This window comes from Streptomyces sp. NPDC039736, assembly GCF_055596485.1.
In genome coordinates this window covers 1-56,030 of record NZ_JBVIUQ010000003.1, presented here as the reverse complement: position 1 = coordinate 56,030, position 56,030 = coordinate 1, and the positions used below count along the sequence as shown (strand labels likewise).

52 protein-coding genes and 1 pseudogene (1 of these 53 running past the window's edge) are annotated in these 56,030 nt (G+C 73.3%); 29 read left to right on the top strand and 24 right to left on the bottom strand.

The window, feature by feature from the left end; translation table 11 throughout:
- The 4 genes from ACZ56L_RS09655 to ACZ56L_RS09640 form a co-directional block, all read left to right on the top strand.
- Positions 1-514 carry the final stretch of a beta-ketoacyl-[acyl-carrier-protein] synthase family protein gene (locus ACZ56L_RS09655; protein WP_471062908.1) on the top strand. Its footprint begins 692 nt before the window's first position, so the window shows 514 of its 1,206 coding nt (coding positions 693-1,206); its start codon lies off the left edge, out of view; it ends in the stop codon at positions 512-514.
- Positions 515-588: 74 nt separating this feature from the next.
- Positions 589-1,062 (top strand): NUDIX hydrolase, encoded by a 474-nt coding sequence (locus ACZ56L_RS09650; RefSeq protein WP_345219388.1) that lies wholly within the window; start codon positions 589-591, stop codon positions 1,060-1,062.
- Between the two features lie 155 nt (positions 1,063-1,217).
- Positions 1,218-2,048, top strand: coding sequence for an ammonia-dependent NAD(+) synthetase (gene nadE / locus ACZ56L_RS09645; protein WP_345219389.1), 831 nt, complete (start codon positions 1,218-1,220; stop codon positions 2,046-2,048).
- Positions 2,049-2,157: 109 nt separating this feature from the next.
- Complete coding sequence (locus ACZ56L_RS09640; RefSeq protein WP_345219390.1) at positions 2,158-2,364, top strand: cold shock domain-containing protein; 207 nt, start codon at positions 2,158-2,160, stop codon at positions 2,362-2,364.
- 48 nt (positions 2,365-2,412) lie between these two features.
- Here the strand turns inward: ACZ56L_RS09640 and ACZ56L_RS09635 are convergent, their stop codons facing one another.
- Entirely contained in the window at positions 2,413-2,679 is a 267-nt protein-coding gene (locus ACZ56L_RS09635; RefSeq protein ID WP_345219391.1) for a hypothetical protein, read from the bottom strand.
- A complete protein-coding gene (locus tag ACZ56L_RS09630) occupies positions 2,676-2,975 on the bottom strand; it encodes a hypothetical protein (protein WP_345219392.1) in 300 nt (99 codons plus the stop codon). The genes ACZ56L_RS09635 and ACZ56L_RS09630 overlap by 4 nt, the downstream gene beginning before the upstream one ends.
- A 95-nt stretch (positions 2,976-3,070) precedes the next feature.
- On the opposite strand from ACZ56L_RS09630, the gene ACZ56L_RS09625 reads away from it, so the two are divergent.
- Both ACZ56L_RS09625 and ACZ56L_RS09620 read left to right on the top strand, forming a co-directional pair.
- Positions 3,071-3,739, top strand: coding sequence for a class I SAM-dependent methyltransferase (locus ACZ56L_RS09625; protein ID WP_401762524.1), 669 nt, complete (start codon positions 3,071-3,073; stop codon positions 3,737-3,739).
- 148 nt (positions 3,740-3,887) lie between these two features.
- Positions 3,888-4,547 (top strand): maleylpyruvate isomerase N-terminal domain-containing protein, encoded by a 660-nt coding sequence (locus ACZ56L_RS09620; protein WP_471062906.1) that lies wholly within the window; start codon positions 3,888-3,890, stop codon positions 4,545-4,547.
- A gap of 87 nt (positions 4,548-4,634) precedes the next feature.
- On the opposite strand, the gene ACZ56L_RS09615 is transcribed toward ACZ56L_RS09620, so the two are convergent.
- From ACZ56L_RS09615 to ACZ56L_RS09600, 4 genes are all read right to left on the bottom strand, one after another.
- Complete coding sequence (locus ACZ56L_RS09615; protein ID WP_471062904.1) at positions 4,635-5,267, bottom strand: ATP-binding protein; 633 nt, start codon at positions 5,265-5,267, stop codon at positions 4,635-4,637.
- Positions 5,264-5,857 carry an alpha/beta hydrolase gene (locus ACZ56L_RS09610; protein ID WP_471062902.1) on the bottom strand — a complete coding sequence of 198 codons (594 nt, stop codon included), beginning with the start codon at positions 5,855-5,857 and terminating at the stop codon, positions 5,264-5,266. Before ACZ56L_RS09610 ends, ACZ56L_RS09615 begins: the two co-directional genes overlap by 4 nt.
- Before the next feature lie 117 nt (positions 5,858-5,974).
- Entirely contained in the window at positions 5,975-6,532 is a 558-nt protein-coding gene (locus ACZ56L_RS09605; protein ID WP_471062901.1) for a hypothetical protein, read from the bottom strand.
- 474 nt (positions 6,533-7,006) lie between these two features.
- Positions 7,007-7,402 carry a VOC family protein gene (locus ACZ56L_RS09600; RefSeq protein WP_345219398.1) on the bottom strand — a complete coding sequence of 132 codons (396 nt, stop codon included), beginning with the start codon at positions 7,400-7,402 and terminating at the stop codon, positions 7,007-7,009.
- Positions 7,403-7,615: 213 nt separating this feature from the next.
- Between ACZ56L_RS09600 and ACZ56L_RS09595 the strand changes: the two genes are divergently transcribed.
- The 7 genes from ACZ56L_RS09595 to ACZ56L_RS09565 all read left to right on the top strand — a co-directional run bounded on the left by ACZ56L_RS09595 (position 7,616) and on the right by ACZ56L_RS09565 (position 18,603).
- Complete coding sequence (locus ACZ56L_RS09595) at positions 7,616-9,163, top strand: AMP-binding protein (protein WP_471062898.1); 1,548 nt, start codon at positions 7,616-7,618, stop codon at positions 9,161-9,163.
- Between the two features lie 309 nt (positions 9,164-9,472).
- Positions 9,473-10,870 (top strand): NADP-specific glutamate dehydrogenase, encoded by a 1,398-nt coding sequence (gdhA, locus tag ACZ56L_RS09590; RefSeq protein ID WP_401762507.1) that lies wholly within the window; start codon positions 9,473-9,475, stop codon positions 10,868-10,870.
- A gap of 422 nt (positions 10,871-11,292) precedes the next feature.
- Positions 11,293-11,763 carry a hypothetical protein gene (locus ACZ56L_RS09585; protein ID WP_471063805.1) on the top strand — a complete coding sequence of 157 codons (471 nt, stop codon included), beginning with the start codon at positions 11,293-11,295 and terminating at the stop codon, positions 11,761-11,763.
- Entirely contained in the window at positions 11,733-13,151 is a 1,419-nt protein-coding gene (locus ACZ56L_RS09580) for a hypothetical protein (protein ID WP_471063803.1), read from the top strand. The genes ACZ56L_RS09585 and ACZ56L_RS09580 overlap by 31 nt, the downstream gene beginning before the upstream one ends.
- The gene (locus tag ACZ56L_RS09575; protein ID WP_471062896.1) at positions 13,148-14,581 is read left to right on the top strand and encodes a vWA domain-containing protein; all 1,434 of its coding nucleotides are present in this window, start codon (positions 13,148-13,150) and stop codon (positions 14,579-14,581) included. The genes ACZ56L_RS09580 and ACZ56L_RS09575 overlap by 4 nt, the downstream gene beginning before the upstream one ends.
- Positions 14,582-14,674: 93 nt before the next feature.
- Positions 14,675-15,796, top strand: coding sequence for an ATP-binding protein (locus ACZ56L_RS09570; RefSeq protein ID WP_345219403.1), 1,122 nt, complete (start codon positions 14,675-14,677; stop codon positions 15,794-15,796).
- Positions 15,793-18,603 (top strand): DUF5682 family protein, encoded by a 2,811-nt coding sequence (locus ACZ56L_RS09565; protein ID WP_471062894.1) that lies wholly within the window; start codon positions 15,793-15,795, stop codon positions 18,601-18,603. The genes ACZ56L_RS09570 and ACZ56L_RS09565 overlap by 4 nt, the downstream gene beginning before the upstream one ends.
- Positions 18,604-18,639: 36 nt before the next feature.
- Here the strand turns inward: ACZ56L_RS09565 and ACZ56L_RS09560 are convergent, their stop codons facing one another.
- From ACZ56L_RS09560 to rpmG, 5 genes are all read right to left on the bottom strand, one after another.
- A complete protein-coding gene (locus ACZ56L_RS09560; protein ID WP_471062892.1) occupies positions 18,640-19,845 on the bottom strand; it encodes a cytochrome P450 in 1,206 nt (401 codons plus the stop codon).
- 164 nt (positions 19,846-20,009) lie between these two features.
- On the bottom strand, positions 20,010-20,879 hold the full coding sequence (locus tag ACZ56L_RS09555) for an alpha/beta fold hydrolase (protein WP_471062890.1): 870 nt from the start codon (positions 20,877-20,879) through the stop codon (positions 20,010-20,012).
- Positions 20,880-21,012: 133 nt separating this feature from the next.
- Positions 21,013-22,197 carry a CobW family GTP-binding protein gene (locus ACZ56L_RS09550; RefSeq protein WP_471062888.1) on the bottom strand — a complete coding sequence of 395 codons (1,185 nt, stop codon included), beginning with the start codon at positions 22,195-22,197 and terminating at the stop codon, positions 21,013-21,015.
- Positions 22,197-22,451: a type B 50S ribosomal protein L31 gene (locus ACZ56L_RS09545; protein WP_345219408.1), complete on the bottom strand. Its 255-nt coding sequence runs from the start codon at positions 22,449-22,451 to the stop codon at positions 22,197-22,199. The genes ACZ56L_RS09550 and ACZ56L_RS09545 overlap by 1 nt, the downstream gene beginning before the upstream one ends.
- A gap of 46 nt (positions 22,452-22,497) precedes the next feature.
- Positions 22,498-22,662: a 50S ribosomal protein L33 gene (rpmG, locus tag ACZ56L_RS09540; RefSeq protein ID WP_345219409.1), complete on the bottom strand. Its 165-nt coding sequence runs from the start codon at positions 22,660-22,662 to the stop codon at positions 22,498-22,500.
- A 111-nt stretch (positions 22,663-22,773) separates the two neighbouring features.
- Between rpmG and rpmB the strand changes: the two genes are divergently transcribed.
- The 3 genes from rpmB (at position 22,774) to lpdA (ending at position 25,332) form a co-directional block, all read left to right on the top strand.
- A complete protein-coding gene (gene rpmB, locus ACZ56L_RS09535) occupies positions 22,774-23,010 on the top strand; it encodes a 50S ribosomal protein L28 (protein ID WP_345219410.1) in 237 nt (78 codons plus the stop codon).
- Positions 23,010-23,315, top strand: a complete 306-nt coding sequence (rpsN, locus tag ACZ56L_RS09530) for a 30S ribosomal protein S14 (protein WP_345219411.1) — start codon at positions 23,010-23,012, stop codon at positions 23,313-23,315. Before rpmB ends, rpsN begins: the two co-directional genes overlap by 1 nt.
- 613 nt (positions 23,316-23,928) lie before the next feature.
- On the top strand, positions 23,929-25,332 hold the full coding sequence (gene lpdA / locus ACZ56L_RS09525) for a dihydrolipoyl dehydrogenase (protein ID WP_471062884.1): 1,404 nt from the start codon (positions 23,929-23,931) through the stop codon (positions 25,330-25,332).
- Positions 25,333-25,403: 71 nt separating this feature from the next.
- Here lpdA and ACZ56L_RS09520 read toward each other — a convergent pair whose 3' ends face one another.
- Positions 25,404-26,564: a serine hydrolase domain-containing protein gene (locus ACZ56L_RS09520; RefSeq protein ID WP_471062882.1), complete on the bottom strand. Its 1,161-nt coding sequence runs from the start codon at positions 26,562-26,564 to the stop codon at positions 25,404-25,406.
- Positions 26,565-26,789: 225 nt separating this feature from the next.
- Between ACZ56L_RS09520 and ACZ56L_RS09515 the strand changes: the two genes are divergently transcribed.
- On the top strand, positions 26,790-27,422 hold the full coding sequence (locus tag ACZ56L_RS09515; RefSeq protein WP_471062880.1) for a class I SAM-dependent DNA methyltransferase: 633 nt from the start codon (positions 26,790-26,792) through the stop codon (positions 27,420-27,422).
- Between the two features lie 7 nt (positions 27,423-27,429).
- Here the strand turns inward: ACZ56L_RS09515 and ACZ56L_RS09510 are convergent, their stop codons facing one another.
- Complete coding sequence (locus ACZ56L_RS09510; RefSeq protein ID WP_471063801.1) at positions 27,430-28,362, bottom strand: LysR family transcriptional regulator; 933 nt, start codon at positions 28,360-28,362, stop codon at positions 27,430-27,432.
- Positions 28,363-28,560: 198 nt separating this feature from the next.
- On the opposite strand from ACZ56L_RS09510, the gene ACZ56L_RS09505 reads away from it, so the two are divergent.
- From ACZ56L_RS09505 to cydC, 4 genes are all read left to right on the top strand, one after another.
- On the top strand, positions 28,561-29,853 hold the full coding sequence (locus ACZ56L_RS09505) for a cytochrome ubiquinol oxidase subunit I (protein ID WP_471062878.1): 1,293 nt from the start codon (positions 28,561-28,563) through the stop codon (positions 29,851-29,853).
- A gap of 65 nt (positions 29,854-29,918) precedes the next feature.
- A complete protein-coding gene (cydB, locus tag ACZ56L_RS09500) occupies positions 29,919-30,935 on the top strand; it encodes a cytochrome d ubiquinol oxidase subunit II (RefSeq protein ID WP_471062876.1) in 1,017 nt (338 codons plus the stop codon).
- Between the two features lie 28 nt (positions 30,936-30,963).
- Positions 30,964-32,718 carry a thiol reductant ABC exporter subunit CydD gene (cydD, locus tag ACZ56L_RS09495; RefSeq protein ID WP_471062874.1) on the top strand — a complete coding sequence of 585 codons (1,755 nt, stop codon included), beginning with the start codon at positions 30,964-30,966 and terminating at the stop codon, positions 32,716-32,718.
- Positions 32,719-32,883: 165 nt separating this feature from the next.
- Positions 32,884-34,575, top strand: coding sequence for a thiol reductant ABC exporter subunit CydC (cydC, locus tag ACZ56L_RS09490; protein ID WP_471062872.1), 1,692 nt, complete (start codon positions 32,884-32,886; stop codon positions 34,573-34,575).
- A 223-nt stretch (positions 34,576-34,798) separates the two neighbouring features.
- On the opposite strand, the gene ACZ56L_RS09485 is transcribed toward cydC, so the two are convergent.
- The gene (locus tag ACZ56L_RS09485) at positions 34,799-35,365 is read right to left on the bottom strand and encodes a YceI family protein (RefSeq protein ID WP_401762463.1); all 567 of its coding nucleotides are present in this window, start codon (positions 35,363-35,365) and stop codon (positions 34,799-34,801) included.
- Between the two features lie 90 nt (positions 35,366-35,455).
- The gene (locus ACZ56L_RS09480) at positions 35,456-35,926 is read right to left on the bottom strand and encodes a carboxymuconolactone decarboxylase family protein (RefSeq protein WP_471062870.1); all 471 of its coding nucleotides are present in this window, start codon (positions 35,924-35,926) and stop codon (positions 35,456-35,458) included.
- A 326-nt stretch (positions 35,927-36,252) separates the two neighbouring features.
- Between ACZ56L_RS09480 and sigJ the strand changes: the two genes are divergently transcribed.
- Positions 36,253-37,173, top strand: coding sequence for an RNA polymerase sigma factor SigJ (gene sigJ / locus ACZ56L_RS09475; RefSeq protein WP_471062868.1), 921 nt, complete (start codon positions 36,253-36,255; stop codon positions 37,171-37,173).
- A 167-nt stretch (positions 37,174-37,340) separates the two neighbouring features.
- On the opposite strand, the gene ACZ56L_RS09470 is transcribed toward sigJ, so the two are convergent.
- Positions 37,341-38,639, bottom strand: a complete 1,299-nt coding sequence (locus tag ACZ56L_RS09470) for a DUF418 domain-containing protein (RefSeq protein WP_471062866.1) — start codon at positions 38,637-38,639, stop codon at positions 37,341-37,343.
- Positions 38,640-38,878: 239 nt separating this feature from the next.
- On the opposite strand from ACZ56L_RS09470, the gene ACZ56L_RS09465 reads away from it, so the two are divergent.
- A complete protein-coding gene (locus tag ACZ56L_RS09465) occupies positions 38,879-40,135 on the top strand; it encodes an MFS transporter (protein WP_471062864.1) in 1,257 nt (418 codons plus the stop codon).
- 275 nt (positions 40,136-40,410) lie between these two features.
- Positions 40,411-41,052 (top strand): TetR/AcrR family transcriptional regulator, encoded by a 642-nt coding sequence (locus ACZ56L_RS09460; protein ID WP_471062862.1) that lies wholly within the window; start codon positions 40,411-40,413, stop codon positions 41,050-41,052.
- Positions 41,053-41,098: 46 nt separating this feature from the next.
- Here ACZ56L_RS09460 and ACZ56L_RS09455 read toward each other — a convergent pair whose 3' ends face one another.
- On the bottom strand, positions 41,099-41,632 hold the full coding sequence (locus ACZ56L_RS09455) for a GNAT family N-acetyltransferase (protein WP_468685091.1): 534 nt from the start codon (positions 41,630-41,632) through the stop codon (positions 41,099-41,101).
- 423 nt (positions 41,633-42,055) lie between these two features.
- On the opposite strand from ACZ56L_RS09455, the gene ACZ56L_RS09450 reads away from it, so the two are divergent.
- Entirely contained in the window at positions 42,056-42,757 is a 702-nt protein-coding gene (locus ACZ56L_RS09450; protein WP_468685089.1) for a bleomycin resistance protein, read from the top strand.
- Between the two features lie 321 nt (positions 42,758-43,078).
- Here the strand turns inward: ACZ56L_RS09450 and ACZ56L_RS09445 are convergent, their stop codons facing one another.
- Genes ACZ56L_RS09445 through ACZ56L_RS09435 form a run of 3 tightly spaced genes read right to left on the bottom strand, consistent with a single transcriptional unit; the run spans position 43,079 to position 46,832 of the window.
- Entirely contained in the window at positions 43,079-44,230 is a 1,152-nt protein-coding gene (locus ACZ56L_RS09445) for a GNAT family N-acetyltransferase (RefSeq protein WP_471062860.1), read from the bottom strand.
- On the bottom strand, positions 44,227-45,522 hold the full coding sequence (locus tag ACZ56L_RS09440; RefSeq protein WP_471062858.1) for an ATP-grasp domain-containing protein: 1,296 nt from the start codon (positions 45,520-45,522) through the stop codon (positions 44,227-44,229). Before ACZ56L_RS09440 ends, ACZ56L_RS09445 begins: the two co-directional genes overlap by 4 nt.
- On the bottom strand, positions 45,519-46,832 hold the full coding sequence (locus tag ACZ56L_RS09435) for an MFS transporter (protein ID WP_471062857.1): 1,314 nt from the start codon (positions 46,830-46,832) through the stop codon (positions 45,519-45,521). The genes ACZ56L_RS09440 and ACZ56L_RS09435 overlap by 4 nt, the downstream gene beginning before the upstream one ends.
- A gap of 526 nt (positions 46,833-47,358) precedes the next feature.
- Here ACZ56L_RS09435 and galE point away from each other — a divergent pair.
- A complete protein-coding gene (galE, locus tag ACZ56L_RS09430; RefSeq protein WP_471062855.1) occupies positions 47,359-48,354 on the top strand; it encodes a UDP-glucose 4-epimerase GalE in 996 nt (331 codons plus the stop codon).
- A gap of 31 nt (positions 48,355-48,385) precedes the next feature.
- Here the strand turns inward: galE and ACZ56L_RS09425 are convergent, their stop codons facing one another.
- The 4 genes from ACZ56L_RS09425 to ACZ56L_RS09410 form a co-directional block, all read right to left on the bottom strand.
- Complete coding sequence (locus tag ACZ56L_RS09425) at positions 48,386-50,008, bottom strand: ABC transporter permease (protein ID WP_471062853.1); 1,623 nt, start codon at positions 50,006-50,008, stop codon at positions 48,386-48,388.
- Positions 50,005-50,904 (bottom strand): ABC transporter ATP-binding protein, encoded by a 900-nt coding sequence (locus ACZ56L_RS09420; protein ID WP_468685757.1) that lies wholly within the window; start codon positions 50,902-50,904, stop codon positions 50,005-50,007. The genes ACZ56L_RS09425 and ACZ56L_RS09420 overlap by 4 nt, the downstream gene beginning before the upstream one ends.
- 56 nt (positions 50,905-50,960) lie before the next feature.
- Entirely contained in the window at positions 50,961-51,407 is a 447-nt protein-coding gene (locus tag ACZ56L_RS09415; protein ID WP_468685073.1) for a hypothetical protein, read from the bottom strand.
- A gap of 331 nt (positions 51,408-51,738) precedes the next feature.
- Positions 51,739-52,956 (bottom strand): sensor histidine kinase, encoded by a 1,218-nt coding sequence (locus tag ACZ56L_RS09410; protein WP_468685071.1) that lies wholly within the window; start codon positions 52,954-52,956, stop codon positions 51,739-51,741.
- 144 nt (positions 52,957-53,100) lie between these two features.
- Here ACZ56L_RS09410 and ACZ56L_RS09405 point away from each other — a divergent pair.
- The 3 genes and pseudogenes from ACZ56L_RS09405 to ACZ56L_RS09395 form a co-directional block, all read left to right on the top strand.
- Positions 53,101-55,173: pseudogene (locus ACZ56L_RS09405) on the top strand (prolyl oligopeptidase family serine peptidase); the annotation flags it as partial.
- A 13-nt stretch (positions 55,174-55,186) separates the two neighbouring features.
- On the top strand, positions 55,187-55,339 hold the full coding sequence (locus ACZ56L_RS09400; protein WP_471062850.1) for a hypothetical protein: 153 nt from the start codon (positions 55,187-55,189) through the stop codon (positions 55,337-55,339).
- Positions 55,336-55,872 (top strand): GNAT family N-acetyltransferase, encoded by a 537-nt coding sequence (locus ACZ56L_RS09395; protein ID WP_471062848.1) that lies wholly within the window; start codon positions 55,336-55,338, stop codon positions 55,870-55,872. Before ACZ56L_RS09400 ends, ACZ56L_RS09395 begins: the two co-directional genes overlap by 4 nt.
- Positions 55,873-56,030 lie beyond the last annotated feature (158 nt).

The window sequence follows — 56,030 nt, the reverse complement described above, 5'->3', positions numbered from 1 at the left end:
GGTCCTGGAACGCGCCGAACACGCCCGGGCGCGGGGCGCGCGCTCGCTCGCGCGCCTCATCGGTTACGGAGCCTCCACCGACGCCCACCACCTGGTGGCCCCCGACCCCGGGGGCCGGGGCGCGGAACGCGCGGTGCGGGCCGCGCTGGCCGAGGCCTCCCTCCTTCCCGGGGACGTCGGCCACATCAACGCCCACGGCACGTCGACGCCGCGCAACGACGCCGTGGAAGGCGCCCTGCTGCGGCGCGTCTTCCCGCACCGCCCCCCGGTGACGTCCGCCAAGGGCGCCCTCGGTCACACGCTGGGCGCTGCGGGGGCGATCGAGGCGGCCCTGACGGTGCTCGCCCTGAACGAGGGCACGGTGCCGCCGACGGCGGGCCTGACGGAGCCGGACAAGTCCCTGGACATCGACGTCGTCCGGGGCGGGGCGCGCGCCCTGCGGGAGCCGATCGCCCTCAGCACGTCGTTCGGGTTCGGCGGACACAACGCGGCGGTGGTGCTGGCGAAGGGGTGAGGACGCCGTCCCGCCGGCGGGCGGCCCGCTCGAACCGGCCGAGTGAAATCGGGGCGTGGGGTTAGCCTCCCGGCATGGACTTGCGACTTGCGGCGTACGCCGTGTGCATCGAGGACGGCAGGGCCCTGCTCGCCCACGCCGTCAAGCCGGACGGCACCCAGGTCTGGACCCTCCCCGGCGGCCGGGTCGAGGGCGGCGAGGACCCGGTGGACGCCGTCGTACGGGAGGTCGCCGAGGAGACCGGGCTCACCGCCGAGGTGGTACGCCTCCTCGGGGTGGACTCCCGCACGGTCCCGGCGGCGGAACGCCGTGCGCCGGGCCTGCCCGCACTGCACAACGTCGGCGTCTTCTACCGGGTCCGCATCACCGGCGGCCGCCTCCGCCCCGAGCCCGACGGCGAGACCGCCGAGTCGGTGTGGATCCCCCTCGCGGGCGTGCCGGGCCTCGCCCGCTCCTCCCTCGTGGACACCGGCCTCGCCCTCGCACGAAACGCCCCGGCCTCCGGCCACGTCCCTCCGGTCCCGCTCGGCGGATTGATCGAGCACTGAGCGGGGCAGCCGGATACAGGGGCCGGCCGGACGACACGTCGCCCGGATGCCCTGGTCAGGGCACCGCCCCCGTCGCCTAGAGTGCGGAGTGTCCCCCGGGGACACCCCGGCGGCCCCCGACCTCAGACCCACACCGCAGACCGAGGAGAGCAACCGTGACCGACCAGGCGCCCACGTCCGAGCAGCAGGAGATCGCCCGGGATCTGCACGTCGGCGCGTCCTTCGACGCGCAGCAGGAGATCGAGAAGCGGGTTGCCTTCCTCGCCGGACAGCTCACCTCCACCGGCCTGCGCGCGCTGGTGCTGGGCATCAGCGGAGGCGTGGATTCCACGGTGGCCGGACGGCTCTGCCAGCTCGCCGTGGAGCGGGTGCGCGAGAACGGCGGCGACGCCACCTTCTACGCGATGCGCCTGCCGTACGGCGCCCAGGCCGACGAGCAGGACGCCCAGCGCGCCCTGAAGTTCATCCAGCCGGACGAGGTCCTCACCGCCGACGTGAAGGGCGCGAGCGACGCGTCGCTGGAGGCCCTGATCGCCGGTGGCACCGCCTTCCGCGACGCCCACCAGCAGGACTTCGTACACGGCAACATCAAGGCCAGGCAGCGCATGATCGCCCAGTTCGCGGTGGCGGGCGCCAAGAACGGCCTCGTCGTCGGCACCGACCACGCGGCCGAGGCGGTCTCCGGCTTCTTCACCAAGTTCGGCGACGGCGCGGCCGACGTCGTACCGCTGACCGGCCTGACCAAGCGGCGCGTGCGTGCCGTCGGCGCCGGCCTGGGCGCGCCCGCCGAGCTGGTCGGCAAGGTGCCGACGGCCGACCTGGAGACGCTGAGCCCCGGCAAGGCCGACGAGGACGCGCTCGGGGTCACGTACGACCAGATCGACGACTTCCTGGAGGGGAAGGCCATCGACCCGGCCGCGTACGACACCATCGTGCGCCGCTACCGGGCCACCGAGCACAAGCGCCGGCTGCCGATCGCGCCCTGACCGCCCGCCGTCGGACAGGAGCGGTCCCGGGGAAGAGGCGGAACGGGGCCGGCTGAGGCATGTTGGAAGGGCCGGGACCGTACGTTCGCCGTCCGGAGGGAGAACGGCCATGGACACCAGGTGCGAGGGGTACGTCGAGTACTTCAACCGCAGCGGGGGGTACGGCTTCGTCGTCCCCTTCGGGCAGCGGGACCAGGTCTTCGTCCGGAGCGAGGACGTCGAGGGGGACGTGCAGGTGCTCACCGAGGGACAGCACGTCTCCTTCACGCTGGAACTCGGCGCCGGACGCTGGGAGGCGCACCACGTCCGGGTGTGACCGCCCGCGGGCCCGGCCGCCACGGCGGGCGGGCGGCGCCCGCGGCGCTCAGGGCCCGGCCACCAGCCAGGTGATCAGGACCGCGTCGAGTTCGCCGCTGTAGCGGTGCACGACCGAGATGCCGCGCCCGCCGGTGGTCTCCGGGAGCAGTTCGACGACGTACGAGTCCGAGCCCTCGCCCGCGTCGGGCACCGGGCGGCCCCGCTGCGGGTCGGTCTCCAGGGAGGCCCGCACCGCCTCCACGGCGGCCCGTTCGCGCGGGGCGAGGTCGATCCTGGCCTTCTCCGCGCCGTCGCTGTAGAAGGCCAGGGTCACCGGCGGCCGGCCTCGCCCAGCTTGCGACGCAGCTCGGCGGCCACGTCGTCGTTGGGCCGGGCGAGCGCGGCCGCGCCGTCGGGGTCCAGACGCAGCAGGACCCGGTGCCGATAGGCCTGGATGAGCTCGCGGACCTGGGCGAGGTCGTCCAGGTCGGCGTCGTCGAGCTCCGCCTCGAACCGCTCCAGGTCGACCGTGCTGTGGGTCCGCAGGGCGGCGCGGAGTTCGTGCAGGGTGCCCATGGGGGGCCCGGCTGCGGGCAGCTCGACGCGCTGGTGGGCCGGTTGTGCGGTCACGGGCTTGCCTCCTCGTCACTGCCCAGAAGCTACCCGGGGGACGGGACGGTACGCACCCGCCCCCCCCGGGACCTGGCCTCGCCTGCAGTCGCCGGGTGACCGAACCCCCCCACCTCGCCGCCGTCCGCGAGTCCTACGACACCGTCGCCGAAGCCTACGCGGACCAGGTCCCGGCGCCCGCCCGACTCGACCCGCTCTCCCGGGCGTTGCTCGCCGCGTTCGCCGAGACGGTACGCACCGCCGCGCTCGGCCCGGTCGCCGACCTGGGCTGCGGCCCGGGCAAGGTGACCGCGCACCTGGCGGGCCTGGGCGTACCCGCCCTCGGCCTCGACCTGTCGCCGAGGATGATCGGACTGGCCCGGGCGGCCCACCCCCGTCTCCCCTTCGCGGTGGGCTCCATGACCGCGCTGCCCCTCGCCGACCGCTCGCTGGGCGGCATCCTCGCGTACTACTCCACCCACCACACCCCGCCGGACCACCTCCCCGGCGTCTTCGCGGAGTTCTGCCGCGTGCTGGCCCCCGGCGGCCACCTCATGCTGGCCGGTCACGTGGGTGAGGAAGGGATACGACGTCCCCGGCAGGCGTACGGCGGCCACCCCGTCTCGTACACGAGCCATCTCCTGCCGCCGCCCCGCGTCGCCGCGCTGCTGCGCGGGGCGGGACTCGCGCTGGACACGCACGTGGTGGACGAGCCGGCCGAGGGGGCGACCAGGTCCTTCGCCACCTTCCTGGCCCACCGGCCCGAGGCCGCGCCGACGGTCTGAGTTCCGGGGCGGGGGCGCAGACCCGCCGGTTCGAGCCGACGAGGCTCACGCGGTCCTGGCCGGAGGCGTCGCGGAGTTCGCCGGCCGCGTCCTGCGGGAGGGACGCGCGGGGTTGTCCGCCGCCTCGGCCTGCCACTAGCGTGCCCGCGTGGATCTCTTCTCGCACACATGGGCCGCCCTGCGCGCCGTGGTCGCCGGTCTCGCCGACGAGGACTTCGCCCGCCCCTCGGGCTGCGACGGCTGGCTCGTACAGGACCTGGTCTGCCATCTGATCATCGACGCCCAGGACGTACTGATCACCCTGGCCACCCCCGAGGACGGCGCGCCGACCCGCGACGAGCTGACCTACTGGGACGTCTCCGGCACCCCTCCGACCGGCGAGGACCCGCTGGACGCGCTGACGGTTCGGCTGGCCGCCGCCTACCGGGACCCCGGGCTCCTCAAGTTCCATCTGGACGACATCGGTTCGGCCGCGGGGCGGGCCGGGGCGCTGGCCGACCGGACCTCGCGGGTCGGCACGCGCGACGAGGTGCTGACCGCGGGGGCCTACCTCTCCACGTACATCATGGAGTGGACGCTCCACCACCTCGACCTCGTCGCGCACCTCCCGGCAGGCGTACCGGGCCCGCCCGCCGAGGGGCTCGCGGCGTCGCGGCAGATGCTGGAGCGGATCGCGGGGGCCTCCTTCCCGGCGTCGTTCTCCGACGAGGACGCGCTGCTGGTGGGCACGGGGCGGCGGGCCGCCACGGCGAAGGAGCGGGCGGAGCTGGGGGAGTTGGCGGAGCGGCTGCCGTTCGTGCTGAACTGACGGGCCCGCACGCGTCGTACCCCCTGAGCGACGGCGGCGACGACAGTGACGACGCCGAGCCGGCCCCCGCCGGGTGTGACGCGGCCGTCAGGCGGAGCGCCGGTCGTCGACCCGCACCTCCAACTGCGGCCAGGCCCCGGCCAGTCGGAGAAGGCCCCCGGGCGTCGGCGCGCCCAGCGCGCGTACGGCCCCGTCCGGCCTGAAGCGGACCAGCGTCCCGGTGGTGCCGTCGGGCTCGACGGGCTCAAGTCCGGTGACGGGGAAGCCGTGTTCGTAACGCTGGGTCCAGGCGCCGTTGCGGCGGCGATTGGTGTGGACGAGCCAGTCGCTGAGCGCGGCGACCACGGACATGCCGCGCCGGGGGCGGCCGTCGGGCAGCGTCCCGGCCTGCGGGAAGTCGAAGAACCGCAGGTCCTTCGTGGCCATGACCGGCTTCTTCACGGTCCGGCCGTGCTCGTCCACGCGCGTGTCCGTACCCCGCCCGAAGTCTCGGACGGACAGGGAACCGTCGGCGTGCAGTACGACGTCGCAGGAGCCCCCGCCCGCGCTGGAGCTGGACGCTTCGTCCGCGGCATGGGCGAGCACCTCCAGGAGGAGGTGCTGAGGGCCGCCCGGAGCGAATTCCTCGGGACTCCGCCGGATCCGCGCCAGATGACCGGCGTCGACGAGACCGGACCAGTCGTGCGTCGTATTGGCCCAGGAGGCCCGCGACGGGTTCACAGCTCGCCGACGAACCGGTCGAGCTCCGCGACGACCTCGCCGAGCAGTCCCACGGACGCGGCGGCGTCACCGGGAATCTCCAACCCGTGGTCCGCCGAGGGCAGTTCGAGGACCCGGTGCGGGAGGCCGCGGGCGGCCCCGGGCACCCACGACCTGTCGCCCGTGCCGCCGACCAGCAGGGCGGGAGCCGTCGCCCGCGCGAGGTTCCGGGCCACCAGGGGGAGGTGCAGCAGGGGTGTCAGCCAGACCGCCGGAATCCCGCGGTCGGCGACCAGCCCGCTCGTGAGCGAGGCCAGTGACTTGCCGATCACGGCATCGCACGCTCCGTTCTCGGCCTCGACGGCCTCCGCGACCCGCTCTTCGGCCCAGGCCGCCTGCTGCTCGGTGGACAGCTCCCGGAAACCGTCCGGCAACCGCCACCACACCTCCCGCACGGTCCAGCCGTGTTGTAGCAGCACGGAGCGGGCGAAGTGCAGCAGCGGCCGGGCGGGTGTGTATCCGGCTCCCGGTACGACGAGCGCGACCCGACCGGTGCCGGCGCCCGCACCGGTGACGGGTTCGAAGCGATGGGCGGGCACGGGGTGCGTCATGGGCACAGGCTAATCCGCGCCTTCGCAGGCGAGGACCCCGGGACCGGACGGAACCGCCCCCGCCCGCAGCCCACGGGAACGGCTCCCTTCCTCAGGGCCGCAAAGCCCCGTGCGCGCTCACCGGCCCCTGGAGAGGGCGTACAGCTCGCCCAGCGGGCTGCCCTCTCGCGCGACCGGTTCGTCGCACGTGCCCTCCTCGCGGATGCGGCCCCGGTCCAGGACGACCACCCGGTCCGCCCTCCGGACGTTGTCCAGCCGATGGCGGCCTCCAGGCGTGGCCGCCTCCAGCGCGGCCGCGGGGCTCGCCGCGCTGAAGAGGCGGGGGAGGGCCTGCGCGACGGCGGCCGGCACGACCGCCGTGCCGAGGCCCGGCAGGAGCTGGCAGGTCGGCACGGTGATCACCATGCGCCGGTCGACCGACCAGGACAGGCGGGCGGTCTGCGCCGACGCGGTCGGAATGCGCCGGGCCACGCCGAGGAGGGTGGGGCCCTCCATGGCCCGACGGTGCCGCCGCCCGGTGTGGTCCAGCTCGGGCGGCGGGCCGGGACGCGGCCGCGCGGGCCGGGGCGGCGGGACGGTGGGGGAGGGGGCGGGCCCGGTGGCCGGGCCGTGGTGGGGCCGGCCGTGCGGGGCCGGACCGGACGTACCGGGTCGGGCGTCCTCGGATTCGCTCATGCCGCCCACCTCGGTGAACGGCGTGAGGAGACGCCGGGCAGGGGCCTGACGGCGTCAACCCGGTGCCGGGAGCAGCCGAACGTACCGGGAAGGTTCTCGAACGCGAAGTGACACTGGATACGGGCGCGGACGGGATGCACGATTCCTCCGGGAGAGACGCGGTCGGATGCGACAGCGGGGAAACTCTCCTGATCAAGGACCCGTTACGGGGACCAAGCGAGGAAGAGTCGAATGAAAGTGCGACTCGACGACACGCGCCGCACCGGTACTGCGCGAGCGGACCGTGACCCGGCGTTCGATTCACTCGAAGGTGGCCCGTCCCCCGGGGGAGGGATTGCCGGGGGGCGTCCTGATGACGTGACAGGTGCGGCGGGTCCGGCGGTGCGGTCGCCCGGGGCCGTCGGGCCGCAGTGCCGCAGCCCCGGTCGGCCGTCGAGCCGTCCCCAAGGCGGCCGGGGAGCGCTCGGCGGTCGTTCACGGGCAGCGCGTCGCGAGCACGCAGAATTCGTTGCCCTCCGGGTCCGTGAGCGTCACCCAGCTCTCCTTGCCCGTCTGGCCCACGTCCGCGTGCCGTGCCCCGAGCGCGAGCAGGCGGCGTACCTCTGTCTCCTGGTCCGTGTCGGTGGGATTGACGTCGATGTGCAGCCGGTTCTTGACCGATTTGCCCTCCGGGACCCGGGCGAACGCCAGCGTCGGCGGAACCGGGCCGGGCCGGTCCCTGCCCTCCGGCACCGCGGGCGAGCCGATCGAGACGTACTCGCCCCCGTCCTCCTCGGCCCGCACCTCGTACCCGAGGACCGCGCACCAGAACCCGGCCAGCCGGAGCGGGTCCGCGCAGTCGATCGCGATCTCGGTGAACTTGCTGGTCATGGCAGGACCTCCGGAGCGGTGGCGGGTGTGTCGGGAGCCCAGGTTAGTCAGGGGGAGTGTCAGAGGGCGGTCGTACGCTGCCTGGAGACGGAAGGGCGGAGGGGGTGCAGGGCCGCAGGTGCATGACACGATGAAGGGTGCCCGGCGGCCGTCCGACGGCAGCCGCGGGCCGGCAGCGCGGGACGCCCCGGACGTACGGACGAGAGGACTGCCATGACCGCCACCGTCAGCTTCGAGGGCACCGAGACCGCTCCCGGGGAACTGGACGTCAGGGCCAGGAAGTTGGCGGGCGGGCTGTACGCTCTCGGGCTGCGCGCCGGCGACGTCGTCGCGGTGCTGCTGCGCAACGACGCCGCGTACGTCGACATCATGCTCGCCTGTCGCCTCGGAGGCTTCCACTTCTGCCCGCTGAACTGGCACTTCACCCCGACCGAACTCGCGTACATCGTGAAGGACTGCGGCGCGAAGGCCGTCGTCGGCCACACCGATCTGCTGGACGCGGCCCGCCAGGCCCTTCCCGGCCACCTCACCGTCCTCGCCGTCGGCCCCGGCGACACCGACGGCCCGGCCGCGCCCGCCCCCGAACCGTACGAGTCCTGGCTGGCCCAGCAGCCGGACTACGACGGCCCGTTGGTGTCCCCCGGCGCGCACATGGCCTACACCTCCGGCACCACGGGACGCCCCAAGGGCGTCGTCCGCGCGCCCGTGCCCGTCGAGGAGATCGACGAGTTCCGCGCCCGCACCCTCGCCGTCGTCGGCCGGGTCTACGGACTGCGCCCCGGCTGCCGCGCCCTGATGACTGCCCCGCTCTACCACAGCGCCCCGAGCATGTTCGCCCAGTACGCGGCCATCGCCGCCGACCTCCTCGTCATCGCCCCGCGCTTCGACCCGGAACAGACCCTCGCGCTGGTCGAGCGCCACCGCATCGACGCGCTCTACTGCGTACCGACCATGTACGTACGACTGTTGAAGCTCCCGCGCGAGGTCCGCGAGCGGTACGACCTGTCCTCGCTGCGCTTCGTCGGCTCGACCGGAGCGCCCTGCGCGCCCGAGGTCAAGCGCGCCCTCATCGACTGGCTCGGCCCGATCGTCCACGAGACGTACGCCTCCAGTGAGACCGGTTACATCACCGTCATCGACTCCCACGAGGCCCTGGAGCGCCCCGGCAGCGTCGGCCGGCCGCTCGGCGACGCGCAGATCCGCGTCGTCGACGAGAACGGCAAGGACTGCGCGCCCGGCGAGGTCGGCGTGCTGTACGTCCGCCAGCCCGCGCACACGGACTTCACCTACCGGGGCCGCCCGGAGGCCCGCGAGGAGGCCGGCCTCGACGGACTGGTCTCGGTCGGTGACATGGGGTACCTGGACGAGGACGGCTACCTCTACGTCTGCGACCGCGCCGTCGACATGGTCATCTCCGGCGGCGTCAACATCTACCCCGCCGAGATCGAAGCCGCCCTGCTCGGTCTGCCCGGTGTCCTCGACTGCGCGGTCTTCGGCGTCCCGGACCCCGAGTTCGGCGAGCGCCTGCACGCCCTCGTCCAGCCCGATCCGGGCGCGAACCCCGACCCCGACGAGCTCCGCGCCGCCCTGCGCACCACGCTCGCGGGCTTCAAGGTCCCGCGCGCGCTCGACCTCGTCCCCGACCTGCCCCGCGATCCCAACGGCAAGATCGCAAAGCACCGCATCCGGGCCGCATACGCCCAGGGGGGCGCGTCGGGAAGGACGGGCGCCAGGTCTTCCGGCACGCGGCCCGGCGGCTGACCGCCTCCTCCCCGCCGGCCCTCGCCGGCGCGGCCGGGCCGGCCCCGCACGAGGGCTGCTGGTCAGCGCTGGTGCGCGGGGCGGACGTGGCGGGTTCCGCCCCCGCGTCCCACGGGCCCGGAGCGCCAGCATGTGGACCGCTGTGAGCGTCCTTGACATGCACTGGAACAATCACCGGTCAGACGCGTCCGCGTGCCCCGGGTACGCGGACGGGGAATTCCCGAGTCGGCGCCCGGCCGACGGGGCCCCGGGCCGTCTCCCCGGTGGGCGCCGTGCCGGATGCCGACCAGCATGGAGAGGATGTGACCGATGTCCGCGACCACTTCTGGGCACACGCACCACGGCGCCGTCAGGAACGGTGCCTTCGACGACGGCGTCATCGAGAGGCTGTACGCCGAGGTGCTGCGCCGCAACCAGGGCGAGAGCGAATTCCACCAGGCGGTGCGCGAAGTCCTGGAGACGCTCGGCCCGCTCCTCGGCGCGCGCCCCGAGTTCATGGACGCCCGCATCGTGGAGCGCGTCTGCGAGCCCGAACGGCAGTTGATCTTCCGCGTCCCGTGGGCCGACGACAAGGGCGACATCCATGTCAACCGGGGCTTTCGGGTGGAGTTCTCCAGCGCCCTCGGCCCGTACAAGGGCGGGCTGCGCTTCCACCCTTCGGTCAACCTCGGCATCGTCAAGTTCCTCGGCTTCGAGCAGATCTTCAAGAACGCCCTGACCGGCATGCCGATCGGCGGCGGCAAGGGCGGCTCCGACTTCGACCCCAAGGGCCGCTCGGACGCCGAGGTCATGCGCTTCTGTCAGTCCTTCATGACCGAGTTGCACCGTCACATCGGCGAATACACGGACGTGCCGGCCGGTGACATCGGGGTGGGCGGCCGGGAGATCGGCTACCTCTTCGGCCAGTACAAGCGGATCACGAACCGTTACGAGTCCGGCGTGCTCACCGGCAAGGGCCTGGGCTGGGGCGGCGCACAGGCCCGCACCGAGGCCACGGGCTACGGCTGCGTGATGTTCACCGCCGAGATGCTGCGCGCCAGGGGCGAGAGCCTGGAGGGCCGCCGTGTCGCCGTGTCCGGTTCCGGCAATGTGGCCATCTACGCGACCGAGAAGGCCCAGCAGCTCGGCGCGACCGTGGTGACCTGCTCGGACTCCAGCGGTTACGTCGTCGACGACAAGGGCGTCGATCTCGCGCTCCTGAAGGAGATCAAGGAGGCCGGACGCGGCCGGGTCGCGGAGTACGCGGAGCGCCGGGGCCCGCACGCCCGGTTCGTGGCGGGCCGCGGCGTCTGGAACGTGCCGTGCGACGTGGCGCTGCCGTGTGCCACGCAGAACGAGCTCGACGAGGACGACGCGCGCACTCTGGTCGCCAACGGCGTCCGCGCGGTCGCCGAAGGCGCGAACATGCCGACCACGCCGGGAGCGGTGCGGATCTTCCAGGAGGCGGGCGTCGCGTTCGCACCCGGAAAGGCCGCGAACGCGGGCGGGGTGGCCACCAGCGCCCTGGAGATGCAGCAGAACGCCTCGCGCGACTCGTGGACCTTCGCCCACACCGAGGAGCGGCTGGAGGAGATCATGCGCCACATCCACGAGGCCTGCCACACCACGGCCGAGCGCTACGGGGTGCCGGGCAACTACGTGGTCGGCGCGAACATCGCCGGCTTCGAACTGGTCGCGGACGCGATGCTGGCGCAGGGCCTGATCTGAGCAACGCTCAGGGGTGCGACGCCACCGGTCCTGGGCTGGGCCTTGAGCGCCGCTCAGGGGCGTGATGCCGGTCCTGGGCTGGACCTGAGCGCCGCTCAGGGACGCGATGCCGGTCCAGGGCTGGACCTGAGCGCCACTGAGACCCCGGGCCGGACCTGATTGCCGCTCAGGCAACCGACCGCGGAGCCGCGCGGCGAGCGCTTCAGGTGACGGGGCCGAGTCCCCGGCCCGACCCGTGACCGTCCACCGGTCCGCGTCACGCCACGGCCCGTTGTCAGTGGTCGCGTCTATGTTCGTTCCATGTCCCGCCGAACCGACGGGGCCGCCTTCCCGAGGCGTGCCCCGTTGCTCGGCGTACCCGGAACGAAGGAGTTGACGTGACGGCAGAGAGCGTTCACAGGGAGAGGTCGAGCACGGTGCGCGTGATCGCACCGGCCCGGCCCCGCAAACTGGCCAAGGTGCCGTTCGTGGAGCTGGCCGACGGACGCCTCCAGGGGGTCGTCTCCAGCGGGTCCGACATCCAGCGGGTGTACGTGTCGTCGGTCGCCGCCAAGGACTTCGCGTACACGTGCAGCACGAACAACAACCGCCCCTGCGGCGGCCTCCGGGGCGGTTACTGCAACCACATCCGCGCGCTGGTCACCGAAGCGGTCGTGCAGTACGGCGTCGAGCGCGTCGCCCGGTACCTGCGCGTGGAGATCGCCGGGGCCGACGCCGGCGCCGCCGACCTCGTCACCGCCATGACGGCTACCCGCCCCTCCGGCGGGGAGAGTTCGGCCGCCGCCTCGGTCTTCAGCCGCTTTCTGCGGCATCTCGCCTACCTCGAACTGGCCCCGGTCACCGCCCCGTTGCCCGAGATGCACTGGTTCCCGCCGACCCGGGCGGTGGCGTGATGCGCATGGATCTGCTGACCGACGACGTGGCGGGTCTCGACGCGGCGCTGGCCGCCGTCGACGCCTTCGACCGGGTGCTGGTGGACGGGCTGCTGCGGCCGGGTTCCGCGCAGGCCGGGGGGCTGACCGAGCTGGCCCGTGCCGTCTCGGGGAGCCCGCTGGCCGCACGGGTCGCCCACGCCGCCGAGAAGACCGCCGGGGGCGGTGGCGGCGAGGACGACTTCGTCGCGCTCGCCGCGGCGCGTTCCGCCCTGCTCGGAGCCGTGCACGACGCGCTGCTGGAGCGTGTCGGGGCGGCCACGGGGCGGGAGCCCGCAGCGGCCGGCTTCCCCGCTCCCGGGGCCACGGGCGGCGCGAACGTGCTGGCCGCCGCCCGGTCCTGGCTCGCCGACCTGGCGCGCACGGGCTGGCGGGGGCTCGACCACGAAGGGGTGTCGGCCGCGGCGCCCGTCGTCTCCGCGCTCCTCGCCGACCCCGCGCTGCGCCGGCTCGCCGCCCTGCTCGACGGATTCGCCGCCGAACTCGCCGCGTCCTGCCCCGGCGCGTGCGTCGAGCAGTTCCCGGTACGCAGGTGGGCCGACCTGTGGACGAAGGGCCTGCTGCTGACCGTGCCAGGGGCGGCCGCCGGGGCCGGGGCCGAGCCGGTCACCGGGCGGCTGCTGCCGCTCGGCGTCGACCTCCAGGAGCACGCCACCGCCGTGCAGGCACAGGTCCACGCCGTGTTCGAGCCCGCCGACGGGTCGCCGTCCCGGATCGTGCGGGCGAGCGTGTCGGCGCCCAAGCCGGACACCGTCGTCGGGGCGGGGCTCTGGCAACTGCTGCGGCCGCACATGTCGCTGCTGGCCGCCGCGGGCGAGGGACGCGCCATGGAGCTGACCGGCATGCCGCTCACCGCCGAGGGCGACCTCCTGTGGGCCGACGTGCACGCGAAGCCGGGTGAGCCCGCCGATGCGCTCACCACCGCGCGGGTGGCCCTGCCCGCCGCGACCGGCCCGCAGACCGCGCCCCTGGACCGGCATCCGGCGCGCCTGGCGGTCCCGGTGTTCCTGGAGGGGTACGGCACCGGGACGGACGGCGACGCGGTGACGTTCGAGGTGGCCGGACAGCGGCTGGGCGTGGACGTCGACCGCATCCCGGCGGCCGGACCGCTCACCCCCCGGGCCGTCGCGGCCTCGCGGGCCTGCATCGGGCTGCTGCGCTGGGACGCCGGGGAGTTCCGGCTCCAGCCGCTCGCGGTGGAGACGCTCGTACGGAAGAAACCGGTCGGCGTGCACGCCGGGGCGTGGGCGGGCGGGACCACGGACAAGGCCGGGGCGAAGGCCGAGAAGGCGGCCACCGACGCCGCGACCGTACTGCGCGAACGAGCGGGAAGGCTGCTGCGGACATGACGACCGGAACCACGGACGACGGGGCGGAAGCCGTCTCGTACGAGAGCCGGCGGCAGGTGCAGTACTGGCGGCTGCTGTCGCGGCTCTTCGACCCCGAGGAGCAGCCGGGTCTGGAGTCGGCGAGCCTCGCCGTCGTCGAGGACCTCGGACTGCCCATGGGAGTGCTCGACGCACGGGAGTCCGTCGACACGCTGGTGCAGCGCCACCCCGAACTGGCCGCCGAGTTCGACGGGCTGATGAACCCCGGGGACGGGGAGCCGGACGGTGCGGACCGCGACCGGGCCGCCGAGGTGCGGCGGGCGGCGCTCGTGTCGAAGGTGCTGCTCAACGTCTTCGCACCCACCTCCGGGAACGTCTCCGCCGGGCAACTGGCGAACTGGCAGTCCGACGCGGCCTGGCTGGAACGCGCCCTGGGCTGCGGCCCCGGCGAACTGCGCGGCGGACGGGCCGGCGGCGGGCGCACCGGAGGCGGCGCGGGCCGAGGTGTCAGCCCGACCGGCAGCGGTGGCGGCGGCGCGGTGCCCGACCTCGGCCGGCTCGTCCCGGAGATCGGGCCCGAACTCGGCGCCATCGAGGCCGGCCTGGTCCGGCGGATGAGGCTGCGCGAAGTCCTCGCCGACCCCGCGCTCGCCGCGAAGCTCACGCCGAGCATGTCGCTCGTCGAGCAGCTCCTGCGCGACAAGGACAACCTCTCCGGCGTCGCCCTGGCCAACGCCAAGAAGCTGATCCGGCGGTTCGTCGACGAGGTCGCCGAAGTGCTCCGCACCCAGGTGGAGAAGTCCACCGTCGGCACGCTCGACCGGTCCGTCCCGCCCAAACGGGTCTACCGCAACCTCGATCTCGACCGCACCGTCTGGAAGAACCTCACCAACTGGGACCCCGAGCAGGAGCGCCTCTACGTCGACCGTCTCTTCTACAAGCAGACCGCCCGCAAGACCACCCCGCAGCGGCTCGTCGTCGTCGACCAGTCCGGGTCCATGGTCAGCTCGATGGTCAACTGCACCATCCTGGCGTCGATCTTCGCCGGGCTGCCCAAGGTGGACGTCCATCTCGTCGCGTACGACACCCAGGCACTCGACCTGACGCCCTGGGCGCACGACCCGTTCGAGACGCTGCTGCGCACCAAGCTCGGCGGCGGCACCGACGGCACCTGCGCCATGGCCCTCGTCCAGCCGAAGATCGCCGAACCGCGCAACACGGTCGTGGTGTGGATCTCCGACTTCTACGAGTGGCAGTGCGCCGAGCTCTTCAAGAGCATGGCGGCGATCCACGCCTCGGGGGCCAAGTTCATCCCCGTCGGATCGGTCACCAGCGCCGGACGCGGTGAGGTCAACCCGTGGTTCCGCGAGCGCTTCAAGGACCTGGGCACTCCCGTCCTCTCCGGCCACATACGCAAGCTGGTCCAGGAGCTGAAGACCTTCCTGGGCTGAGCCCGCCGGCCCGCGCGACGCGAGCCACCCGCAACGCTTCCCCCTTCCTCCCGCACACCCATCGCCGTGCGTTTCCTATCGAAAGGTACTGACATGTCCGATCTGCTGCGCGCCCCCGCCGAGATCAAGTACGCCGAGGAGCTGGACTGGCTGGAGTCCGTCGACGACGGCCACAAGCCGTTCTCCTGGCGGCTCTCGCCCAAGATGGTCCGCCTGTTCGTGCTCGGCTCCGAGCGGGCCGACGGCCTGGACCGGGAGATCTCCCAGAAGTGGTTCGGCGAGCGCTCCATCGTCGAGCGCGCCATCGTCACCCTCGCCTCGGACCGCGGCCTGCTGCTCATAGGGGACCCCGGCACCGGCAAGAGCTGGCTCGCGGAACTCCTGGCCGCCGCGATCAGCCGCAACTCCACCCTCGTCGTCCAGGGCACCGCCGGCACGACCGAGGACCACATCAAGTACGCCTGGAACGTGTCCATGGTCATCGCCAAGGGACAGTCCCGCGAGTCGATGATCCCCTCGCCGATCATGACCGCCATGGAGTCGGGACGCATCGGCCGCTTCGAGGAGCTCACCCGCTCCACCAGCGACGTCCAGGACGCCCTGATCTCCATCCTCTCCGAGAAGTACATCTCCGTCCCCGAGCTGGACAGCGACAGCGACGACAGCATCGTCTTCGCCAAGCCCGGCTTCTCCGTCATCGCCACCGCCAACAGCCGTGACCGGGGCGTCAACGACCTGTCCTCCGCGCTCAAGCGCCGCTTCAACTTCGTCCGCATCCCGGTCGTGACGAACAAGAAGAGCGAGGCCGACATCGTCCGCTTCCGCACCGAGGAACTGCTGCGCCGCCACCGGATCGAACTCGACGTGCCGCCCACCCTCCTCGACGTGCTCCTGCAGAGCTTCGCCGACCTGCGCGCCTCCGCGGCGGCAGCGGGCAGCGACGACGAGAAGCTGGAGTCGGCCCTGTCCACCGCCGAACAGATCGGCGTCCTGGAGGACTCCATCCTGCACGGCAACTTCTTCGGTGAACGCACCCTCACCGCCCGCACCCTCGCCTCCTCGCTCGTCGGCTCCCTCGCCCGCCGCGATCCCGAGGACCTGGCCATCCTCAACAAGTACCTGCACGGCGTTGTCGAGCCGCGCAGCAAGGACGAGGGCGGCGAGTGGCCGGAGTTCCTCGAAGGCGGCCGCGACGCGATCGCGACCCTGTCGTGACCGCCGCCGTGCGGCGGGCCTCCGCGAGCGGGTCGGACTTCGACGCCCTCCGCCGCCAGCTCCAGGACGCGGCACGGGAGTTCGCCGACGGTCCCGGCGCCCTGGAGGGCATCCTGCTGGGCCTCGTCGACGACGTCGACCGCGCCGCCCGCGAACCCCTGGAGATCTTCCCCGTCTGCCACCACTCGCCCGCCTCCGCGACCGCCATGGCCCGCCGGCTGCGCGAGAAGCAGCCCAAGGTGATCTACCTGGAACTCTGCGAGGACATGACGCCGCTCCTCACCGAGCTGCGCAACTGCCGCCTCCCGGTGGCCGTCCAGGCGTTCGCCGCCGAGGTCGCCGGCTTCCCCGCCGACTGGGCGCCGCTGTCGGTCGTCGCCCCGATCACCGAGGCGTCCGCCGAGTACCAGGCCATCGCGTACGCACTCGACACCCCCGGCGTCGAACTCGTCCTCGTCGACCGCTCGTCGGACCACGTCTTCCAGTGGCGCACCCGCGAGGACGCGGCCGAGGTCCCCGCGGACCCCGGCCCCGACGCCCCGCCCGCCGAGGAGGAGGCAGCGCTGCACGGCGATGCGGTCGGCGTCGAGATCGGCGATCTGCGCCCGCGCTTCGCCGAACTGGAGGAACACCTCCTGCGGCACGGCAAGGTCCGGCACTGGAGCGAGTGGTGGCACCAGTACGTCGAGCAGCCGCTCGGGGCGGCGGACGTCGACCACGAGACGTACCGCCAGGTCATGTTCCTCATCGGCAGCCTCTTCCGCAGGCTCGCCCCGGGCGGCACCGGCCGGGCCGGGGTCGACGAGGACCGCGAGCGGTACATGTGGACCCGGATGCGCGCCCACCTGGCCGAGACCGGCACCGACCCCGACGACTGCCTGTACGTCTGCGGCGCGTTCCACGCGGCCAGCCGGGTCGCCGAGTTCGGGCTGCACGGCAGCGACACCTTCGAGATCACCCCGCCCAGCGGCAGCACCTGGCAGTACGGGCTGATCCCGTCCAGCCACGCGGCCATCGAGGCGCAGTTCGGCCTGGCCGCCGGATCGGTGTCGATCGCCGCGACCCAGTGGGCCAAGAACCTCAAGCGCACCAAGGTCCAGCCGTACCGGCTCGCGGGCCAGGCGGGAGCCGGGAAACCCGGCCGGAGCCGGGCCGCCGACGCCGTCGCCGCCCCGGAGCCGGGCGACAGGCTGTCCGGGTTCCTGCGGCGGGCCCCCGTCGTCGACGCCGTCGACGAGGCCGAACTCCTCGGCTGGTCCGTCGAGATCGTCCGCGCCGCCCGCAAGGCCGGCTACCTCGCCTCGACCGCCGACGCCATCGCCGTGTACGAGACGTCGATCCTGCTCGCCCGGATGCGCGAACGCGCCAGGCCCACCCCGTACGACTTCCAGGACGCGGCCGTCACCTGCATCGAGAAGGACAGCGTGCCGGGCAGGCGCGACGTCCGCAGGCTCGTCGAGATCATGCTGGGCGGGGACCGGATCGGCCGCGTGGGGTACGAGGCGCTGCCGCCCCTGGCACGCGACGTGCACGACCGGCTGGCCCCGCTCGGCCTCAAGCTCGAACAGCGCGGCGTGAAGAGGGCGCTGCTCGACCTGGCGGGACAGCCCGGACTGCGGCCGTGCTCCGACGTGCTGTGGATGCTGCGCCGCCTGCTGCCGGCCGGCGCCGCCCGCCCCATCATGGGCGAGCGCACGCTCGGCGAACAGTCCCTCCAGGAGTCCTGGGACCTGGCCATCGGCACCCACCAGCGCGCGCTCATCGAGCTGGGCTACGAGGGCGTCAGCCTCGAACAGGTCCTGGAACAACGGCTGCGGCGCGCCGCCTACGACCCGCAGGCCACCACCGCGACCGTCCTCCAGGCGGTCGAGGAGGCGACGCTGTACCTGCGCAGCCGCCGCCTCGCCGACGAACTCGGCACCCGCGCCCTGGAGGTCCTGGCCGCCGAACGCACCGTCGACGGCGCACCGGAGGTGCTGCGCAGGGTCCGCCGCCTGCTCGCGTACTACCGCACGTCCGAACCCTCGCTCCCGCAGTGGGTCGAGTCCTTCGTCAAGACCGGTTACGCGCACTACTGCACGCTGCTGCCCACGGCCTTCGCCGACGAGGACGCGGGCGCGCGCCAGGTCGCGGCGATGCTGGGCTTCCTGTTCAGCATGGAGGGCCTGGCCCTCTCGCTCGGCTGCGACCGCACGCAACTGGAGCTGGCCGTCGCCCAGTGCCACCCGCGGGAGCAGTCCCGTACGGCACTGCTGTGGGCGGCGCAAGTGCAGCTCGGGCTGCTGACCCGGGAGGAACTGCGCTCACGCTGCGACGCGCTGCTGGCCGACCCGCTCGCCCTGCCCGCCTACCCCCGCTACCTCAGCGGACTGCTGCACGCCCTGGAGCCGGTGCCGCAGTTGGTGGACTTCGTCGTCGAAGCGGTGTCGAACGCCTTCGGCCGCCTCCCCGACCGGGTGCTCCTGCCGTGGCTGCCCACGCTGGTCACCGCCCTGCGCGCGGACGGCGCGGAGCTCGCCGCCCGGCTGACCCGCGAGGCCGGGCGCGTCTTCCCGGGACGGCTCGCGGCACTGGACGCCTGGACGCCGCCGTGGCGCGAGCAGCCCGCGCCCGCGGGGTCGCCGGCCCCCGCAGCCGGGCGTGCCGTGCTGCTCGCCGCACATCCGGCGGCGTGCGACGCGCTGGCGGAACTGCTGGGCTGCGAGGGCCCGTGGGCGGCACAGGACGCACCGGCCGGCGGTGCGGAGCTGCTGGACCGGTTCCCGGACGCGGCGGAGGCCTGGGAGGCGCTGCTGGCGACGGGCTGACGAAGGGGCGGGCGGGGCGTTCGTGGGCCCGCCCGCTCAGACCGTGACGAGCAGCTCGCTCAGACCGCGCATCACGAAGTTGGGTTTCCGCCCGGGTTCGGCGGCCGGGCTCAGTGCGGGGGCCCGGTCGAGCAGCGCGCGCAGGGAGGCGGCGAGTTCGATGCGGGCCAGGGGCGCGCCGATGCAGTAGTGGATGCCCGCGCTGAAGGAGATGTGCGGGTTGTCCTTCCTGGCCAGGTCTAGCCGCTCCGGGTGGTCGAAGACCGCCGGGTCGTGGTTGGCGGAGCCGAAGAGCAGGGCGACCTCGGAGCCCCGCCCGATCGTCACGCCGTCGATCTCGATGTCGTCGAGGACCCAGCGTTCGAAGAGCTGGAGGGGGGTGTCGTACCGCAGCAGCTCCTCCACGGCGGTGGGGACGAGCTCCCGCGGGTCCGCCCGGAGCGCGGCGAGCTGGCCGGGGTGGCGGAAGAGGGCGTGCCAGCCGTTGGCGGTGGCGTTCACGGTGGCCTCGTGGCCCGCGTTGAGCAGCAGGACGCAGGTGGAGATCACCTCCTGCTCGGTGAGGCGCTCGCCGTCCTCGTGGGCGGCGATGAGACCGGAGAGGAGGTCGTCGCCGGGGGAACGGCGGCGGAAGGCGATCAGGTCCTTGAGGTACGCGGTGAACTCGCGGGAGGCGCGGACGGCCCGCTCGGCGGTCTCGGGCGGGGGATTGAGCTCGTACATGCCGCAGATGTCGGCGGACCACGGGCGCAGCGGAGCCCGGTCCCGCTCCGGGATGCCGAGCATCTGCGCGATCACGGCCACGGGCAGCGGCTCGGCCACGGAGGAGAGGAGATCCCCGCCGCCGCTCTCGACGAGGTCCGCCACGAGATCGGCGGCCAGGCCCTCGACGTACGGGGTGAGGCGGGTGACCGTGCGCGGGGTGAAGGCCTTCGCGACCAGGCGGCGGATGCGGGTGTGGTCCGGGGCCTCCAGGTCGAGCAGGCCGTGGTCGTTGAGGGTGTGGAAGGGCTCGTGCTCGGCGGGCGGAGCGCTGCGGCCGAACTCCTCGTGCGTGAAGCGGTGCTGGTACGTCCGGCCCAGCCGGCGGTCGCGGAGCAGGGCGGAGACATCGGCGTGGCGGGGGACCAGCCACTGGCCGGTGGGCTCGAAGAAGTGGACGCGGGTGCGGCTGCGGAGGGCCGCGTAGCTGGGGTAGGGGTCACTGAGGAACTCTGCTGACCAGGGGTCGAACTCATCCATGCCCGGACGCTAGCCGCCTTCCCCCGGCCTGACCACCCGCCCTCCGCGAAGGGCGGGACGCGGGCCGGGTCAGGGGCAGCGTCACCGGTGACGGGAGCATCACCGCCCAGGGCGGAGTCACGCCACCGGCCGGGGCGGCGTCACCGCCGACGGCGGCGTCCGCGTCAGGAATCTCCGTCCAGCACCGCCCGCAGCGCCTTCGCGAACTCCGCCGGCTCCCCCTCCTGCCCGAACTCCCCGCCCAGGAAGCCCCCGTGGTGGCTGGGGAACATCGTCGGGGCGATGCCCAGCCGCTCGGCCACGCCCAGCGCCCCCCGGGCCGGCAGCTCGCGCTCCGACTCCCGGCCGGCCGCGATCACGAGTCGTGTCGAGGCGGCCCGCAGTGCCGCGAAGTCCGGCCGGTAGCCCGTGGAGTTGCGCAGGTTCTGGCCCAGCAGCGCGTCGTCGCGGGTGCCGTCGTCCTGCGTCGGCAGGCCGAAGGCCGCCGGGTCGGGCGCGGGCCCGTCCGTCCAGTCCGCCGGGAACGGCCCCTGGTGCACCGCCGCCGCGATGAACTTCGCCATCCCCGCCCCGAACCCCTCCCGCCGGTACGTCTCGCCCATGTCCGCGAAGACCCGCAGGGCGACGTCCCGGTCCGGCAGGACCTCCGCGAGCGGCGGCTCGTGCGCGACCACGGTGCGGGCCAGCGCGGGGTGGCGCGCGACCAGGGCGAGCGTGTTGACCGCGCCGCCGCTGCTCGCGAAGACGTCCACCGTCTCCGCGCCGACCGCTTCGATCACCGCGCGGATGTCCTCCCCGTGCTCCTCGGGGTGGGACTCCGCCGCCCCGTCGGTGCGCTTGCTCCGCTCGACGCCCCGGGGGTCGTAGGTGATCACCGTACGGTCCGTGAAGTGCGCGGCGAGCGAGACGAACCCGGCCGCGCTCATCGGCGAGCCGAGCAGGAACAGGGGGACGCCGCCACCGGTGCCGGGGCGCACGTCGTAGGCCAGCTCGGCGCCGGGCACGGACAGGGTGTGGGACTCGGGCGAGGTCATGGTCGACTCCTGGGAAGGTCGGGGCGGGAAGCCGTCTGCGTTGCTGAAAGGCAGACTCCGTCCAGGTGCGGAAGTCATCGCGCGCACGGCGACCTCTTCGGCCTTTCGAGAAGCGGACCGGGAGGTTCGGGCGTCAGCGGGCGGGTGCCAGGAACACGTCGAAGGCCGCCGGGAGCCGTTCCCAGCCGTGCCGCCCCGCCGCGTACTCCGCGTCCGTCAGCAGACAGGAGTCCAGCAGGCGCGTCAGCCCCTCCCGGTCCAGGCCCGGTGAGGTGAACACCAGGTGCTGGCAGCAGTCCCCGTGCTCGGGGTGCCAGTCCAGCGCCGCCGCCGTCCGCCGGATCGGCGACTCCAGCTCCCAGGCCGCGTTCGGCAGCCCCGCCAGCCACGGGCCCGAAGCCTCCACGCACAGCGCGCCGCCCGCGCAGTCCCAGGCCAGCAGCGTGTCCGGCCGGTCCGCGAGCCAGAACCTGCCCCGGCTGCGCACCGCCCCGCAGCACAGCTCCTCCAGCGCGTCGAAGAGCCTGCCGGGGTGGAAGGGGCGGTGCCGGTGCCACACCAGGGTGGACACACCGGCCTCGTCCGCCTCCTGGGGAAGCCGGGCGCAGGCCGGATGCTGCGCCGCGGCGGCGGCCGCCACGTCGAACCCGGCGAAGGCCTCCCGCACCAGATCGTCGGAGTCGACGGACACCTGTCGGGCCGTCGGGTGGAGCTGCGCGAGCAGCGCCCGGTCCTCCGCGTCCGCGTGGCCGTCGTCGGCGAGCGCGAGCACGGAGGCGTATTCGAGCTGCCGGGCCCAGGTGTCGCCCACCGCGCGCCGGTCCGTGGCCGCGACGGCCAGGCCCGCCTCCGCGAGGTCGTCCCCGTTCCCCAGACTCGGGAGTACGAGAGCGGGGTCGACGGCGGTGATCACCCCGGTCAGCCGCAGGCTCTCGCCGCCATGGGCGGCGACGGCCTCCGCCGTCGCGCGCGGCTCCACCGCGTCCCACAGCTCCACGACCGCGAGCCGGGTGAGCCCGAGCGCGGCGATGCGCCGCAGCTCGGGCAGCAGGTCCGCGCGCAGGGCGCAGCACGCGCAGTCGTTGACCAGCGGTGTCTCGCCCCGGGTCAGCTCGCCCGTGGCATCGCGGACCGTGCGCAGCACCGCCCCGGAACCGGGCGCGCGGGCCGCCTCCGCGAGGTCGTGGTGCAGGGCGACGCTGCCGGGGACGGCCGCCAGGAGGCGGTCCACCGCCCGGCGGCGGGCGTCCGCGTGGAGCCCGCCGACCAGGGCGACCGCCAACGGGGGCGGTCCGAGCGCTCCGGGTGCCGCCTCCATCACTTCGCCCCGGGGCGGCCGTACCGGCGCTCGAACTGCTCGACGCGTCCGGCGGTGTCCAGGACGCGGGCGGTGCCGGTGTAGAAGGGGTGGCTCACCGAGGAGATCTCGACGTCGACCACCGGATAGGTGTTGCCGTCCTCCCACTCGACCGTCCTGGTGCTGGTGGCGGTGGAGCGGGTGAGGAAGGCGGAGCCGACGGCGGTGTCGCGGAAGACGACGGGGCCGTAGGCGGGGTGGATTCCGTGCTGCATGAGGGGTTCCTCCAGGAGGTGGGGCGGGTGGCGGGGGGACCGGCGGTCAGCGTTCCTCGCGGAAGTCGACGTGCCGGGCGGCCTTCGGGTCGTACTTGCGCAGGACCAGCCGGTCGGGGCTGGTGCGGCGGTTCTTGCGGGTCACGTAGGTGAAGCCGGTCCCCGCCGTGGAGCGGAGCTTGACGATCGGGCGTACTTCGTTGCGAGCCATGGCGCTATCATATTGAAAACGGGAACCATTTTCAATAGTGGTTCTCCGCCGGTACGTCGCCGGGGCGTCCGCTGCCCCGGCACCGGACGCACAGAGAGGCAGGTCCCGCCCTTGTCCGCCCACTGCCAGCTGACCGGAGCCAAGCCGGGCTTCGGCAATCGCATCTCCCACTCCCACCGGCGCACCGCGCGCCGCTTCGACCCGAACATCCAGCACAAGCGCTACTGGCTGCCCAGCGAGGGGCGCGGCGTCCGGCTGACCCTCAGCGCACGCGGCATCAGGACGGTCGACGTCATCGGCATCGAGGCGGCCGTCGCCCGCATCAGGGCCCGAGGGGGGAAGGTCTGATGGCGAAGCGGAGCAAGATCGCGAAGAACGGGCAGCGGCGGGCGACCGTCGCGCGGTACGCGGCCCGCAGGGCCGAGCTGAAGGGGGTCCTGCGCCGGGCGGACGCCACCGAAGCCGAGCGCGCGGCGGCCGGTGCCGAGCTGCGCCGCCAGCCGCGCGACGCGAGCGCGACCCGGGTGCGCAACCGGGACAGCGTGGACGGCCGGCCGCGCGGGCACCTGCGGAAGTTCGGGCTCTCCCGGGTGCGGATGCGCGAGCAGGCACACGCGGGGTTCCTGCCGGGGGTCACCACGTCGTCGTGGTGAGCCGCCGGGGGGCGGGCGGCGCGTGAGCCGCTGGCCCGCGGAAGGGCGGGCGGTGAGCATGCCGCCCACCCCCTCACCGGTTCACCAGCCGATCGTGGGATGCATGCCGTTGCAGCCCGACTCCTGGGTCGGGCAGGACGGGTGCGGTTCCAAGGGGGGCGAGGGCGGCGGTTCCGGAGGGAGCGGCAGGGGCTCCGGGTTCGCGAACGCCGCGCAGTCGCAGGCCGCGCAGGCCCCCGCGTACCGCGGCTCGCCGTGCCGGAAGCGCGCGTCGCCGCACCGGCACCTGGTCGTCGCCCAGGACATCGTCCTCGCCCCCTGTCACCGGCGTGTCGCCCCCGGGACGCGCAAGGCCCCTCAGGGTACGGCGCGGGGCCCGCGTGCGACCAGGGCCGCGCGCACTGTGGCGGTCGTCACCGGGCAGCGGGCGCCGCCCCGGTTGCCGCTACCGTGTGACGTGCCCGTGGCGCGGCGGAATGATCTCCGGAGCGCGGCGGTTGGACGTAACGCGACAGGTGACACAGCAGGTGACGTGATCCGTCACGCGGCACACATCGCGGCTCGTCACCCGGGCTGGGCGCGACACACCGGTTTGATTCAGAGGGGAACTTTCATGCAAGAGCGCTTCGACGTCGTCGTCCTCGGGGCGGGACCCGGTGGCTACGTCGCCGCCATCCGCGCGGCCCAACTGGGCAAGAAGGTCGCGGTGATGGAGGAGAAGTACTGGGGCGGCGTCTGTCTGAACGTCGGCTGCATCCCGACCAAGGCGCTCCTGCGCAACGCCGAACTGGCGCACATCTTCACCCGCGAGGCCAAGACCTTCGGCATCAAGGTCGACGGCGAGGTGACCTTCGACTACGGCGAGGCCCACCGGCGCAGCCGCCGGGTCGCGGACGGCCGGGTCAAGGGCGTCCACTACCTGATGAAGAAGAACGGCATCACCGAGATCGACGGCCGGGGCACCTTCCTCGACGCGCACACCCTCCAGGTCGCCGGCTCCGACGGCACCACGCGGCAGATCTCCTTCGAGAACTGCGTCATCGCCACCGGCGCCACCCCCAAGCTGCTCCCCGGCACGGCGCGCAGCGAGCGCGTCGTGACGTACGAGGAGCAGATCCTCGCCGAGGACCTCCCGCGGTCCGTCGTCATCGCGGGCGCGGGCGCCATCGGCATCGAGTTCGCGTACGTCCTGCACAACTACGGCGTGAAGGTCACCATCGTCGAGTTCCTGGACCGGATCGCGCCGCTGGAGGACGTGGACGTCTCCACCGAACTGGCCAAGCAGTACCGGAAGCTGGGCATCGACGTGCTCACCTCGACCCGTGTCGAGTCCATCGACGAGTCCGGCGCACAGGTCCAGGTGACGGTCACCGGCAAGGACGGCGCGCAGAAGGTGCTGGAGGCCGACAAGGTCCTCCAGGCGATCGGCTTCGCGCCGAACGTCACCGGTTACGGTCTGGAGGCGACCGGTGTCGCCGTCACCGAGCGCGGCGCGATCGAGGTCGACGGCCGCTGCCGCACCTCGGTGCCGCACATCTACGCCATCGGCGACGTCACCGCCAAGCTGATGCTCGCGCACACCGCCGAGGCCATGGGCGTCGTCGCCGCCGAGACCATCGCGGACGCCGAGACGATGGAGCTCGACTACCCGATGATCCCGCGCGCCACGTACTCGCAGCCGCAGATCGCCAGCTTCGGCTGGACCGAGGCGCAGGCCAGGGAGAAGGGCTTCGACGTCAAGGTCGCCAAGTTCCCCTTCACCGCCAACGGCAAGGCGCACGGCCTGGGCGACGCGACCGGTTTCGTGAAGCTGATCAGCGACGACACCCACGGCGAGATCATCGGCGCGCACCTGATCGGCCCCGATGTCACCGAGCTGCTCCCGGAGCTGACGCTGGCCCAGCAGTGGGACCTCACCGTCCACGAGGTCGCGCGCAACGTGCACGCGCACCCGACGCTGGGCGAGGCCGTCAAGGAGGCGGTGCACGGACTCGCCGGGCACATGATCAATTTCTGACGCGACGCGACGCGGGGCCGCGCCGGGACGGCAGGCCCGATCGGGCCTGCCGTCCCGGCTGCCCCGGTGGGCTACTTGGGGCAGAACTCCGCCTCCATCACCGTGTCCGTGTCCCCGCTCCAGTCCCCGTTCAGGTTCAGCGCCACCGCCTTGCCGCCGTCCTCGCTCGCCATCGCGTGCGTCGTCGAGCCGTGGATTCCTCCCGTGTGGCCCCACATCACCTTGCCGCAGGACTGCTTCTCCTGGTAGATGCCCAGGCCGTAGGCCAGGTCGGGGCGCTGGTCGCTCATCGGGACGGTGGTCTTCATCTCGGCGAGCTGCCGCTTCGGCAGGAGCTTGCCGGTGAGCAGGGCGCGGTAGAAGCGGGTCAGGTCGGCCGTGCTGGAGACCATGCCGCCCGCGGCGCCCGCCAGGGTGGGGTTCAGCTCGGTGATGTCGTACTTCTTCGCCGTCGCCGGGTCCGCGCCGAAGGTGGTGTAGGCGCGGCTGCTGGGGCGCGGCAGGCGGGACTCGTCGTGCGGGACGGAGGTGGCGCGCAGCGCGAGCGGGCGCAGGATGCGCCGGTCGATCTCGGACTCGTAGGAATGCCGGGTGACCTTCTCGATGACCAACCCGGCGAGGAGGTAATTGGTGTTGGAGTAGCCCCACTTGGCGCCGGGGTCGAAGTCGGGGGCGTGGTTCATGGCGATCTTCACCAGATCCCGGGCGGGCAGGGACTCGTAGCGGCGGTCGAGGAAGGCGACGGTCATTCTCTCGCTGATGAACTTCGGGTCGCTCGTGTAGTCGTGGATGCCGCTGGTGTGCTGGAGGAGCTGCCGCAGGGTGATCCTGCTGCCGTCGTGGCCGTTGCCCCGGACCAGGCCCGGCAGCCACTTCTCGACGCGGTCGTCGAGGGAGAGCCTGCCCTCGGCCTCCAACTGGAGCACCACCGTGGCGGTGAAGGTCTTGGTGAGGGAGCCGATGCGGAAGCGGTCCCGGGGGCCGCGTTCGCGTCCGGTGGTGAGGTCGCCGACCCCGGCGGTGTCCGTCCAGGGCCGGGACCCGCCGCGGCCCTCGGAGCGGGCGACGACACCGGGAGCCCCGTCGCGTACGAGCGCGTCGACCGCCGCCCGGGTCCGGGCGTGCGGGTCGTGGGCCTGCGCGGTGGCCGGGACGACGGTGGCGGCGAGCGCCGCGGCGGTGGCGGTGGCGAGGAGGACGGTGCGCGGGGCGCGGTGTGTGCGTACGGGCATGGGGTGTCCCTGCTGGCTCGGGTGCGTGCCGGGCGACGGATGCGGCGGCATGTCGCGGGAGGGGACCGGTCGGGGACCGCCGGGGTTGCCCGCCCGGCCCGGGTTGAGCCGTTTCCGGCCAATCATGGGCAGGGGCCGACTGCGCCCGGGGGACAGCCGCACACCGGGTCAGGAGCGCGGGGCGGGGGGTGCGGCGCGGGCCGGGCCCGGTCAGGGTCGGCCCCCATGAACGCGGACTCTCCCCACCTCGCCACCACCGCCGACGCCTACGACTCCGTCGCCTCCCTCTACGCCGAACTCTTCCGCGACGCGCTCGACGGCGCACCGCTGGACCGGGCGGTCATCGCCGCCTTCGCGGAACTCGTACGGGGCGGGACCGTCGCCGAAGTCGGCTGCGGTCCCGGCGCGGTGACCTCGCACCTGCGGGGCCTCGGGCTCGACGTCTTCGGGGTCGACCTCTCGCCCGCGATGATCGCCACCGCCCGTGAGACGTATCCGGACCTGCGGTTCGAGACCGGGTCCATGGGCGCGCTGGAGACGGCCGACGCCTCGCTGCGCGGAGTCCTCTCGTGGTACTCGCTCATCCATACGCCTCCGCACGAACTGCCCGCTCACCTGGCGGAGTTCGCGCGCGTCATCGAGCCCGGCGGCCATCTGCTGGCCGGGTTCTACGAGGCGGACGGGGGCCCCGTGACGCCCTTCGACCACAAGGTGACGACGGCCTACCGGTGGCCGGTGGACGACCTGGCGCGACTGTCCGCCGACGCCGGGTTCACCGAGGTGGCGCGCATGCTCCGGGAACCGAGGGAGGGGGAGTGGTTCCGTGGGGGGCGGCTCCTAATGCGCCGGGAGGGGTGACGGGTGGTCAGGCCCCGCCGGGCGCGGACTCCGTCCGGCGGGGGAGCGGCAGATGGTGGGACATGAAGGGGGTCGACGTGACGAACTCCCGGAAGGCCACTGCCGCTTCCGAGAGGTGACTGTCCTTGTTCCAGGCGAGGGTGAGCCTGCGTTCGCAGTCCGGCGCGTCCAGGCCCACCCACACCACCGGCACCCGCTCGTGCGTGCCGACCTGGCGGGACACGGCCGGGATGAGGCCGATGCCCAGACCCGCACTGATCATGTCCTGGCTGGCGCCGGGTTCGTCGCCCTCGCAGGAGATCAGCGGGGTGAGTCCCTCGGTCGCGAACAGCCTTTCCAGCAGGGCCCGTTGCCAGTATCCCCGGCGCGTGGTGACGAACGGCTCGTCGGCCACCTCCGGGATCGTCACGCTCCGCCGCCCGGCCAGCCGGTGACCGTACGGAACCGCCAACAGCACCTCCTCGCGCGCCAGTTCCATCGTTTCGAGGTGGGCGCCCGACAAGGGCTGTGAGGCGAGACAGAAGTCGACCTCCCTGGCCCGCAGCCGGCGGTCCATCTCCGGTGCGTCGGACTGGTGGAGCCGGACGTCGGCGCGCGGGTGGGCGGCCCGGAAGCTGCCCAGCGCCGGGGTGATCGTCAGGAGGGTCTCCGAGGCCACGGCGACCCGGCCCAGGCCCGTGTCCCGCGCCTCCCGCACCGCCCGGCGGCCGTCGTCCAGCTCGCTCAGGGCGCGCTCGACGTGGCGCAGGAAGATGGCGCCGTACTGGTTGAGCCGGATGCGGCGGCCTTCGCGGTCGAAGAGCGGCATGCCGAGGTCGGCCTCCAGGCGCGCGACGGTGCGGCTGAGGGAGGGCTGCGCGACGTGCAGTTCCTCGGCGGCGCGGCTCATGTGCTCGTACCGGGCGACCGTCCGGAAGTAGCGCAGTTGCAGCAGGTCCACGGGTCCCCCGGCGGTGTCGATCGATGCCTCTGGAGGCATCTTCACATGGCGGAACTGGTCTTGGAACGCATAAGAGATTTTCCCTACGGTCAAGGGGCGGGCCGCACCGACCGCCCCGGTGCCGCCGGTGCGGAGCACGCGCGCCGCCCTGCCCCCTCCAGGGCACCACCCCACCCCCCCCTCCAGGAAGGCCGCCCCATGAGCGCTGCGGACCTGGCCCGACTCCAGTTCGCGGCCACGACCGGCATCCACTGGCTGTTCGTGATCCTCACCATGGGGCTGGTCCCCCTGGTCGCGATCATGCACACCCGTGCCGCCCTGAGCCGTGACCCCGCCACTCGAGCGACGTGGGAGCGCATGACCCGCTTCTGGGGTCAGCTGTACGTCGTCAACTACGCGGTCGGCATCGCCACCGGCCTCGTCATGGAGTTCCAGTTCGGGCTGAGCTGGAGCGGGTTGAGCAAATTCGCGGGGAACGTCTTCGGCGCCCCGCTCGCGCTGGAGACCCTCATCGCGTTCTTCGCCGAATCCACCTTCCTGGGAATGTGGATCTTCGGCTGGGGGCGGTTGCGGAGGGGGGTCCACGTCGCACTGATCTGGCTCGTGGCCCTCACCGCGTACGCCTCGGCGTACTGGATCATGGTCGCCAACGGTTTCCTGCAACATCCCGTCGGCCATGAACTGCGCGACGGTGTGGCCTACTTGACCGATTTCGGAGCCCTGCTCACCAACGACAGCGCCCTGATCGCCCTCCAGCACGTGGCCCTCGCCGCCCTCACCACCGGCGGCGTCTTCGTCGCGGGGGTCAGCGCCTGGCACTTCCTGCGGCACACCGGGGAAGCGCGTTTGTTCCGGGCGTCGTTGCGGCTGGGGCTGTGGGTGTCGACGATCGCCTCCTTCTTCGTGGTGGTCGTCGGCGAACAGCAGCGGCCCGTCATCGCGGCCACCCAGCCGATGAAGGAGGCCGTGATCCGGGGCAGCGGGGTCGCCGAACTCCAGGAACGGCTGGCCGCCGAGCACGGGCCCGGGAACTACGTGCCCTGGGAGGAGACCGTCCGGTTCTCCATGGACGCCATGACGCTCATCGGCAACACCGTGTCCACGATCACGCTGATCGCGCTCGTGCTGGTGTGGAAGGACCGGGTGGTGCGGTGGCGGCCCGTCGCGTGGGTGCTCGTGGCGATGATCCCCTTCCCCTTCCTCGCCTCGGTCGGGGGCTGGGTCGTACGGGAAGTGGGACGCCAACCCTGGCTCGTCTACGGCGAGTTGACCGTCGAGGAAGCACTCTCGAACGTCAGCAGAAGTTCCCTGCTCGTGTCCTGCGCCGCCTTCGTCGCGCTCTTCCTCGCCCTCGCCACAACGAACTGGACGCTCATCACCCACTTCGCCCGCAAGGGGCCGGACGCCGCCCAGCTCGGCGTCACCGAGCCGCTGCCGCCGCCCGGGGGCGGACCGGAGCCCGAGGAACGGCAGCCCGTCGCGACGTACTGACGACCGACACGCGAACCCCCTCTCCCCCTCTCAGTCAACCTCTCAGTCAACGGATGGTGAGCCCGATGAGTCTGGAAGTCCTCTGGCTGGCCCTGCTCGGCCTGCTCCTCGGCGGGTACTTCGTACTCGGCGGGTACGACCTCGGCGTACAGATGCTGCACCCCTTCCTGCGCTCCCCGGGCGCGAAAGGGCCCGGCCGGAACGCGGGGCTCGACGCCATGGCCCCCTTCTTCCTCGGCAACGAGGTCTGGCTCGTCGCCTTCACCGGAGTCCTCTTCGGCGCCTTCCCGCACCTGGAGGGCACCCTCCTGTCCGGCCTGTACCCCCTGATCGTGGCCGTCCTGCTCGGCCTGGTCACCGGCAACGCCGCCGTCCAACTGCGCGGCCGGGCGCGCACCGCCCGGGGACGTGCCCGCTGGGACGCGCTGATCTTCACCGGCGGCGCGCTGCCCGCCGTGTGCTGGGGACTCGTGGTGGGGCTGCTGTTGCGCGGGGTGCCGCGCCGGGCGGACGGCAGCTTCCACATCGGGTTCGGGGAGGTGTTCTCGCCGTTCGTGCTGGCGTGCGGGGTGACCACGGCACTGCTCCTGGCGGCACACGGAGCGGCCTTCGTGGCGCTCCGGTCGGCCCCGGAAGCCGCCGCCGCGGCACGGCGGTCGGGGGAGGGGCTCGCCCGGTGGGCCGGGGCGTTCGCGGGGCTCGCGCTGTTGCTCACGCTCTTCGGGGCGGGGGCGTCGATGACCAACCCCGTGCCCTCCGCCGCGATCGCCGGCCTGTATGCGGCCGCCATCGGGGCCGCCCGGTGGGCCCTGGTGCGCGGACACCGGGTCCGGGCCTTCGCCGCCACGAGCGCCGCGGCGCTGCTGCCCGTACCGCTCATCGGGGCGGGCCACTATCCGTACCTCCTCATCAGCTCGGCCGGAAAGGGGCTGACGATCAGTCACGCGATAACGGACGCGGCCACCTTGAAGCTCCTGACCGCGTTCGGGGTCGTACTGATTCCGGTGATCCTCGCCTATCAGGTGTGGAGCTGGCGGACCTTCCGCGGGCGCACTGGGGTGCGGCACCCGAGCTACTTCTGACCCGAGCTACTTCTGAGGGGAGGGCGGGATGAGGACAGTTGAACAGCGGCTGCTGCGGGAAGTGCCGTCGCTGCGGCGGCACGTGCTGTGCTCGACCGGGCTCGCGCTGGTCGGCGGCGGACTGACCGTCGCCCAGGCCGCCTTGCTGGCGGGGCTCCTCGCCGACGGCTTCGGCGGGCAGGGGACCGACCTGCGCGCACCGGCCCTGGCGGCGGCGGTCATGGCCGCGCGGGCGCTGGTGACGTGGGTACGGGGAGTGCTCGCCCAGCGCGCCGCCGCCGACGCCAAGCGCGCCCTGCGGGACCTGGTCACGGGCAGCCTGCGGCGGACGAACCCGCTGCGCCTCGCGGCCGGCCGGCACGGGGAGAGCGCCATGCTGCTCACCCGGGGCCTCGACGCCCTCGACCCGTACGTCGTCGGCCACCTCCCGGCGAAGGCGGCGGCCTCGGTGGTGCCGGTGGTGGTGCTCGGATGGCTGGCGTGGACCGACTGGGCGTCGGCGCTCGTCGTACTGGTCACGCTGCCGCTGATCCCGGTCTTCGGGGCGCTGGTCGGCATGCACACCGCCCGACGCACGGCGAGGCAGTGGCAGTTGCTGGCCCGGCTGGGCGGCCACTTCCTGGACGTGGTGGCCGGGCTGCCCACGCTGCGGGCGTTCGGGCGGGAGCGGCACCAGGCGGCGGTGGTGCGGGAGATGGCGCAGGCGCACCGCAGGGCGACCCTGCGGACGCTGCGGGTGGCGTTCCTGTCGTCGCTGGTCCTGGAGACGGTCGCGACGCTGTCGGTGGCACTGGTGGCGGTGCCGGTGGGGCTGCGGCTGCTCGGCGGGGAGGTGGAGCTGTACGTGGCGCTGACGGTGCTGTTCCTGGCACCGGAGGCGTACGCGCCGCTGCGGGCGCTGGGGTCCGCGTTCCACGACGGGGCGGAGGGAGTGGAGGTGGCGGAGAAGGTCTTCGCCGTGCTGGACGCGGAGGGGCCGGACGGGAGGGCGCCGAGGCCGGAGGGGCGGCTTCCGGTGCCGGGCGGAGACCGGGTTCCGCTGAGTCTGGAGGGGGTGACGGTGCGGTACCCGGGGCGGTCCGGGCCCGCCGTGGCGGGGGTGTCGCTGACGGTGCGGGCCGGGGAGCACGTGGCCCTGGTCGGGCCGAGCGGGGCGGGGAAGTCGACACTGCTGGCGCTGCTGCTGGGGTTCGTCGAGCCCGGGGAGGGCCGGGTCGCGGTGGGCGGCGTCGACCTCAAGGACCTCGACGCGGAGGCGTGGCGGGAGCGGGTGGCGTGGGTTCCGCAACGGCCGCACCTGTTCGCGGGGACGGTCGCGGAGAACATCCGCCTGGGACGGCCCGGGGCGAGCGGGGCGGAGGTACGGGCGGCGGCGCGGGCGGCACGGGCCGAGGGGTTCGTGGCGGAACTTCCGGACGGGTACGACACGGTGCTCGGAGAGGGCGGGGCGGGGCTCTCGGCGGGCCAGCGGCAGCGGATCGCGCTGGCCCGGGCCTTCCTGAAGGACGCGCCGGTGGTCCTGCTGGACGAGCCGACGGCGCACTTGGACGTGCGGAGCGAGGGGGAAGTGGTGCGGGCGATGCGGGAGTTGATGCGGGGGCGGACGGTGTTGGTCGTGGCACACCGGGCGGGGGTGCTGCCGCATGTGGACCGGGTGGTGGGGTGGCTCCGCCGGTCGGGAGTGCTTTGGTGCGGCGGGCTGGGGCGGGGGTGGGAGAGGCGGGATGAACAGGTGCGGGCGCGAGGGGTGCGGGCGGGCGTGAAGGAGCGCGGGCGGGCGTGAAGGGGTGCGGGCGGAGTGCCCCACCCGCGCCCCCGCCGCCGCTGCCCGTACGTGGGCTGTCCCTCGCCCTGCCGCCCGTACCGGCCCCGTCCGCTCCCCGGCACCCCGTACACGAGCCCCCGGCACCCGTACACACGCCCCCTCTTCCCGGAAAGGCCCCCCGGCATGACGTCCCCGCCCTACCCCACCCTCCAGCTCCTTCGGTACCTCGCCCCCCACTGGCGGCGGCTCCTGGTCGCCGCTCTGGCCGCCGGGGGCAGTGAGCTGGCCGCCGTGGCGCTCATGGGGGTGGCCGCCTGGCTCATCACCCGGGCCGCCGAACAGCCTCCGCTGGCCTCCGTCGCGCTCGCCGTCGTCGTCGTGCGGGCGCTCGCGCTGGGGCGGGGCCTGCTGCGGTACGCCGATCGGCTGCTCGGGCACGACGGGGTGCTGCGGGCCGTCGCAGATTTCCGGGCCCGGGTGTACGAGGCGCTGGTGCCGCTCGCTCCCGCGGGGATCCCCGCCTTCCGGAGCGGGGACCTGCTGACCCGCCTCGTGGATGACGTCGACGCCGCCCAGGACCTCGTCCTCCGCGTTCTGGTGCCCGTCGCCGCCGCCGGTGCGGTCGCGGCCGCGACGACCGGGACCGCCGTCGTGCTGCTGCCGGGGGCGGGGCTGCTGCTCGGGGGGACGCTCGCGCTGGCGGGCCTCCTGGTACCCGTGCTGGTACTCGTGTCGTCGCGGACTGCCGGACGTACCGAGAAGGAAGCGCGCTCCCAACTCGCTGTGCTGGCAGTCGACTTGACGCGAGGAGCCGCCGATCTCGCCGCGTACGGGGCGCTGGGACGTGCCGAGGAGCGCGCCCGGCGGGCCTCCGCGCGGATCGCCGCGCTCGAACGCCGTAAGGCCCTCACCACCACGCTCGCCGCCGCCCTCGTACACCTGCTGCAAGCGGGTGCGACCGTCGGCGTCACCTGGCTCGCGCTGCGGGCGCACGCCACCGGGGAGCTGGCCGCCGTCCACCTCGCGGTGCTGGCGGTACTCGCCCTGGTGTCCTTCGAAGCGCTCACGCCACTTCCGGCGGCCGCACGCCGACTCGGTGAAGTACGTTCCTCCGCACGGAGGTTGATGCAAGTTCTGCACGCGCCGCCGCCCGTCGTCGAGCCGGCCGCGCCGGCCGTGCTCCCCGGCTCCGGGCCGCTCGGCGTGGAGATCGCCGACCTGCGCGTACGCCACCGCCCCGGCGGGCCCCCGGCCCTCGACGGGGTGAGCCTGCGGCTGCCGCCCGGCGAACGGGTCGTTCTGCTGGGGGAGAGCGGGTCGGGCAAGTCCACCCTGATCGCCGCGCTGATGCGCTTCGTGCCGTACGCATCCGGGAGCATCCGCGTCGCGGGGCGCGAGCTGCGCGAGTGCGCGGGCGCGGACGTACGGCGGGCGATCACCGGTGTGACGCAGGACGCCCATGTGTTCCGCGGGACGATCCGGGCCAACCTGCTCCTGGCGCGCCCCGATGCCACGCAGGCGGACCTGCGCGAGGCCGCCCGCCGGGCGCGGCTGCTGGACTGGGTCGAGTCGTTGCCGCGGGGGTGGGAGACCGGTGTCGGCGGCGACGGGGCGGAGCTGTCCGGCGGTCAGCGCCAACGCCTCCTGCTGGCACGGGCGTTGCTCGCCGACCCGCCCGTCCTCGTACTCGACGAACCGACCGAGGGCCTCGACCCGGAGACGGCCGCCGCCGTTCTGGCGGACATTCTCGACGCCACGCGCGGTCGTACGACCCTCCTCGTCACCCACGACAGGGAGGGCCTGGCCGCGGCCGACGCCATCGTGACGCTGGAGCGGGGCCGGGTGGTTGCGCCTCGGGGGCCAGGGGAGCAGTGAGGGAAGAGGCGGGGTGTGTGACCGTTGGACGGACAGGTGCCGGGTGCGCAGGTCAGGGGTCGGGCGAGGCGGTACGGGGCGGCCCGGCCGGGCCGGGGCGGCCGGGGCTTCGACGCCCCCGGCGGCCACGCGGATCGCACCGGCAGCCCGCCGAACCTGAGAGACGGGGCGGCCCGGCCGCACGGTCAAGCTGCCGAAACCCGCCTGCCGGCCGCGCCGCCGGTCAGGAGAGCCGGATCAGGGTGACGTCGAACTCCAGCCGTACCTTCGAGGCGACCAGGACCGACGTCACGGAGTTCCAGTTGACCTCCCAGTCGTTGCGGTCGACCGTGACGCCGCCCCTCAGGCAGACCCGGAAGTCCCCCTGCGCGTCCTGCGGCCCGCCGGTCAACTCGATTCCGGCGTCCACGAGTTCGGCGTCCAGCACGGTCCGGCGGGTCACGCCGCGGATGCCCAGGTCGCCGGAGACCTTGTAGTGCGTGGCGTCGACGCGGCGCACCCCGGTCGAGGTGAAGTCGAGGGTCGGGTGGTTCCCGGCGTCCAGGAAGGAGGTGCGCACCAGCTCGTCGCGCTGGGCGTTGCCGGTCGTGAGGCTCTCGGCCAGGATCGTCAGCCGGGCGCTCGACCGCTCCGGGTCCTCACCGTTCAGGGTCGCGCCGCCCTCGTACTCCGCGAAGTGGCCGCGTACGCGGGTGGACATGGTGTGCCGGGCGACGAAGCCGATCCGGGTGCGGGCGGGGTCGATGACGTAACCGCCGGTGAGCGCGCCGAGCTGGGCGATGGTGGACATGGGGATGACAACTCCTGCTGGGAGGCTGGTGGTCGGGGTCGGGGGCGGGGCCTGTCCCGGGGGCGGGCCCTGCGCCCGCCCCCGGGGGTGTCAGGCGTACTGGCCCGGCCGGTAGTCGCCCGCCGGGGTCTGCGTGATGACGTTCACCCGGTTCAGGGCGTTGAGCACGGCGACGGCCGCCACCAGGGCGCACAGCTCGTCCTCGGTGTAGTGCTTGGCGGCGTTCGCCCACACGTCGTCCGGCACGCCGCCGGCCGCGTCCGCGACCCGGGTGCCCTGCTCCGCCAGCTCCAGCGCGGCGCGCTCCGCCTCGGTGAACACCGGGGCCTCGCGCCACACCGCGACCAGGTTGAGGCGCAGCGCGGTCTCCCCGGCGTGCGCGGCGTCCTTGGTGTGCATGTCGACGCAGAAGGCGCAGCCGTTGATCTGGCTGACGCGCAGTGCCACCAGCTCACGCGTGGTGGCCGGGAACTTGTCCATGATCGACATGCCCGCGGAGGCGAGGTGCTTGATGGCCTTGGCACCGATGGGGTTGGCCTTGATGTCGATACGGGATTCCATGGTGAACTCCTCGGGATAAGCGGGCCGTTGCACCGCCGTGGTGCACGCGTGAGGCCCGGGACGCCCTGCGTTCCGTCCTGCTCCTACGACGAGGCAGCCCGGTGGAATGTGAGGCGGGGGGCCGGAGGAGAACCGGGTGCCACGAGGGCCTCACATTCCGGCGGGCCGTTTCGTCGTACCGGAGGGGCCCTCTGTGCCGGCACGGCGCGTGGACTCCGACGTTCCGTCGCCCGCACGCGTTGTCCACATCCGATGTCCGCACCCGTAGCCCGTAGCCCGTAGCCCGTAGTCCGCACCCGTTGTACGCACCGAGGGAGCAGCACCCCATGCACACGTCGCCCCAGACCCCTGACGAGACGCTCGACGCGGTCATCAGCGAGCGCCGCCAGCTCATCAACCTCGCCTACCGCCTGCTGGGATCGCTGGCCGACGCCGAGGACGTGGTACAGGAGGCGTACACCCGCTGGTACGCGATGACGCCCGCCCGGCGGGAGGCCATCATCGCCCCCGGCGGCTGGCTCACCACGGTCACGAGCCGCATCTGCCTCGACCTCCTGGGCTCCGCGCGGGTACGACGCGAGAGCTACGTCGGTGAATGGCTCCCGGAGCCGCTGCCGGACCACGCGGAGTGGGCCGGTGGCGCGGGGAGCGGCCGGACGGTCGACCCGGCCGACCGGGTCACCCTGGACGAGTCGGTGAACATGGCGCTGCTCGTGGTGCTCGACGCCATGACCCCCGCCGAGCGCGTCGCGTTCGTCCTGCACGACGTGTTCCGCTACTCCTTCAACGAGGTCGCCGAGATCGTCGGCCGCTCCCCGGCCGCCTGCCGCCAGCTCGCCTCCTCCGCCCGCCGCCGGGTCGACGCGTCGCGGGCGCAGGCCGCCCCGGCCGCGCGGCAGGCGGTTCTGGTGCGGCAGTTCAAGCAGGCCTGGGAGGAGAAGGACATCGCCACCCTGATCAATCTGCTCGACCCGAACGCGATGGGCCTCGCCGACGGCGGCGGCGTGGTCAACGCCGCACCGCCCACCGGCGGCAGCGAGCGGATCGCCCGCTACCTGGTCTCCATGCTCGACCTCGTACCGGACCTGACGCTCCTGGAGCGCACGGTGAACGGCCGGCCGGGGCTGGTGGTCCAGCACGACGGCGTCACCTCGACGGTCATCGCCTTCGACGTCGCGGACGACCGCATCACCCGTTTCTGGGCCATGCGCAACCCGCAGAAGCTCCGCCCGTGGACGGCGGGCTGAGCCGGGCCCCGCTCGGCATCGGCTGCCTCTGGCCGACCGCGCTCGCCGTGCGCGTGCTGCACTCATGAGGGAGCGAGCGCGGGGCGGCACGCCGACGGCTGCGTGGCACTGCCACTGACTCCGGACGCGTATCCGCTGGAGTCCCTACCCGGAGGCGTGCCTGCGTCTCATGGTGCGGGCGGCGGGCCGGGCCGCACGGTCGTCTCCGTAGCGGTGCCGGCCGAGGGCGTCGTGGTCCGGCCCGGCGCCGTAGCCGTCGTCGTCGTACGGGTCAGGGCCCGCAGCCCCGACTCCAGTGGCCCGTAGCGCAGCGCGGTGCCGGCGAAGCAGCGCTGCCAGGCCCAGCAGCCCGCCACCGACACCGCGCTGAACCACAGCAGCGGGCCCCACCCCCGCGCGCCGCTCGCGAAGGTCGCGAGCGCGAGGGCGTGGAGGGTGTAGACCGACAGTGCCATGGTGCCCAGCACGGCGAAAGGATTCAGCAGAGCGGTCGTCCGACGGCTGCGGCACGCCAGCAGGCACAGCCCGATCAGGGCCGCCCCGACGCCCGCGTTGCCCAGGGTCTCGAACGGGGTCTGGCTGTACGGCCCGGAGAGCAGCAGCCAGTGCCAGTCGCTCGACGGAATCGCCCCGTACTGGCTGCCGAGGACGGACCGCACCGGGTCGGCCCGGTCCGTCGCCCACGCGTGGTGGCGGGCGACGGCCGCGAGGAGCGCCCGCCGGCCGCCGCCGTGTTCCACCGCGAGCCAGGACGTTCCGTATCCGACGACCGCGGTCGACGCCCCCCAAAGCACCAGCCGGACGGCCGACCGGCGCAGGCGCACGTCCACGAGCCTGCCGAGCGCCAGGCCCACGACGACGTACGGGAAGTAGGTGAGGAACGGGTACGCGCCGCTGATCAGCAGCTTGTCGAGGAAGTCCAGGACGCCGGAGCCGCTGGTCAGGTCCTGGGGCCGGGGGATGCCGCCGCGCCCGGCGGCGAAGTGGCCGGTGAACGGGCCGAGGACGTACGAGAGGAGCGGGCCCGCCACGACGCCGCCTGCCGCGAGGGCTGCCAACGGGGCGGTGCGCAGCCGGGTGAACGGCTCCGCGGCCAGGAAGTAGACCGCGTAGAAGGTGAGGATGACGAAGATGCCCCGGCCCGGGGCGGTCAGGGCCAGGCCCAGCGCGGCCAGCACCGCGCAGCGCAGCGCGACGGCTCTGAAGCCGCCCGCGGCGGGGCGGGGTCGGCGGCCGCCGTGCGCCAGGGCCAGCGAGAAGCCCGCGATCAGGGTGAAGACGGCGGGTGCCCGGCCGTCCGCAGCGATCATGAGGTAACCCGCCCCCGAGGGCTCCGCGTAGGGGCCGACGTGCGCCGCGAACATGGCGAGCACCGCGAGGGCGCGTGCCACGTCCACGCCGGGAAGGCGCGGGGCCGGGACGGGTCTGGTGGCCGGGAGGACGGTGGCGGTCGCCGTCTGTGTCATCTGGGGCTCATGGCTTCTCGTCGGTCGTGAGCCACCGGGACCGGCGGCGTTATTACCTTACTGATCCGCTTTTGGTGGCCTCGGGCCCCAGGGGGCAACTCCGTGCCCGGGAGCCGTCGTTGCGGCTTCCGGATCCGGCGTGTCGCCGGGGCGTGATAGAAAGTGGGTCAAGCGTTCAAGTTGTTTCGGCGAGGAGAGGGTCCGCGTCTTCCTCCCGGAACCGGAACAGGGGGTCGCACATGGCCAATCCGTACGCCGAACTCTTCTCCGCGCGCGGGACCAAGGCGTTCTCCGCCGCGGGACTGCTCGCCCGGCTGCCGCTGCCCATCACCCACATGGGCATCCTGACGATGCTCTCCGAACTCCGCGGCGCGTACGCGCTCGCGGGCGCCGTCGCGGGAACGTTCACCCTGTCCATGGCCCTGATCGCCCCGCAGACCTCCCGCCTCGTCGACCGGCTCGGCCAGGGGCGCGTGCTGCTGCCCGCGACCGGGATCAGCGTGGCGGCACTGGGCGGACTGGTGCTCTGCGCGACGTACGACGCCCCGGTCTGGAGCCTGTTCGTGCTGGCGTTCCTCGCCGGGTTCATGCCCAGCATGGGGGCGATGGTGCGGGCCCGCTGGACGGAGATCTACCGGGGGACGCCGCGGCTGAACGTCGCCTACTCCCTCGAAGCGGTCGTCGACGAACTCACCTACATCGTCGGGCCCGCCTTCGCGGTGATGCTCGGCACGAGCCTGTTTCCCGAGGCCGGGCCGGTGGTGGCGCTGGTGCTCCTGCTGGTCGGAGTGCTCCTGTTCGTACCGCAGAAGGCGACGGAACCCGCCGTCCGGCCGCGGTCGGCCGACGGCGCCGAGCGGCGGTCCGTGCTGCGGTCGCCGACGGTGGTGATCCTGGCGCTGATCCTGCTGTTCGGCGGGGCGATCGTCGGGACCGTCGACACGATGGCGCTCGCCTTCGCCCGGGCGAACGGCCAGAAGGGGTCCGCGGGCATCGTCTTCACCCTGTACGCCGTCGGATCGGCCCTCTCCGGACTGACCTTCGGGGCGCGGCAGTGGAAAGCGCCGCTGCCGCGCATGATGCTCGTCGGCGTCATCGGCATGGCGGTCACCACGGTGCCGTTCCTGTTCGTGAACAGCGTGGGGGCGCTGGCGGTGACGGTGTTCTTCGCGGGCGTGTTCTTCGCGCCGACCGCGGTGATGATGATGGGCATCGTCGAGCAGGTGACCCCGGCGGCCCGCCTCACCGAGGGCATGACCTGGATGATCGCGGGGCTGAACATCGGGATCGCGCTCGGCGCGGCGTTGTCCGGGCAGGTCGTGGACGCGTACGGAATCGGGGCGGGCTTCGCGGTGGCGCTCGGCTTCGGCGCACTGGCACTGCTGCTCGCGCTGGGCGGCGTCCGTCGGGTGACGACGGAACTGCGCCGGGCGGGGGAGCGGGGAGTGGTGCTGGAGGCTTCGGCCGGGGTGCGGCAGCCCGCGGAGTGCCGCTGACCTCCGGGAAGGGCCGGCCGCGGGCCGGGTAGGGTCGCGGTGACCCGTCCCGGACAGGAGCCGACCGTACCGTGAGCGAGCCGAAGGCAGTACGTGTGTCGCAGGAGGCGACCACGTCGACGACGGTGACTGAGCCGTCGGGCGTGGCCGGGTCGACGTCGTCCGGAGCGATGGCACCGTCCGGAGCGAGTGCGTGTGCCGGGGCGGAGATGCCGGGCGGTTCGGGCGCGTCGTCCCGCGCGAGCGCACCGACCGGAGCAGGTGCGTCGTCTCCGGTGGGCGCACCGTCCGGAGCGGGCGCACCGACGGGAGCGAGCGCGCTGTCCCGAGCGGGCGCATCGGCCGGCGCGGGCAGGCCGGTCGCCGAGGGCGTGCCCATCACCGACGGACGCCGGCTCAAGGGGGAACGTCGACGCCGCGCGCTGATCGAGGCGACCCTGCGTGTCGTCGAACGCGACGGCGCCTCCGGGGTCACCCACCGCACCGTCGCCCGCGAGGCCGGACTGCCGTCCACCGCGAGCACCTACTACTTCGAGTCCATCGACGCCCTGCTCAACGAGGCCCTGGCCACCAGCACGAACGAGGACGCCGACCGGATCGTCGCCCTCGCCGAAGGCCCCGACGGCAACCGGCACCGGGCGCTGGCCGCCCTGATGGCCGAGTGCGTCGCGGACCGCGGCCGCCTGCACGCCGAGTTCGAGCTCTGCCTGCGCGCCGCCCGCCGTCCCGAACTGCGCGGCCCCAACCGCCGCTGGGCCGAGGCCCTGCGCACCTTCGCCCGTCGGCTCACCGACGACCCCCTGCGGGTCGACCTCTTCGCGCACGCCTACGACGGTCTGCTGCTCCAGGGGCTGCTCGCGGACGAGCCGCCGACGGCGGACGCGTACGAGAAGATGCTCCGCCAACTGCTGCCCTAGGCCCGGGTGCTGCGCCGGGCCCGGGTCTGCGTCGCTCCGACTTTCGTCACCCCTCCCGCACGTGCAGATGTCCCTTGCCGGGGCGGGAGGGCGGCAGCGGCGGAAGGACGGCTTCCAGGGCGTACCCGCACTTCAGGGCCACCCGGCAGGAGCCTTCGTTGCCGACGGCGTGCAGCAGCTCGAGCCGTGTCACCGGAAGGGGGCATTCCGGTCCGAGTGCCCACCGGGACAGCACGTCCAGGGCGCGGGGGGCGATGCCACGCCCCCTGGCGCTGCCCGCCGTCCAGTAGCCGACCTCGGCCGAGCCCGCGGCCTTCGCCCGCTTGACGGTGATGTGCCCGACCGTGCACCCCTCCTCCACCATGGCGAAGCTGAACCGGGTGCCTGCCGCGCGCCCTTCGGTCTGCTCCCCGATCCAGCGAAGCGCCTGCGCCTCGTCGGCCAGGTGGTGTGCCAGCCAGCGGGTCAGGAGGGGGTCCCGATGTGCCGCGACGAGGCCCGGCGCGTCTTCGTCCCGCCACGGGCGAAGCGTCAGCGCGGGCGCGGACGGTGTCGGCGCGACGGACAGATTCGTGGACACGGGGCTCCTCGGGCGGCGGCGGATGATCACCCAATCTACGCGGTGGCATCAGGCGGGGTCGGTGACACCCGGGGCGCGCAGCCGGGCCTCCTCGCTGTCATGTCGTCACCGAGCAGGGGCGAACCCGGGACCGCCTCCCGCGCATGTCGGTTCAAATGATCGGCGGGCGTCCCGATTTCTCCGATGCCGCATCACTCGGCGTCGTCGACGTACATGCACTCAACTCTCGGGTCCCCCAGAGTGGGAGAGTCAACCGACCACCGGCATGTGAGCGATGTGCGGCCCTCGCGGGCACCTCAGCACGCAAGTCGTTACGCACTGGCGACCGCCAGGCTCTGGAGCCGGTGTACGGCGCCGAGGTCCCGTCAGCGCATCGCTGATTTACCCCTCAGCCCTCTCTTCGCTGTGACTAGATTGGCCAGCATGAGCGAGAAGACGATTCCGATCCTGCCGTGTCGGACCATCCAACCCGTTCTCGACTTCTACACGACCCTTGGGTTCGAGGTGACCTTCCAGCAGAAGAGTCCCAATGTGTACGCAGCCGTCGCGCTCGGCGGCATACAGCTCCACTTCTTCGGGATGAAGGACTACGAGCCGACCGAGTCGTTCAGTACCTGCATCGTCCAGACCGATGACATCGACGGACTGCACGAGACCTTTCGGGCCCGGCTGAAGGCGGCGCACGGGCGAGTACCGGTCCGTGGGCTGCCGCGGATCGGGTCGCTGAAGGACACGTCACACGGCGTGCGGCAGTTCCTCATGACCGATCCGGGCGGCAACTGCATCCGTGTCGGACAGCAGATGAGTGACGACCAGCACCACCGCCCCGTGCCCAGGGAGACCTTCGACCGGGCGGTGCACCAGGCTTCCCTCCTCGCCGACTCCAGGGAGGACCTGACGGGCGCCGCGAAGATCATCGACCGGGCGCTGCGCCCACGGGACGAGCGGCCCACGCCCGTGCAACTGCTGCGTCTTCTGGTGCTGCGTGCTGACGTCGCCACCCGTCTCGGCGACGAGGAGGCCGCGGCGTCCGCGCTCGCCGCGGCCAAGGCAGTCCATCTCACCGCGGAGGAACAGGAGTCCGTGCACGACGACCTCGCGCGCCTCACGCAGTTGCTGTCCTGAGGGTCGGGAAAGTGCTGGTCGCGGCCGCTCGTCGAGGACTGCGACCAGCACGGTCGCCGCGTGGCGGACGGCGAGTTCGTCGTATCGCGTCGTGCGGTTCGGTCGCGCCTGGGACGATCGGTCCCGCACTCGGCGGCTTGCCGCTCGCGGCAGTCGGTCTTGCCTTGTCGGCCCGCACCCGGCCGGGTCTCTCGCGGGGCCGCCGATGCCCCGACCGGAACGCCACTGTGCGGGAGTCGAGGAACGCGTGCGGCCCTGCGCCGCCGTCCTCGGACGGCGCGGGAGTACGGGACCCGGAGCCGCCAGAGCCCCGCATCTCCTTCAGGAGCTGGACCAGTGCTGTGCGAGGTGGGACAGCCGTTCCCCGTGTTCGGCGCGGCGGGCCTTGACGTAGGCGAACTGTCGCCGCGGTGTGCAGCCGCGCGACAGCTTCACCCGGTCCGACCCGGTGGAGTAGTGGATCTGCGAAAGACCCTCGGCGAGCGCTGTCCGGAGCAACTCGTAGTAGACCAGGCCGAAGTAGAGCGGCAGCTTGCCCTGTGCCGCGTAGTCGAATCCGGCTTGGCGGGCGTACATCTCGCCCCGGTGGGTGAACGTGAGGACGAAGCCCGTCAGGTGTCCGTCGAGGTACGCGGTGGTGACGCGTGCCGCGGCGCCCGCCCGGTCGGCGATGCTGCGCAGGACCGCCTTGAAGGCGTCCGCGTCGGCCGGGGTGCCGTGTTTGGCGTAGAGCGCCAGCTCCAGCGGGGCCAGTTGATCGATGATGTCCGCGGTGAGCGGCTGCGTGAGGTAGGTGACCCCGGCCTCGTCCAGCGCACGCAGCTCCCGCTTGATCTTCACCCGGCGTCGCTGCTCGAACCCCGTCAGGTAGGTGTCGAAGGAGCCGTCGTCCGGGACCGGCAGGGAGTACGCGGTCTGGCCGGGCAGCGCGACGTACTGCTGTTCCGTGAGGACGCCGCGCAGGAGGTCGTCGTCCTCGTCGACGTACAGGAACGACACGGCCTGCAGGTCCGCCGCCCATGCCTCCCGTTCCGCGGCCTGCACCAGGGCCGCGAGCGTCTCGTGCTGCCGGGTCCGGTCCAGGCCGGCATGCACCCCCGCCTTGGTGTGGGAGGGGTTGCGGCCCCCGCAGGCCAGAGCCGGCAGAAGTTCGGCCGTCCAGGGGGCGTCCTCCCCGGTCGCGCTCCGGTGAATGGAGTCGACGACCCGGCCCGGACTGCAGAAGACGAACGGCGTGCCGTGCTCCAGCGGGTAGCCGGGCAGGACACCGACCGGTTCGGGGCCGTCGAACGCGGTGAAGTAGTACGGGGGCGTGGCGGCGGTGCCCTCGGCGTGCCGCAGCCAGGGGGTCGCGGCGTAGAAGCCGCGGGGGCCGAGCAGCGCGTCCCACCGTCCCGTGTCCGCCTCATCGAGGCTTCGGTGGACGGCCACGCGAACCGTCGCGGGGCGGCCCGCCCCGGGCGCGGCGCTCATCGGTCGTTCCCGGGCACGGAGGCCGCCGGGCCGACGGGGTCGATCACCGGGGTGAGCTGGCCCAGAGCCGCCTCCGCCCTGCGCACCGCGTCGCCGGTGGTGTCGCCGACCGCGACGACATAGCCCAGCAGATCGAGGTTGTTCTCGGCCGGGCGGACCCGGTCCCCGGGGGCGGCCTCCAGGTCCACGTCCACCACGCCGGGAACGCGCAGCGCCAGGTCGCTGCCGCCGATCCCGGTCAGAGTGCCGGAGGTGCGGGCGGCCAGGTAGCGGGAGGCAGCGGCCCGGTCGCGGGTCGCCGTGAGATCGGCGGGCTGCCCCGTGTGGAGCCTGACCACCTCGCGCTGGAGGTAGACGCCTGTCGCCTCGCGGATGAGCTGAGTGATCTCCGCGCCGGGCATGCGGCCGTTGATCTCGACGATGCGGGGGCCCTTGGCGGTCACCTTCACCTCGACGTGTGCGGCGCCGAAGTCGTGTCCGACCGCTTCCAGCGCCCGGCACGCCAGCTCGGTGCACTGTTCACGCACCGGCGCGGACAGCATCGACGGAAAGGTGTCGCCCATTTCCACGAAGTACGGGTGGGCGCCGAGTGCCTTGTCGGTGACGCCCAGGACGCGGCGTTCGCCGTTCACCAGAACGGATTCGACACTCACTTCGAAGCCCAGGAGGTATTCCTCCACGAGTGCGCCGGGGCGCCGGGGCTGGCCGCGGAAGTCGGTCGGCGACGAGCTGATGTCGCGGTAGGCCGCGAGGACCTCGTCCTGCGTGCGGCACAGGGTGACGCCGATGCCGGCCGACTCGGTCATCGGCTTCACCACGCACGGGTATCCGAACCGGTCCGCGGCGTCGAGGGCCTCCTGCTCGCTCGTGGCCTGGTGGAAGCCCGGCGCCGCGACACCGGCCTCCGCGCAGGCGTACCGCGTCAGCAGCTTGTCCCGGCATGCGCGGGCGGCCTGCGGGGAGAGGCCCGGCAGGCCGAAGCGGGACGCGACCTCGGCCACGACGGGGATGTTGTAATCGGTGACCGTCATCACGCCCCGCAGCCGGCCCTCGGTATGGAACGGCCGCAAGGCATCGACGACCGCCTCCACGGAGTTGGTGTCCGCCCGGACGATCTGGTCGATGTGCTTGGCGAAGACCTCCTCGGCGATGCCGACCACGCGGTAGCGGTCCGGGTCGTTGCTCACCAGCACGGTGTGGAAGCCGAGTTCGTGGGCCGCGCGCAACGGTGTCAGCCCGAAGTTCGACAACTGGCTCTCGACGACGGCGAGTACGCCGGGTTCGGTGCTCATGAGTGTGGTTCTCCCTTGTTCGGGGCCGGCGAAGTCGAGGCCGGCGGTTCGGTGTGCTCCACCTCGGGGGCGGCAACGGCTCGGATGATCGGTTTGCGGGCTGCCAGGCTCACCAGGAGAGCGGCGAGCGTGAAGACGGCCGGCAGGCAGAGCGCCGCGGCCGAACCCAGGTGATCGGCGACCAAGCCCGTGACGGCCGAGCCCGCCGCGCCGCCGATCGCGATGACGCTGCCGACGCCCGCGAACGCCTGGGTCGCCTTGTCCTGAGCGGCCATCTCTCCGACGAGCTGGAACTCCTCCGCCCCGGCCGGAGCGATCGGCAGGCCGCTGAGCACCAGCAAGGCGCCCAGGAGTACCAGCGCCCAGGCGGCCGGCAGTCCGGCGTCGTACGCCAGCCGCGTCACCGGCAGGACGGCCAGGGCGAGCACCAGCACGACCAGCAGCCGCAGGTACCGGTGGTACGTCGTGCCGCCGAAGGTGCGGGCACCGTAGATCAGGCCGCCGACCACGCTACCGACGGACTGGAGGGCGACCAGGGTTCCGGCGAGTTCAGGCGCCGACCCCTGATCCTGCAGCGACGCGGTGACCGCCACCACGAGTCCGCTGGACAGCGCCGCCGTCAGCGCGATGGCCGCCAGCACGGCCGAGGCCGCGGTCCGCCTGGCACCGGCCCGGTCCCGTGTCTGCTCCGTCCGGGCGGCACCGGACCGGGGTCGCGGGCCGTGCTTCCGTACGGCCGTCGCCTGCCCGTATCCGAGCCCGCCGGCTCCCAGGAGGGCCGCTGTGGCCAGCAGCGCGCCTCGCGCCCCCAGCACTGTGCCGAGCACCGTGACGGCTGTCGGCCCGAGAATGAACAGCAGCTCGCTGAGCGTCGCCTCGAAGGAGTACGCCCGCTGCCGCAGCCCCGGGTCCTCTGTGAGGCCGGTCCACAGCGCCCGCATCGACGCGCCGACCGGTGCGGTGGTCAGGCCCGCCGCGCCCGCGGCGGCGAGCACCGCACCCGTTGACGCGCCCCCGGCCCAGAGCGCGGTCACAACCAGAACGAGACCGGCGGCCGGTCCGGTGACCAGCAGCACCCGGCTCGGGCCGATCCGGTCCATCAGCCGTCCGATGACGGGCCCTCCCACGGCACTGCCGACGGCGTACGCCGCACCCGCACTGCCCCCGACCGCCAGGGAGCGGCCCGACTGGACGAGGGTCAGCAGCAACGCCAGCGGAATCATGGTGGTGGCCAGGCGCGCGAGCGCGGCGGGAACCGCCGCCGCGCTCGCGCCCGGGAGCCTCAGGAGCTCCACGTAGCTCTTGAACATCACGCTGTTCCGGGCTGCGCACCCGGCACAGCGGGATCGGCCGGGGCGAACACGTCCGCGCCGGTGGTGAAGCCCCGCGCGTTCACGCCCATATGAACTCCAGACGTCGCGTCTCGGATGTCCGGGAGGGGTCCAGGACATGAAAAGATCTTGGACAACCTAGGGAGGCGGCCCCCGAGCCACAAGACCTTGATCACTTCATGGGCTCCGGGGGCCTCGACACCGTGTCGTATTGACATCACGCGTGGTCGCATGCCGTGCTGGCCGTCGGGCTGCGCGCCGGAGGCCCACTGGTCGTTCGTCGGATCACCACGCCGCAAGCCGCGGTCGCCGGCGATCAAGATCCGCTCACGCGACGGGCCCCATCGCGGCCCGCACCGCGCCCGCCCCCTGCCCCCGGGCCCGGAACCGGCACCTGGCGGCGTTACAGTGCCCGCCTGACCGGACGGGCCACGGCCTGTCGGTTCCGCCGTTCCCGCCGGGGCGGCTCGACCAGGCACAGCACCACCAGGTAAGGATCGCGACCATGAAGGTTCTCATCGCCGGCGGTGCCGGATTCATCGGCTCCACCATCGCCTCCGCGTGCGCCGACCACGGCATCGACACCGTGATCCTCGACAACTACGTCACGGGCCGCGCCGAGTTCACCAAGGGCCGCACCGCCTACGAGGGCGACATCTGCGACGGCGGGCTGATCGACCGCGTCTTCGCCGAGCATCCGGACATCGACGCGGTCGTGCACGCCGCCGCGCTCATCGTCGTACCGGACTCGGTGGCCGACCCGCTCGGCTACTACCGGGAGAACGTGGCCAAGGGCGTGGAGTTCCTCCAGCACCTGGCCCGCAACAAGTGCACCCGGCTGCTCTTCTCGTCCTCGGCCTCGATCTACCGGGCGGCCGAGGACGGCAGGGTCGACGAGAACTCGCCGATCGAGACGCTCAGTCCGTACGCCAACACCAAGGCCGTCTTCGAGTCGATCCTCGGGGACGTGGCCGTGGCGGGCCCCACCAAGGTGGTCTCGCTGCGCTACTTCAACCCCATCGGCGCCGACCCGAAGCTGCGCACCGGCCTCCAGCTCCGCACGCCCAGCCACGCGCTCGGGCAGATGATCGACAAGCACCGCACCGGCGGCACCTTCCGCATCACGGGCACCGACTGGCCGACCCGCGACGGTTCGGGCATCCGCGACTACGTCCACGTCTGGGACCTCGCGCTGGCGCACGTGGCGGCCCTGCGCCGGTTCGACACGGTCACCGGGACCGACCCGTACCGGGTCGTCAACCTCGGCACCGGGAACGGGACCACGGTCCGCGAACTGGTCACCGCCTTCGAGCGGGTCACCGGCGAGTCCCTGAAGGTCGCCGAAGCGGGCCCGCGCCCCGGGGACACGGCGGGCGCGTACACGAGCAGCACCCTTGCCGCCGACCTGCTGGGCTGGCGGCCCACCCTCTCCGTCGAGGACGGCATCCGGGACTCGCTGCGCTGGGTGGCGAAGCGTGACGAGGTGCTGGGGGAGGGCTGACGGTGGCAGGGGGCGGCCCGGCAGCGCCCGGTCAGGACGCCGCCCGGCGGGCCGCGTGCGTGAGGAAGGTCAGGGCCAGCATCGCCGCCGTCACGGTGAGCAGGAACAGCGGGGGCATCCCGGCCGGCGTCCCGTCCGCGGTGCGCAGGGCCCCCATGTAGTCCAGCGGCGCGATGCCGTTGACCGTGGCGAACCACAGTGGCAGGTACGTCACCTGGAACAGACGGGGGCTGCGGCTGACCGTGCCCAGGAGCAGGGCGAGGGACGGGATGGCGAGCGCGGCGACCGACCAGTGCACGAGGCCTGTCCCGTCCGCGCCGACGGCCATCCGGACCGCCGGGCCCAGGCCCGACACCGCGGTGAGCAGGAACCCGGCCAGCCACTCGGCGGCGATCCGGCGGCGGGCCGACGGGTAGGCGCCGAGGAGGGAATCGACCCCCGACCCGTGGCTCTGGGCGCCCAGTCGGGACCAGATGAGCACGGGCCAGATCCACGCCGGGATCAGGAGGTAGTGGGCCGCGGTGCCGGTGGCCAGTGGGGAGACCCCGGTGACGGTGACCACGCCTCCCCACCACCACCGGGGGATGCCCTGGAGCAGGACGCGGGTCTGGCCGGTGAGCAGGCGGAGCGTCGAACTGCCCAGCTCGACGGGGGTTTTGAGGGCGGAGGTGAAGGACGCGGAGGCGGGTGTTCCGGATGTGGTCGCGGTGTGCGGCGGGGCTGAAGCGTTGTCCGCGGACAACAACGTCGATGTGTTGTCCGCGGACAACGAAGCCGTCGGCTTCCCGAGTTGCCGATCCCGCGACGGATCGAAGCGCGGGAACCACAACGCGGGCACCAGCGCCAGCGTGACGGCGAGGACCACGATCGCCAGCCGGGAGGCCAGATACCCGGCGCCGGGGTCGAAGCCGTGCCAGACGAACGTGGTCAGCGGTGCGTCGATCATGGTCAGGCCGAGGCTGAACTCACCCGCCTTCACGAGGTCGATGCCCTGCGCGGTCATGTCGCGCGTCAGCGACCGCACCACGTCGTGCACCCCGATCCCGCCCAGCGGCGCGTCGCCCGACTGGCCGCCGACCGCGAGGTACATCCAGCCGAAGAACCAGACGATGTTGCCGAAGCCCGCCCGCAGCAGCGGAATCGCCTCGAAGAGGAGGGCGGCTCCCGCGGTGAACGCCATCAGCGGCAGCGCGATCAGCACGAACGGCGACACCAGGGCCACCGGGTCCACAGCCGTCACCTCGCCCCGGGCGAGCTGCATGAACAGCGCGGTCAGGACCAGTACGCCCAGCATCGAGGCCAGGACCAGCACGCTGCTCAGGAACTTCGCCGCCAGGTACGCCGTCGTGCGCAGGGGCGTGGTGGCGAGGAGACGGCCCACCCCCGTGTCGTGATCGCGGGCGATGGCATCGCGTACGACGTAGAAGCCGCCCAGCGAAAGCCACACGGCGCCCGCCAGGGCCACCACCATGCCGATGTACGCGCTGTTGTACTCGCCCCGGTACGTGCCGACCTGCATCACCACCCAGCCCGCGTCCGCACCGGGCGTGGCGAGGTGGCCGAGGCCGACGGCGGCGCACAGGATCACCACGTACGCCGGACGGCGCACCCGGTCCCGGAAGTCGGCGGTCGCGAGGCGCAGGAGCCTGCTCATCGCCGCACCCCCGCACCGAGACCGCGGGCGTTCGCGGACTCGTGGACGATCGTCAGGTACGCGTCCTCCAGGTCCGGGACGGCCGGTTCGGCGGTCGCGTACGGAGGGGCGTCGGTGAGCAGCCGCACCCGTACCCCGCCGTCCGTCCGGATCATGCGGCTGACCAGGTGGCTCCGCTGCACGACCGGCACGTCGGCCGGGTCGACCAGCACGTCCCACACCCGGCCGCGCACCGTGGCCAGCAGTTCCTCCGGCGAGGCCCGGCGCAGCAGCCTGCCCCCGGCGACGACCGCGATGTCGGAGGCCACCGACTCGACGTCGGAGACGATGTGCGTGGAGAGCATGACCACGCGGGTGGCGGCCAGGTCGCCGAGCAGGTTGCGCAGGCGCACGCGTTCCTCGGGGTCCAGGCCGGCGGTCGGCTCGTCCACGACGATCACGGACGGGTCCGCGAGCAGCGCCTGGGCGATGCCGACCCGGCGGACCATCCCGCCCGAGTAGGCGCCCAGCGGGCGCTTCACCGCATCCGTGAGGTTGACCAGTTCGAGGAGTTCGTCGATACGGGACCGGGCCGAGCGCGCGGACAGGCCCTTGGCCGCGGCGAGGTAGGAGAGGAACTGCCGGGACGTGAGGTTCGGGTAGACGCCGAAGTCCTGCGGCAGGTAGCCGAGCTCGCGGCGCAGGGTGTCGGGTCCGGCGACCGCGTCCGTGTCCCGGAAGAGCACCCGGCCCCGGGTGGGGCGGGTCACGGTGGCGGCGATGCGCATCAGGGAGGACTTTCCGGCGCCGTTGGGCCCGAGCAGGCCGAGCATGCCCGGCTCCAGGCGCAGCGTCAGGCCGTCGACGGCGCGCTTGCCGCCCCGGTGGACCTTGGTGATGCCGAGGAGTTCCAGCACGGGCGGCGCCGTGGGGCTGCTGGGCGTGGTGTTCGTCATGGCGGCCGTGTCTCCCCTCAGGCCCGGTCGCGGGCGTCGGGGACACGGGAGTGGGGCGCGGCCCCGTCCCGCCGCGGGGGCGGGGAGCCCTTGAGGTCCGTGGGCCTTCCGTCCCGCAGTACCTTCAGGCCCTCGGGCACCTCGACCCGGAACCGTACGTCGCAGTTGGCGAACCCGTCGCACGCGGCGACGAGTTCCAGCACGCCGTCCTCCAGCTTCCAACTGCTCTTGGGGTCCGTGCCCCAGCCGGTGTCGAACCAACGGGTCACCTGGATGTCCTCGCGATCGGTGGCGACCAGGTCGGCCGGACTGCCGTGCGCCTTGACGTTCAGGGAGCCCCCCGGGACGGGAAACGTCTTGACCTCGGGTTCGGCGTCCTTCGCGGCGGCGCAGCCGCTGAGGGCGAGCACGGTGGCGAGAGTCGCGCAGGCGGCGACGGCACGGATGCGGGAAGGGGTGGGCACGGGCTGCTCCAGGGGCCGGGCGACATGGGGTCCGGCGGCGCGGGGCCTGCCGACGGACCGAGAATCGCCGAGCGGGGGCCGGGGCGCATCTGCCGTTCGGCAGAGATCGACGGACCGGTTTCCCGTACGTGCCGGACGGGGTGCCGCCTGTGGCTCACGTGCCGGGTGGGGACCTGTGGTCCACGGGCCGGATGGGGATCTGTGGCCCACGGGCCCGGTGGGGGATCTGTAGTCCGTGGGCCCGGTGGGGTGACGCCCCGCCCACGGGCCCGGTGCGGCGACCTGTGGCCCAAGGCCGGTGAGGCGGCCCCCCGCCCCGCCCCACGCCCCCTCAGACGCCGGAAGCGCTGAACTCCTCCGCCCTCTGTGCCAACGGCAGCGTCCCGCTCACCCGCCACCCGTCCCCGTGCGGGCCCGCCGACAGCTCCCCTCCCAGGGAGGCGAACCGGCGCTCCAGATCCGACAGGCCCGTGCCGCCGCCCCGACGGTCCCACCGGCCGCCGTCGTCCCTCCGGCCCCGTGGGGCGCTGCCGTCAGCGCAGTCGGTGACCGAGACCCGCAGCAGCGATCCCTCGCGGCGCGCGGCGACGCGTACTCCAGCGGCTCCCGAAGCATGGCGGCGTACGTTCGTCAGCGCCTCCAGGACCAGCGAGTACGCCGCCTCGTCGGCGTCCGGGTGCAGGGTCAGGGCGTTCACCAGCGTCTCGTCGCAATCGAGCGAGGTGGGCAGGGAGGACGACTCTCCGAAGCGGTCGACCAGGGCGGGCAGCCCGTCCAGTCCGTGCAGGCGCTCCGGAAGCACCGGCTGTACCGGTGCGCGCGGGTCCGGTGCCGGGGCTTCGGCCCGGCGCAGGGCGGCCAGCGTCTCGTCCATCCGGTCCAGCGCGCGCAGCCCCGACTCCTCCAGGCGGGCGAGCAACTCTCCGTACTCCTTCGGGTCGTACGGCGTGATCCGGGCCGCCTGCACCTCCATCACGATGCCGGTCAGCTCGTGGGCGACGTAGTCGTGCAACATCCGCGCCATGTGCAGCCGTTGCTCCCTGCGGGCGTCGAGCACGACCTGCCGGGCGCGCGCGTCGCTCCACCGCAGCCTCAGCCCGACGCCCACCGCGCCCAGCACCGGCACCAGGGCGGCCACGGCCAACAGCACGGAGGCTTCGCCCTCCGTGGCCGGATTGCGGAGGGTGAACCGCAGCGGCACCAGGACGGTCGCCAGCGCGGCGACGGCGGCCGGCACCGAACGGCCCGTCCCCCGGCGCACCAGCCGCGCCGTGAGCACGAGCAGGGCCGTGAACTCGACCGGCAGCCAGAGCAGGTTGACACCCTGCCGACCGGAGTGCAGGACGTCCGCCCCCAGCGAGAGGACCGGCGCGGACCAGGCGGCGACGAGCACCGGGACGCGTCCGGCGGGCCGGGGCAGCAGGACGGTCAGCACAGCGGCCACGGCCGAAGCGGCGATCAGCACCGTCTCCGGCGGGCCGAAGGCGGCGGGCGCGCCCAGCAGCACGACGGCCGCCCCGCACAGGACCTTCCGTACGCCTGACATCATGCGGGTCAGCTTAGGGAGGCAACGGTGCCACTGGGGCAGTCCGCCCCCCCCCCGCGACCGCCTGCCCCCCTCGACCGTCTGCCCCCCCGCAACCGTCCACCGCCCCCGCGACCGGCCTCGGCCGCCCCCGCGCCGGGTCGGCATACTCACCCTGTGATCACTGAAGACCCCTACCTCTGGCTCGAGGACGTCGAAGGTCCCGAAGCGCTCGCCTGGGTACGCGAGCGCACCGCCGAGGCCGAACAGGCACTCGGCACGCCCGCCCGCGCCGCCCTGGCGGAAGAGCTGCGCGAGGTCCTCGACGACGCCCGGCGCATCCCCCACGTCACGCGCCGCGGCCGCCACCTCTACAACTTCCGCCGCGACGCCGACCACGTACGCGGCATCTGGCGGCGTACGACGCTCGACGCGTACCGCACCGACGAACCCGCCTGGGAGACCCTCCTCGACGTCGACGCGCTCGCCGAGGCCGAGGGCACCGACTGGGTCTGGGCGGGCGCGCCCGTCCGGCGCCCCGACTTCCGGCGCGCGCTGGTCCAACTGTCCCCGTCCGGCTCCGATGCCGTGGTCGTGCGCGAATTCGACCTGGAGACCAAGGAGTTCGTGCCGGACGGGTTCCGGGTGCCCGAGGGCAAGACCCGTATCGGATGGATCGACGACGACACCGTCTACCTCGGCGCGGACCTGGGCCCCGACACCCTCACCGCGTCCGGCTACCCGCGCACCGTACGCCGCTGGCGGCGCGGAACGCCGGCCGAGGAGGCCGAGCCGGTGCACGAGGTGTCCGCCGACGACCTCTCCGTGTCCGCGTGGCGCGACCCGACGGACGGGTTCGTACGCGACTTCCTGCACGTCCAGCGCGACTTCTGGAACTCCGAGACCCATGTGCTGGGCCAGGACGGGCAGTGGGTCCGGATCGACGTGCCGGATGACGCGTACGCGCACGCGCACCGCGAGTGGCTGGTGGTGGCGCCCAAGTCAAAGTGGCTGGGGCAGCCCGCGGGCTCACTGCTGGCCTTCCGGTTCGAGGAGTTCCTGGGCGGTGCGCGCGAGCCGGTCGTGCTGTTCGCCCCGACCGGGCGGACCGCGCTCGCCGGGTACTCCTGGACCCGTGACCACCTGATCCTGGAGACGCTCAGCGACGTCGCGACGGGCATCGAGGTGCTGGAGCCCGTCGCCGGGGGCGGCGACTGGCAGCGGCGGCCGCTCGCCGAAGTCCCGCCGCTGGCCTCCGCCGGCGTGGTCGGCGCCGACGCGGACTCTGACGAGTACTTCCTGGAGACCGACGGGTTCCTCCAGCCACCCGCCCTGCACCGGGGCGACACCGCCACCGGTGACAGCGAAGTGCTGAAGCAGGCCCCCGCGCTCTTCGACACCCGGGGGCTGTCCGTACGGCAGTACTTCGCGGTGTCCGACGACGGCACCCGCGTCCCCTACTTCGTCACCGGCCCCGACCACGACGAGCCGGCCCCGGCCCTCCTGCACGGCTACGGCGGGTTCGAGCACACGTTCCTCCCCGGCTACAGCGCCCTGCACGGCCGGGCCTGGCTCGCGCGCGGCGGCCGGTACGTCCTCGCGGGCATCCGGGGCGGCGGCGAGTACGGCCCCGCCTGGCACAAGGCCGCCCTGAAGGCCGACCGGCCGCGTGCCTTCGAGGACTTCGCCGCCGTGGCCCGCGACCTCGTCGCGCGCGGCCTGACCACCCCCGGGCGGCTCGCCGTCGACGGCCGCAGCAACGGCGGCCTCCTCACCGGGGCCATGCTCGCCCGTTACCCGGACCTGTTCGGCGCGTGCGTCATCGGCTGGCCGCTGCTGGACATGCTGCGCTTCCACAAGCTCCTCGCGGGCGCGTCCTGGACGGCCGAGTACGGCGACCCCGACGACCCGGCGGACCGCCCGCACCTGGAGGCGATCTCCCCGTACCACGGCTTTCGGGCCGACCGGACGTACCCGCCGGTCCTGCTGCTCACCTCCACCAGCGACGACCGCGTCCACCCGGGCCACGCCCGCAAGGCGGCGGCGCGGCTGCGCGAGCAGGGGCACGAGGTGTACTTCCACGAGACCCCGGGCGGCGGCCACGCGGGCGCGAACGACAACGCGCAGACCGCCGACGTGTACGCGCTGAAGTACACGTTCCTGTGGCGGACACTGACGGGCGGCGCGGAACCGGGAGCTGCCGGGGACCCGGGCGGGGGCACCACGGCGGCGACCGGCTGACTACCCTGCACGGATGACCGTCGAGCTGGCCCTCCTGCCGCGTGTCGCCTGCCGGGGCGAGGAGGTCACCGCGCCCCGGGTGGGGGCGCCCCTGCGACCGGCCGCCGCCGCGGCCCCGTTCCGGTGCCGTCGGGGTTCGCGCGCGCGTGCGACGATCTCGGCATGAACGATCTTCAGCTCCGGCCCGCCGTCGAGGCCGACCTCGACGATCTCGTCCGGCTGCGCGACGACGCTGCCCGCTGGATGCTCGCCCGGGGCGTCACGGGCCAGTGGCGGCCCGGCGAGCTGGACGGTGACCACTTCCGCCGGATCATGAAGGACGGCGAGGTCTGGGTGGCGCAGGGCGCCGAACGGATCGTCGGGGCCTGGGAGTTGTGGTGGGAGGACGAGGACGCCTGGGGGTCGCGGCCGCCGACGGCCGGATATGTGCACCGGCTCATGGTCGACCACAGCAGGGTCGTGCCGGGCACCGGAAGGCGGTTGCTGCGGGCGGCGGAGCGCCGGGTGGCGGAGACGGGCCGCACCCGGGTGCGGCTGGACTGCCTGGCCGGGAACGAGCGGCTCACCGCGTTCTATGTGGACGCCGGGTACCGGATCGTCGGCAGCAAGGCGGGGAAGCCGCAGCCGGGCGGGGCGCCGAAGTCGTTCACGCTGCTGGAGAAGGCGGTACGGGCGGACGCCGAGGGCCCGTCACGGTGATCGCGACGGGCCCTCGGGACACGGCTTGCGGGCGCCGGCCGGGGGGCCGGCGCCCGGTGCTGACGCAGGTCAGCCCTTGCGGGTTTCGACCTCGGCGGTGAGCTGGGGGACGACCTCGAAGAGGTCGCCGACGACGCCGTAGTCGACGAGTTCGAAGA

Excerpts from the sequence above, each read along its gene's own strand:
- cydD (WP_471062874.1), top strand. The coding sequence starts at position 30,964 with ATGAGGACAGTTGAACAGCGGCTGCTGCGGGAAGTGCCGTCGCTGCGG.
- ACZ56L_RS09425 (WP_471062853.1), bottom strand. The coding sequence starts at position 50,008 with ATGAGCAGGCTCCTGCGCCTCGCGACCGCCGACTTCCGGGACCGGGTG.
- ACZ56L_RS09610 (WP_471062902.1), bottom strand. The coding sequence starts at position 5,857 with ATGACGCACCCCGTGCCCGCCCATCGCTTCGAACCCGTCACCGGTGCG.
- sigJ (WP_471062868.1), top strand. The coding sequence starts at position 36,253 with ATGCACACGTCGCCCCAGACCCCTGACGAGACGCTCGACGCGGTCATC.
- cydB (WP_471062876.1), top strand. The coding sequence starts at position 29,919 with ATGAGTCTGGAAGTCCTCTGGCTGGCCCTGCTCGGCCTGCTCCTCGGC.
- ACZ56L_RS09435 (WP_471062857.1), bottom strand. The coding sequence starts at position 46,832 with ATGTTCAAGAGCTACGTGGAGCTCCTGAGGCTCCCGGGCGCGAGCGCG.
- ACZ56L_RS09410 (WP_468685071.1), bottom strand. The coding sequence starts at position 52,956 with ATGATGTCAGGCGTACGGAAGGTCCTGTGCGGGGCGGCCGTCGTGCTG.
- ACZ56L_RS09515 (WP_471062880.1), top strand. The coding sequence starts at position 26,790 with ATGAACGCGGACTCTCCCCACCTCGCCACCACCGCCGACGCCTACGAC.
- ACZ56L_RS09550 (WP_471062888.1), bottom strand. The coding sequence starts at position 22,197 with ATGGAGGCGGCACCCGGAGCGCTCGGACCGCCCCCGTTGGCGGTCGCC.
- ACZ56L_RS09555 (WP_471062890.1), bottom strand. The coding sequence starts at position 20,879 with ATGACCTCGCCCGAGTCCCACACCCTGTCCGTGCCCGGCGCCGAGCTG.
- rpsN (WP_345219411.1), top strand. The coding sequence starts at position 23,010 with ATGGCGAAGCGGAGCAAGATCGCGAAGAACGGGCAGCGGCGGGCGACC.
- ACZ56L_RS09480 (WP_471062870.1), bottom strand. The coding sequence starts at position 35,926 with ATGGAATCCCGTATCGACATCAAGGCCAACCCCATCGGTGCCAAGGCC.
- ACZ56L_RS09595 (WP_471062898.1), top strand. The coding sequence starts at position 7,616 with ATGACCGCCACCGTCAGCTTCGAGGGCACCGAGACCGCTCCCGGGGAA.
- ACZ56L_RS09605 (WP_471062901.1), bottom strand. The coding sequence starts at position 6,532 with ATGAGCGAATCCGAGGACGCCCGACCCGGTACGTCCGGTCCGGCCCCG.
- ACZ56L_RS09545 (WP_345219408.1), bottom strand. The coding sequence starts at position 22,451 with ATGCAGCACGGAATCCACCCCGCCTACGGCCCCGTCGTCTTCCGCGAC.
- ACZ56L_RS09600 (WP_345219398.1), bottom strand. The coding sequence starts at position 7,402 with ATGACCAGCAAGTTCACCGAGATCGCGATCGACTGCGCGGACCCGCTC.
- ACZ56L_RS09440 (WP_471062858.1), bottom strand. The coding sequence starts at position 45,522 with ATGAGCACCGAACCCGGCGTACTCGCCGTCGTCGAGAGCCAGTTGTCG.
- ACZ56L_RS09575 (WP_471062896.1), top strand. The coding sequence starts at position 13,148 with ATGACGACCGGAACCACGGACGACGGGGCGGAAGCCGTCTCGTACGAG.
- ACZ56L_RS09650 (WP_345219388.1), top strand. The coding sequence starts at position 589 with ATGGACTTGCGACTTGCGGCGTACGCCGTGTGCATCGAGGACGGCAGG.
- ACZ56L_RS09485 (WP_401762463.1), bottom strand. The coding sequence starts at position 35,365 with ATGTCCACCATCGCCCAGCTCGGCGCGCTCACCGGCGGTTACGTCATC.
- ACZ56L_RS09570 (WP_345219403.1), top strand. The coding sequence starts at position 14,675 with ATGTCCGATCTGCTGCGCGCCCCCGCCGAGATCAAGTACGCCGAGGAG.
- ACZ56L_RS09395 (WP_471062848.1), top strand. The coding sequence starts at position 55,336 with ATGAACGATCTTCAGCTCCGGCCCGCCGTCGAGGCCGACCTCGACGAT.
- rpmG (WP_345219409.1), bottom strand. The coding sequence starts at position 22,662 with ATGGCTCGCAACGAAGTACGCCCGATCGTCAAGCTCCGCTCCACGGCG.
- cydC (WP_471062872.1), top strand. The coding sequence starts at position 32,884 with ATGACGTCCCCGCCCTACCCCACCCTCCAGCTCCTTCGGTACCTCGCC.
- ACZ56L_RS09505 (WP_471062878.1), top strand. The coding sequence starts at position 28,561 with ATGAGCGCTGCGGACCTGGCCCGACTCCAGTTCGCGGCCACGACCGGC.
- ACZ56L_RS09465 (WP_471062864.1), top strand. The coding sequence starts at position 38,879 with ATGGCCAATCCGTACGCCGAACTCTTCTCCGCGCGCGGGACCAAGGCG.
- ACZ56L_RS09640 (WP_345219390.1), top strand. The coding sequence starts at position 2,158 with ATGGACACCAGGTGCGAGGGGTACGTCGAGTACTTCAACCGCAGCGGG.
- lpdA (WP_471062884.1), top strand. The coding sequence starts at position 23,929 with ATGCAAGAGCGCTTCGACGTCGTCGTCCTCGGGGCGGGACCCGGTGGC.
- ACZ56L_RS09450 (WP_468685089.1), top strand. The coding sequence starts at position 42,056 with ATGAGCGAGAAGACGATTCCGATCCTGCCGTGTCGGACCATCCAACCC.
- galE (WP_471062855.1), top strand. The coding sequence starts at position 47,359 with ATGAAGGTTCTCATCGCCGGCGGTGCCGGATTCATCGGCTCCACCATC.
- gdhA (WP_401762507.1), top strand. The coding sequence starts at position 9,473 with ATGTCCGCGACCACTTCTGGGCACACGCACCACGGCGCCGTCAGGAAC.
- ACZ56L_RS09445 (WP_471062860.1), bottom strand. The coding sequence starts at position 44,230 with ATGAGCGCCGCGCCCGGGGCGGGCCGCCCCGCGACGGTTCGCGTGGCC.
- ACZ56L_RS09560 (WP_471062892.1), bottom strand. The coding sequence starts at position 19,845 with ATGGATGAGTTCGACCCCTGGTCAGCAGAGTTCCTCAGTGACCCCTAC.
- ACZ56L_RS09470 (WP_471062866.1), bottom strand. The coding sequence starts at position 38,639 with ATGACACAGACGGCGACCGCCACCGTCCTCCCGGCCACCAGACCCGTC.
- ACZ56L_RS09400 (WP_471062850.1), top strand. The coding sequence starts at position 55,187 with ATGACCGTCGAGCTGGCCCTCCTGCCGCGTGTCGCCTGCCGGGGCGAG.
- ACZ56L_RS09520 (WP_471062882.1), bottom strand. The coding sequence starts at position 26,564 with ATGCCCGTACGCACACACCGCGCCCCGCGCACCGTCCTCCTCGCCACC.